Annotated in this window: 49 protein-coding genes and 1 tRNA gene (2 of these 50 running past the window's edge); 29 read left to right on the top strand and 21 right to left on the bottom strand. The window is 66.5% G+C overall.

Going from position 1 to position 56772, the window contains the following annotated elements; translation table 11 throughout:
• Window positions 1-785 carry the 3' portion of a sulfurtransferase gene (locus ASE10_RS18030; protein ID WP_055910491.1) on the top strand. Its footprint begins 67 nt before the window's first position, so 785 of the gene's 852 nt are visible here — the last part of the coding sequence; its start codon lies beyond the left edge, outside the window; the stop codon is at window positions 783-785.
• Between the two features lie 234 nt (window positions 786-1019).
• On the opposite strand, the gene ASE10_RS18025 is transcribed toward ASE10_RS18030, so the two are convergent.
• Window positions 1020-1778: an enoyl-CoA hydratase/isomerase family protein gene (locus ASE10_RS18025; protein ID WP_055910488.1), complete on the bottom strand. Its 759-nt coding sequence runs from the start codon at window positions 1776-1778 to the stop codon at window positions 1020-1022.
• A gap of 57 nt (window positions 1779-1835) precedes the next feature.
• On the opposite strand from ASE10_RS18025, the gene ASE10_RS18020 reads away from it, so the two are divergent.
• Window positions 1836-2297: a copper chaperone PCu(A)C gene (locus tag ASE10_RS18020; protein WP_082559963.1), complete on the top strand. Its 462-nt coding sequence runs from the start codon at window positions 1836-1838 to the stop codon at window positions 2295-2297.
• Window positions 2298-2776: 479 nt separating this feature from the next.
• Window positions 2777-3820: an alpha/beta hydrolase gene (locus tag ASE10_RS18015; protein WP_082559962.1), complete on the top strand. Its 1044-nt coding sequence runs from the start codon at window positions 2777-2779 to the stop codon at window positions 3818-3820.
• Between the two features lie 140 nt (window positions 3821-3960).
• Here the strand turns inward: ASE10_RS18015 and ASE10_RS18010 are convergent, their stop codons facing one another.
• The 5 genes from ASE10_RS18010 to ASE10_RS17990 form a co-directional block, all read right to left on the bottom strand.
• Entirely contained in the window at window positions 3961-4380 is a 420-nt protein-coding gene (locus ASE10_RS18010; RefSeq protein ID WP_055910487.1) for a thioesterase family protein, read from the bottom strand.
• Complete coding sequence (uvrA, locus tag ASE10_RS18005; protein WP_055910484.1) at window positions 4377-7292, bottom strand: excinuclease ABC subunit UvrA; 2916 nt, start codon at window positions 7290-7292, stop codon at window positions 4377-4379. The genes ASE10_RS18010 and uvrA overlap by 4 nt, the downstream gene beginning before the upstream one ends.
• A gap of 375 nt (window positions 7293-7667) precedes the next feature.
• Entirely contained in the window at window positions 7668-8537 is an 870-nt protein-coding gene (locus tag ASE10_RS18000) for an OmpA family protein (protein ID WP_082559961.1), read from the bottom strand.
• Window positions 8538-8655: 118 nt separating this feature from the next.
• Window positions 8656-10743 (bottom strand): S8 family peptidase, encoded by a 2088-nt coding sequence (locus tag ASE10_RS17995; RefSeq protein WP_162250487.1) that lies wholly within the window; start codon window positions 10741-10743, stop codon window positions 8656-8658.
• A gap of 819 nt (window positions 10744-11562) precedes the next feature.
• Entirely contained in the window at window positions 11563-12252 is a 690-nt protein-coding gene (locus tag ASE10_RS17990) for a YidB family protein (protein ID WP_055910479.1), read from the bottom strand.
• Window positions 12253-12465: 213 nt separating this feature from the next.
• On the opposite strand from ASE10_RS17990, the gene rplU reads away from it, so the two are divergent.
• The 3 genes from rplU (at window position 12466) to cgtA (ending at window position 14306) form a co-directional block, all read left to right on the top strand.
• Complete coding sequence (gene rplU, locus ASE10_RS17985; RefSeq protein WP_036113830.1) at window positions 12466-12786, top strand: 50S ribosomal protein L21; 321 nt, start codon at window positions 12466-12468, stop codon at window positions 12784-12786.
• A gap of 12 nt (window positions 12787-12798) precedes the next feature.
• On the top strand, window positions 12799-13053 hold the full coding sequence (gene rpmA, locus ASE10_RS17980; protein ID WP_055910477.1) for a 50S ribosomal protein L27: 255 nt from the start codon (window positions 12799-12801) through the stop codon (window positions 13051-13053).
• 185 nt (window positions 13054-13238) lie between these two features.
• Window positions 13239-14306, top strand: a complete 1068-nt coding sequence (cgtA, locus tag ASE10_RS17975) for an Obg family GTPase CgtA (protein WP_055910475.1) — start codon at window positions 13239-13241, stop codon at window positions 14304-14306.
• Between the two features lie 265 nt (window positions 14307-14571).
• Here the strand turns inward: cgtA and rpsT are convergent, their stop codons facing one another.
• The gene (rpsT, locus tag ASE10_RS17970) at window positions 14572-14841 is read right to left on the bottom strand and encodes a 30S ribosomal protein S20 (RefSeq protein WP_055910472.1); all 270 of its coding nucleotides are present in this window, start codon (window positions 14839-14841) and stop codon (window positions 14572-14574) included.
• A 148-nt stretch (window positions 14842-14989) separates the two neighbouring features.
• On the opposite strand from rpsT, the gene murJ reads away from it, so the two are divergent.
• From murJ to ASE10_RS17915, 11 genes are all read left to right on the top strand, one after another.
• Window positions 14990-16621 (top strand): murein biosynthesis integral membrane protein MurJ, encoded by a 1632-nt coding sequence (gene murJ / locus ASE10_RS17965; RefSeq protein WP_055910469.1) that lies wholly within the window; start codon window positions 14990-14992, stop codon window positions 16619-16621.
• Between the two features lie 101 nt (window positions 16622-16722).
• The gene (locus ASE10_RS17960; RefSeq protein WP_055910466.1) at window positions 16723-17754 is read left to right on the top strand and encodes a bifunctional riboflavin kinase/FAD synthetase; all 1032 of its coding nucleotides are present in this window, start codon (window positions 16723-16725) and stop codon (window positions 17752-17754) included.
• An 86-nt stretch (window positions 17755-17840) separates the two neighbouring features.
• Window positions 17841-20696 (top strand): isoleucine--tRNA ligase, encoded by a 2856-nt coding sequence (gene ileS, locus ASE10_RS17955; RefSeq protein WP_056306364.1) that lies wholly within the window; start codon window positions 17841-17843, stop codon window positions 20694-20696.
• Between the two features lie 124 nt (window positions 20697-20820).
• A complete protein-coding gene (lspA, locus tag ASE10_RS17950) occupies window positions 20821-21333 on the top strand; it encodes a signal peptidase II (protein WP_056104694.1) in 513 nt (170 codons plus the stop codon).
• A gap of 21 nt (window positions 21334-21354) precedes the next feature.
• Complete coding sequence (gene ispH / locus ASE10_RS17945) at window positions 21355-22305, top strand: 4-hydroxy-3-methylbut-2-enyl diphosphate reductase (protein ID WP_055910463.1); 951 nt, start codon at window positions 21355-21357, stop codon at window positions 22303-22305.
• A 131-nt stretch (window positions 22306-22436) separates the two neighbouring features.
• Window positions 22437-22512 (top strand) — tRNA-Thr (locus tag ASE10_RS17940).
• A gap of 665 nt (window positions 22513-23177) precedes the next feature.
• Window positions 23178-23456, top strand: a complete 279-nt coding sequence (locus tag ASE10_RS17935) for a hypothetical protein (RefSeq protein ID WP_056306334.1) — start codon at window positions 23178-23180, stop codon at window positions 23454-23456.
• An 18-nt stretch (window positions 23457-23474) separates the two neighbouring features.
• Window positions 23475-23759, top strand: coding sequence for a hypothetical protein (locus ASE10_RS17930; protein WP_056104423.1), 285 nt, complete (start codon window positions 23475-23477; stop codon window positions 23757-23759).
• Between the two features lie 50 nt (window positions 23760-23809).
• Window positions 23810-24163, top strand: coding sequence for a hypothetical protein (locus tag ASE10_RS17925; RefSeq protein WP_056306332.1), 354 nt, complete (start codon window positions 23810-23812; stop codon window positions 24161-24163).
• 137 nt (window positions 24164-24300) lie between these two features.
• Window positions 24301-24882 carry a hypothetical protein gene (locus ASE10_RS17920; protein WP_056306330.1) on the top strand — a complete coding sequence of 194 codons (582 nt, stop codon included), beginning with the start codon at window positions 24301-24303 and terminating at the stop codon, window positions 24880-24882.
• Entirely contained in the window at window positions 24875-25117 is a 243-nt protein-coding gene (locus tag ASE10_RS17915) for an alpha/beta hydrolase (protein WP_056306328.1), read from the top strand. The genes ASE10_RS17920 and ASE10_RS17915 overlap by 8 nt, the downstream gene beginning before the upstream one ends.
• Window positions 25118-25248: 131 nt before the next feature.
• On the opposite strand, the gene ASE10_RS17910 is transcribed toward ASE10_RS17915, so the two are convergent.
• From ASE10_RS17910 to ASE10_RS17895, 4 genes are read right to left on the bottom strand one after another with little or no spacing between them, the layout of a single operon-like run.
• Window positions 25249-26025, bottom strand: coding sequence for a hypothetical protein (locus ASE10_RS17910; RefSeq protein WP_056306326.1), 777 nt, complete (start codon window positions 26023-26025; stop codon window positions 25249-25251).
• A 3-nt stretch (window positions 26026-26028) separates the two neighbouring features.
• Complete coding sequence (locus tag ASE10_RS17905; RefSeq protein WP_056306324.1) at window positions 26029-27117, bottom strand: hypothetical protein; 1089 nt, start codon at window positions 27115-27117, stop codon at window positions 26029-26031.
• A 3-nt stretch (window positions 27118-27120) separates the two neighbouring features.
• Window positions 27121-29544 carry a sensor histidine kinase gene (locus ASE10_RS17900; RefSeq protein ID WP_056306322.1) on the bottom strand — a complete coding sequence of 808 codons (2424 nt, stop codon included), beginning with the start codon at window positions 29542-29544 and terminating at the stop codon, window positions 27121-27123.
• Between the two features lie 11 nt (window positions 29545-29555).
• Complete coding sequence (locus ASE10_RS17895; RefSeq protein ID WP_157481171.1) at window positions 29556-30863, bottom strand: class I SAM-dependent methyltransferase; 1308 nt, start codon at window positions 30861-30863, stop codon at window positions 29556-29558.
• Window positions 30864-30902: 39 nt separating this feature from the next.
• Between ASE10_RS17895 and ASE10_RS20445 the strand changes: the two genes are divergently transcribed.
• The 3 genes from ASE10_RS20445 (at window position 30903) to ASE10_RS17880 (ending at window position 33496) form a co-directional block, all read left to right on the top strand.
• Complete coding sequence (locus tag ASE10_RS20445) at window positions 30903-31331, top strand: hypothetical protein (RefSeq protein ID WP_157481169.1); 429 nt, start codon at window positions 30903-30905, stop codon at window positions 31329-31331.
• 893 nt (window positions 31332-32224) lie between these two features.
• Entirely contained in the window at window positions 32225-32467 is a 243-nt protein-coding gene (locus ASE10_RS17885; RefSeq protein ID WP_056306316.1) for a hypothetical protein, read from the top strand.
• A gap of 552 nt (window positions 32468-33019) precedes the next feature.
• Window positions 33020-33496: a hypothetical protein gene (locus tag ASE10_RS17880; protein WP_056306315.1), complete on the top strand. Its 477-nt coding sequence runs from the start codon at window positions 33020-33022 to the stop codon at window positions 33494-33496.
• Window positions 33497-33750: 254 nt separating this feature from the next.
• Here the strand turns inward: ASE10_RS17880 and ASE10_RS17875 are convergent, their stop codons facing one another.
• Window positions 33751-34665, bottom strand: a complete 915-nt coding sequence (locus ASE10_RS17875; RefSeq protein WP_055910440.1) for a LysR family transcriptional regulator — start codon at window positions 34663-34665, stop codon at window positions 33751-33753.
• A gap of 117 nt (window positions 34666-34782) precedes the next feature.
• Here ASE10_RS17875 and ASE10_RS17870 point away from each other — a divergent pair, with 117 nt between their 5' ends.
• From ASE10_RS17870 to ASE10_RS17860, 3 genes are all read left to right on the top strand, one after another.
• Window positions 34783-35334, top strand: coding sequence for a peroxidase-related enzyme (locus ASE10_RS17870; RefSeq protein WP_055910438.1), 552 nt, complete (start codon window positions 34783-34785; stop codon window positions 35332-35334).
• A gap of 68 nt (window positions 35335-35402) precedes the next feature.
• Window positions 35403-35867, top strand: coding sequence for a nuclear transport factor 2 family protein (locus ASE10_RS17865; protein WP_056306313.1), 465 nt, complete (start codon window positions 35403-35405; stop codon window positions 35865-35867).
• 4 nt (window positions 35868-35871) lie between these two features.
• Window positions 35872-36486: a pyridoxamine 5'-phosphate oxidase family protein gene (locus ASE10_RS17860; RefSeq protein ID WP_056306311.1), complete on the top strand. Its 615-nt coding sequence runs from the start codon at window positions 35872-35874 to the stop codon at window positions 36484-36486.
• A 561-nt stretch (window positions 36487-37047) separates the two neighbouring features.
• On the opposite strand, the gene ASE10_RS17855 is transcribed toward ASE10_RS17860, so the two are convergent.
• The 3 genes from ASE10_RS17855 to ASE10_RS17845 are packed head-to-tail and all read right to left on the bottom strand — an operon-like array spanning window position 37048 to window position 40112.
• Window positions 37048-38058 (bottom strand): zinc-dependent alcohol dehydrogenase family protein, encoded by a 1011-nt coding sequence (locus ASE10_RS17855; RefSeq protein ID WP_235567582.1) that lies wholly within the window; start codon window positions 38056-38058, stop codon window positions 37048-37050.
• A gap of 19 nt (window positions 38059-38077) precedes the next feature.
• Complete coding sequence (locus tag ASE10_RS17850) at window positions 38078-38779, bottom strand: DUF2238 domain-containing protein (protein WP_056306309.1); 702 nt, start codon at window positions 38777-38779, stop codon at window positions 38078-38080.
• A gap of 1 nt (window position 38780) precedes the next feature.
• The gene (locus tag ASE10_RS17845) at window positions 38781-40112 is read right to left on the bottom strand and encodes an erythromycin esterase family protein (RefSeq protein ID WP_056306307.1); all 1332 of its coding nucleotides are present in this window, start codon (window positions 40110-40112) and stop codon (window positions 38781-38783) included.
• Window positions 40113-40245: 133 nt separating this feature from the next.
• Here ASE10_RS17845 and ASE10_RS17840 point away from each other — a divergent pair, with 133 nt between their 5' ends.
• Together ASE10_RS17840 and ASE10_RS20440 are read left to right on the top strand one after the other, a co-directional pair.
• Complete coding sequence (locus ASE10_RS17840; protein ID WP_056306305.1) at window positions 40246-41583, top strand: phosphoribosyltransferase family protein; 1338 nt, start codon at window positions 40246-40248, stop codon at window positions 41581-41583.
• Between the two features lie 477 nt (window positions 41584-42060).
• Window positions 42061-42213 carry a hypothetical protein gene (locus ASE10_RS20440; RefSeq protein ID WP_157481167.1) on the top strand — a complete coding sequence of 51 codons (153 nt, stop codon included), beginning with the start codon at window positions 42061-42063 and terminating at the stop codon, window positions 42211-42213.
• 640 nt (window positions 42214-42853) lie between these two features.
• Here ASE10_RS20440 and ASE10_RS20435 read toward each other — a convergent pair.
• A complete protein-coding gene (locus ASE10_RS20435) occupies window positions 42854-43132 on the bottom strand; it encodes a hypothetical protein (protein WP_157481165.1) in 279 nt (92 codons plus the stop codon).
• Between the two features lie 466 nt (window positions 43133-43598).
• Here ASE10_RS20435 and ASE10_RS17835 point away from each other — a divergent pair, with 466 nt between their 5' ends.
• On the top strand, window positions 43599-44252 hold the full coding sequence (locus ASE10_RS17835) for a glutathione S-transferase family protein (RefSeq protein WP_056306303.1): 654 nt from the start codon (window positions 43599-43601) through the stop codon (window positions 44250-44252).
• A 302-nt stretch (window positions 44253-44554) separates the two neighbouring features.
• Here the strand turns inward: ASE10_RS17835 and ASE10_RS21215 are convergent, their stop codons facing one another.
• From ASE10_RS21215 to ASE10_RS17805, 5 genes are all read right to left on the bottom strand, one after another.
• A complete protein-coding gene (locus tag ASE10_RS21215; RefSeq protein WP_235567581.1) occupies window positions 44555-44878 on the bottom strand; it encodes a hypothetical protein in 324 nt (107 codons plus the stop codon).
• A 213-nt stretch (window positions 44879-45091) separates the two neighbouring features.
• Window positions 45092-47251 (bottom strand): glycoside hydrolase family 9 protein, encoded by a 2160-nt coding sequence (locus ASE10_RS17820; RefSeq protein ID WP_200949810.1) that lies wholly within the window; start codon window positions 47249-47251, stop codon window positions 45092-45094.
• Between the two features lie 125 nt (window positions 47252-47376).
• The gene (locus tag ASE10_RS17815) at window positions 47377-50679 is read right to left on the bottom strand and encodes an autotransporter outer membrane beta-barrel domain-containing protein (RefSeq protein WP_157481163.1); all 3303 of its coding nucleotides are present in this window, start codon (window positions 50677-50679) and stop codon (window positions 47377-47379) included.
• 300 nt (window positions 50680-50979) lie between these two features.
• Window positions 50980-53319, bottom strand: a complete 2340-nt coding sequence (locus tag ASE10_RS17810; RefSeq protein ID WP_082586139.1) for a transcriptional regulator — start codon at window positions 53317-53319, stop codon at window positions 50980-50982.
• Between the two features lie 399 nt (window positions 53320-53718).
• The gene (locus ASE10_RS17805; RefSeq protein WP_200949809.1) at window positions 53719-54615 is read right to left on the bottom strand and encodes an alpha/beta hydrolase; all 897 of its coding nucleotides are present in this window, start codon (window positions 54613-54615) and stop codon (window positions 53719-53721) included.
• 209 nt (window positions 54616-54824) lie between these two features.
• Between ASE10_RS17805 and ASE10_RS17800 the strand changes: the two genes are divergently transcribed.
• The 3 genes from ASE10_RS17800 to ASE10_RS17790 all read left to right on the top strand — a co-directional run.
• A complete protein-coding gene (locus ASE10_RS17800) occupies window positions 54825-55607 on the top strand; it encodes a uracil-DNA glycosylase family protein (protein ID WP_055910675.1) in 783 nt (260 codons plus the stop codon).
• A gap of 199 nt (window positions 55608-55806) precedes the next feature.
• Window positions 55807-56388, top strand: a complete 582-nt coding sequence (locus ASE10_RS17795; RefSeq protein ID WP_055910403.1) for a TetR/AcrR family transcriptional regulator — start codon at window positions 55807-55809, stop codon at window positions 56386-56388.
• A gap of 138 nt (window positions 56389-56526) precedes the next feature.
• Window positions 56527-56772, top strand: the beginning of a protein-coding gene (locus tag ASE10_RS17790) for an SDR family oxidoreductase (protein ID WP_056306294.1). Its footprint extends 459 nt past the window's final position; only the first 246 of its 705 coding nucleotides appear in the window; its start codon is at window positions 56527-56529; its stop codon lies off the right edge, out of view.

The raw sequence follows: 56772 nt of genomic DNA, 5'->3' as shown, positions 1-56772 counted from the left end.
TCGTGATCGACGCGCGCGCCGGCCTCGCCGATCCCGACGCGGGTGCGGCGGCCTACGCGCAGTCGCATATCCCGGGCGCGCGCTACGCGCACCTGGATCACGACCTGTCCGATCACCGCAAGCGCAACGCCGGCCGCCATCCCTGGCCCGAGGCCGCGGATTTCACCGCCGCGCTGGAACGCTGGGGCGTGTCGCCGGAGGACCAGGTCGTGGCCTACGACCACGGCGACGGCGCGCTGGCCGCGGCGCGGTTGTGGGCGCTGCTGCGTCTGCTCGGCCACCGGCGCGTGGCCGTGCTCGACGGCGGCTGGCAACGCTGGAGCGAGCTCGGCCTGCCGACCGACGACGCGCTGCCGACACCGCAGCCGACGCGTTATCCCGGCAGTTTCGATCAGAACCGCTTGCTCGACGCCGACGCGGTGCGCGCGCATCTCGACGCGGGCGGGCTGTTGATCGACGCGCGCGCGGCCGAGCGCTTCCGCGGCGAAGTCGAGCCCCTGGATCGCGTCGCGGGCCACGTGCCGGGCGCTCGCAACCGCCCCTATGCGCAGAACCTGCAGCAAGGCCGCTTCAAGCCGGCCGCCGAACTGGTGGAAGGTTTCGCCGCGGTGATGGGCGACTACCTGCCGCAGCAGACCGTGGTGATGTGCGGCTCCGGCGTCACCGCCTGCCATCACCTGCTGGCCATGGAGCACGCGGGCCTGCGCGGCGCGGGCTTGTTCACCGGCTCGTGGAGCGGTTGGGTCGACGATCCCTCGCGCCCGGTGGCGACGGGCGAGGCTTGAGGTCATACGGCTGAGCGCGTCCAAGCGCGCGCTGCAAGCTGTTGTGGGAGCAGCGTGAGCCGCGATCGCGCGGCAGCCGATCGCTTCGCATCCGCGTCGTAGCGCCGCAACCGACCAACGCATGCGTGCCGCGTTTCGCGGACGATGCTGCGTCGTTGCCGGATCGCGGCTCACGCCGCTCCCACAGGACGCGGGCGACGCTCCAAGAGGACGTCGCGAACGGGCAGGCGCGTCTTACTTGCCCAGCCGCGCGACCAATGCCTGCAACGCCGCCTGCGTCGAAGGCTGATACCAGGCTTCGATGAAGCGCTGCAGGTGGATGTACTCCGGTTGCAGCGCCTCGATCAGGTCGGCGCGCGCGATCGAGCGCGTCTGCAGCATGGCGTGGCGCGGCAACGCCAACAGCTGTTCCAGCCAGACCCGGGCACGCGTGGCGACATCGTCGATGTCGGTCAGCTCGTCGACCAGGCCCGCCTGCAGCGCCTGCTCGGCCTCCAGCATTTCGCCCGCGACCAGCAGGCGCTCGGCGCGGTAGGTGCCGACCACGCGCCGCATCAGGCGCTGGATGCCTTCCGGCGCGACCAGGCCGACCTGGGTTTCGTTGAGGCCGATCCGGAACGGGCCGGAGGCCATGATCCGGTAGTCGCAACACAGCGCCAGCACGCAGCCGCCGGCAGGGGCGTGCCCGGCCATCGCGGCCACTACCGGCACCGGGCTGGCGGCCAGCGCCAGCGCGGTGTCGAAGAAGGCCTGCCACGCCGCCATCAGCGCATGCCGGTCTTCGCCCAGCGACAGCAGGTGCGGCACGTCGAGGCCGGCCGAGAACACTTTCGGCCCGCCCGCCAGGACGATGCCCTGGGCGCCGTTGCCGATCGCATCGGCGAGCGCGCCGCGCAGCTCCTGGCACAAGGCTGGGTTGAGCGCATTGACTGGCGCGCGGGTCAGCTGCAGTTCGACGATCTCGCCGTGGGGAGTGGCGGTGACTAGGCTCATGGGGAGGCTCCTTGCGCGGCGGTTCGGGACGGAAACTTCAAGCGCTATCATAGGCCGATGAAGCCGCTCCGCTACCGCACCGCCGTCCTCGTTCCGGCCCTGCTGCTGGCCCTGATTCCCGCTTTGTGCGCCGCCCCGCCGGCGCTGGCCCGCGGTTGCGCCGCGCGCCTCGTCGACGGCTGGGTCCGGCTGCCGCCGGCGCAGATGCCGATGATGGCCGGCTTCGGCCGGATCGAGAACCGCTGCCCGCAGCCGATCGTCATCGTCGGCGTCAGCAGCCCGGCCTTCGGCGACAGCTCTCTGCACGAGACCCGCATCGTCGACGGCGTCAGCCGCATGCGCGCGCTGCCGGAACTGCGCATCGCGCCCGACGCCGCGGCCACCCTCAAGCCCGGCGGCATGCACCTGATGCTGATGCAGCCGCACGCGCCGCTGAAGCCGGGCAGCAAGGTCGTGGTCGAGTTCGCGCTCAAGGACGGCGGCGTGCTGCGCGGTGAACTGGAAGCGCGCAAGCCCTGAGGCGCGGCGCGCGTTTCGATCCGGGAGCCGCCGGCCCGGTCCCGATTTCTGCGGTTGCCACCGCGGCTTACGGTGTCGCGAAGCTTAGGGTGCGGTGACCACCGCTCCGCGCATGTTCAGCGCTTGATCGCTGCCGACACCGCCACCGGACGGCCGCCGACGCGGTCGACCCAGATGTCTAGAGATAGCTCCCAGGGCGTCGTTCCCCCTGGCAGAGCCCATTTCTGATGTGCAAGTGAATCTCGCGGACCTCATGGACTGCGAGCAGGTGCTACCTGCCCGCTTTGTATCCGAATGTGTCGGGGGGCGGATTGGCGTCATTGGCTGACGAATCCACGGTTGGCCAAACACATGGGCGATACGCCTCAGGCGCGCAATGACCCCATCGCCGACCAGCCTGACCTTCGACGGCGGCTATCTGATCTAGCACGCACGCTTCGTTCCGCTTCCCGATTTCCAACGCGTTGGAGGACCCACCCATGTTTACCGCTCTCGCTTCATTCCTTTCCGCTGCGCGCCGCAGACCGCGCCTCGCCCCATGGCTGTTCGCCACGCAACTGCTGTTGGCCGGCGCCGCCGTCGCCGCTACGCCGGAACCCGCGCCGGCCGGCGCGGCCTTGCCCGCGGCCTTGGTGGCCGACAAACACGTCGATGCCGGCGACCTGCGCATCGGCTACGCCGAACTGGGGCCGTCGCGCGGCGAAGTGGTGATCCTGCTGCACGGCTGGCCGTACGGCATCGATAGCTACGCCGAGGTCGCGCCGCGATTGGCCGCGCGGGGCTATCGCGTGATCGTGCCGCACCTGCGCGGCTACGGGAGCACGCGTTTCCTTTCGCCCGATACGCCGCGCAACGGCGAACCCGCCGCGCTGGCCTCCGATATCGTGGCCTTGATGGACGCGCTGAAGATCCATCGCGCGACGCTGGCCGGCTACGATTGGGGCGCACGCACGGCCGACATCGTCGCGGCCGTGTGGCCGGAGCGCGTCAAGGCGCTGGTATCGGTCAGCGGCTACCTGATCAGCAGCCAGGAGGCGGGCCGCAAGCCGCTGCCGCCACAGGCGGAATTGCAGTGGTGGTACCAGTACTACTTCGCCACCGAGCGCGGCCAGGCGGGCTATGCGCAGTACACGCACGACTTCGCCAAACAGATCTGGCAACTGGCGTCGCCGCAGTGGAAGTTCGACGATGCCACGTTCGAGCGCAGCGCCGTCGCGCTCGACAACCCGGACCACGTCGCCGTCGTCGTGCACAACTACCGCTGGCGCCTGGGCCTGGCCGAAGGCGAGCCGAAGTATGCCGCGCTGGAACAACGCCTGGCGGAGGCCCCGGCGATCGCCGTGCCGACGATCACCATCGAAGGCGATGCCAACGGTGCGCCGCACCCGAAGCCCGAGGCCTATGCCGGCAAGTTCATCGGCAAGTACGAGCACCGTACCTTCAGCGGAGGCATCGGCCACAACCCGCCGCAGGAAGCGCCCGGCGAATTCGTGCAGGCCGTGATCGACGCCACTCGTCTGTGAATCCTTATCGCGCTACGTGTCCGCCCTGCACGCCGATCTTGGGGGCGCGGGCTTCTCGATTCCGATCGGTGCGGTTGTCACCGCACCCTACGGCGTCGCGATGGATGGGTGCGGCGACCACATCGCCGCACCGCGCCTGCTCAGCGCTTGATCGCTTCCAGCACCGCCGCCGGCAGCGGCACCGGACGGCCGCTGGCGCGGTCGATCCAGACCACGACCACGTGGCCGTCGCAGTACAGCGCGCTGCCGTCCTCGGACACGATGCGGTGACCGATGGTCATGCTGGTGCTGCCCACGCGCTGCGCGAACAGTTCCACCACGACCTCGGACGGGTACGGGATCGGCAGCCGGTAGTTGAGCTGCACCGCCGCCAGCAGCGGCGCGATCTCGTCGTTGACCCATTCGCCGCCCCAGCTCGCGAACCAGCGGATGCGGCTTTCCTCGAGGTAGGTCAGGAAGTTGGAATTGTTGACGTGGTTGAACGCATCCAGGTCGCGCCAGCGCAGCGCGATCGGCATGCGGAACAGCACGTCGCCGGCGGTATCGGTGGCTTCGGTCATGCGGCGGACTTCTTCTTGGCCTTGGCCGGAGCCTTGGCGGCGGGCGGTTTGCGCGCCGGCTTAGACTCGCGTGCGGCCGGGCCCATGCCCAGCAGCGGCGCCAGGAAGTGGCCGGTATGCGAATGCGGCAGCGCGGCGATCTGCTCCGGCGTGCCGGTGGCGAGGATGCTGCCGCCGCGGTGGCCGCCTTCCGGGCCCAGGTCGATGACCCAGTCGGCGGTCTTGATCACGTCCAGATTGTGCTCGATCACGACCACGGTGTTGCCGTCGTCGCGCAGGCGGTGCAGCACCGCCAGCAGGTGCTCGATGTCGTGGAAGTGCAGGCCGGTGGTCGGCTCGTCCAGGATGTACAGCGTACGCCCGGTGTCGCGGCGCGAGAGTTCCTTCGACAGCTTGACTCGCTGGGCCTCGCCGCCCGAGAGAGTGGTCGCGCTCTGGCCGAGCTTGATGTAGCTCAGGCCGACGTCCATCAGCGTTTCCAGCTTGCGCGAGATCGCCGGGATCGCCTCGAACAGACCCAGCGCATCCTCGACCGTCATTTCCAGCACGTCGTTGATGTTGTAGCCCTTGTAGAGGATCTCCAGGGTTTCGCGGTTGTAGCGCTTGCCGCCGCAGACGTCGCAGGGCACGTACACGTCCGGCAGGAAGTGCATCTCGACCTTGATCAGGCCGTCGCCCTGGCAGGCCTCGCAGCGGCCGCCGCGCACGTTGAAGCTGAAGCGGCCCGGCGAATAGCCGCGCGAACGCGCTTCGGGCACCTGCGCGAACAGTTCGCGCAGCGGCGTGAACAGGCCGGTATAGGTGGCCGGATTGGAACGCGGCGTGCGTCCGATCGGCGACTGGTCGATGTCGACCACCTTGTCGAACAGCTCCATGTTCTCGACCGCCTTGTACGGCGCCGGCGTGTGCGAGGCGCCGTTGAGCTCGTTGGCCGCGATCGCGAACAGCGTGTCGTTGATCAGGGTCGACTTGCCCGAGCCGGACACGCCGGTGACGCAGGTGAACAGCCCCGACGGGATCGTCAGGTCGACGTCCTTGAGGTTGTTGCCAGTGGCGCCGCGCAGATGCAGGCTGGTCTTGGGGTTGGGCTTGTGGCGGTTCTTGGGGATCTCGATCCGGCGCTTGCCGCTGAGGTACTGGCCGGTCAGCGAACGCGGCGCCTTGAGGATGTCGGGGAACAGGCCCTGGGCGACGATCTCGCCGCCGTGCACGCCGGCACCGGGCCCGATGTCGACGATGTAGTCGGCCAGGCGGATCGCGTCCTCGTCGTGTTCGACCACGATCACGGTGTTGCCCAGATCGCGCAGGCGGGTCAGGGTGCCGAGCAGGCGCTCGTTGTCGCGCTGGTGCAGGCCGATCGAGGGCTCGTCGAGCACGTACATCACGCCGACCAGGCCGGCGCCGATCTGGCTGGCCAGGCGGATGCGCTGGGCTTCGCCGCCGGACAGCGAATCGGCCTTGCGTTCCAGGGTCAGGTAATCCAGGCCGACGTCGACCAGGAAGCGCAGGCGGTCGGCGATCTCCTTGACGATCTTGACCGCGATCTCGCCGCGCCAGCCGGGCAGATTGAGCGACTTGAAGAAGTTCAGCGCCTCGTCGACCGGCAGCACCACCAGCTCAGGCAGCGGCCGTTCGGCCACGAACACGTTGCGCGCGGCGCGGTTCAGGCGCGCGCCGCCGCATTCGGTGCAGGCGCGTTCGCTGATGTACTTGGCCAGCTCTTCGCGCACCGCGGCCGATTCGGTCTCGCGGTAGCGGCGCTCCAGGTTGGGCACGATGCCCTCGAAGCGGTGCTTGCGCTGGCTGCGGCCGCCGTTCTCGGTGATGTAGCTGAAGTTGATCTGCTCGTCGCCGCTGCCGTACAGCACGGCGTTGCGCGCCTTCTCCGCCAGCGACTGCCACGGCGCGTCGACGTCGAACTTGTAGTGCTTGGCCAGCGACTGGATCAACTGGAAGTAGTAGGCGTTGCGGCGGTCCCAGCCGCGCACCGCGCCGGCCGACAGCGACAGCTCCGGATGCACGACCACGCGCGAGGGGTCGAAGAACTGGGCCACGCCCAGGCCGTCGCAGGTCGGGCAGGCGCCGACCGGCGAGTTGAACGAGAACAGGCGCGGTTCCAGCTCGGGCAGCGAGTAGTCGCAGACCGGGCAGCTGTACTTGGACGAGAACAGCAGCGGCGCGGCGTCGGCGTTGTCCAGCGACATCACCTGGGCCATGCCGTCGCCGAGCTTGAGCGCGGTTTCGAACGACTCGGTCAGGCGCTGCTTGATGTCCTCGCGCGGCTTGAAGCGGTCGATCACCGCTTCGATGGTGTGCTTGACCCGCAGCGCCAGCGGCGGCACCGCGTCGATCTCGTACAGCGCGCCGTCCACGCGCACGCGCACGTAACCCTGTGCGCGCAGCTGCTCGAAGATCTGCGCGTGCTCGCCCTTGCGCTCGCGCACCACCGGCGCCAGCAGCATGTAGCGTTGCTCCGGGTCCAGGGCGATGACCTGGTCGACCATCTGGCTGACCGTCTGCGCTTCCAGCGGGTAGTGATGGTCCGGGCAACGCGGCGAGCCGACGCGCGCGTACAGCAGGCGCAGGTAGTCGTAGATCTCGGTGATCGTGCCGACGGTCGAACGCGGGTTGTGCGAGGTCGACTTCTGCTCGATCGAGATCGCCGGCGACAGGCCTTCGATGTGGTCGACGTCGGGCTTTTCCATCACGCTGAGGAACTGCCGGGCATAAGCCGACAGCGACTCGACGTAACGACGCTGACCTTCGGCGTAGATGGTGTCGAACGCCAGCGACGACTTGCCGGAGCCGGACAAGCCGGTGATCACGATCAGCTTGTCGCGCGGAAGATCGAGGTCGATGTTCTTGAGGTTGTGCGTCCGCGCGCCGCGGATGCGGATGAAATCCAGCGCCATCGTTTGCCTGCAATGGGGGAGGGCGGCCGGCGCGCGAGGCGACGGCGAACAGAAGAGCGTAGCGAGTGGGGAACATGGGGGCAAATCCCCGGAACGGAAGGGCCGTGCGGGGCGTCGTCGCAGGCTCGATCGCGACGGTGGGTTTCGTTGCGGATAAGCGGGCTGGCCCCTCAGCAGGGAAGCCAAACGGAGGCGGCAGGGGCCGCCATGGCTCTGCGGTTCCCTCCCTTTGAAATGGGGGCAGGGGACTGGCTTCTGCGCGAATCGGGTATTCCCACCGCCAAAAAAACGCCGGCGCAAACCGATCGCCGGCGAGGGCCTGGAGAGAGGCCGGTTACGTAATCGGCGGCGGCCGCTGCGAGGCCGGCCGCCGGGTCATTTGACGAGCTTGAAGCTGATGCCGCGGCCGCCGTCGGGCCCGGAGGGCTTGGTTTCGATCGCGCCCGGACTGACGCCGTTCACGATCAGCAGCACCTTGACCGCCTCGGCGCGCTGCTTGGACAGGGCCAGGTCGTCCTCGGCCACGCCGCTGCCGCCGGCCGGGCCATAGATCTCGACCCGGGTCTGCGCCGGCGCGGACTGGATCGCCTGGGCCGCATCGCTGAGCGCGTCCAGGCTGCCCGCGGCGATGCGCGCGCTGTCGCCTTCGAACGCGATCGGGGTCTGGTTCAGCGCCTTGACCACCTCGGCGGCGCTGGCCTGGTCCCCGAGCGAGGCCAGGGCGGCATTGGCCGGCGCCGCGCCCACGCCTTCGAACAGGCCGGTGTAGGCGTAGCCGGGATAGAGCGTGCGCGCCTGTTCCAGCAGCGCGGCGCGGTCGGCCTCGGCGACCTGGCCGGACAGCTGGATGCGCTGGCCTTCGAAACTGACCGCGGCGCCGGGCTGGGTGAAGGCGGCGACGAACTTGGGCAGGTTGGCGGCCCAGGCGGCCGGACGCGCGTAGCGATCGACGGCGAGGTCGCCGGACACTTTCTCGGCGCCGTAGGCATGGGCAAGCGCGGCGATCACCGCCTGCTTGGTGGCCTCGCTGTCGACGTTGCCGTCGTAGCGCAGGCTGCCGTTGTTGTTGACCAGGCTGAGCTTGGCCTCGTAGCGCGGCACCGGTGCGGCCGCGGCGGTCTTGGCCGCCTCGGCATCGGCGCCGGCGGGGCCGCGGTTGCAGCCGGCCAGGCCGGCGACGCAGGCCAGGGTCAGCAGCAAGGCGCCGGTGCGATGCCGGCGCGGAAGAATGGGGCGTGGATGCATGCAGGCTCCAGGGCGTTACGTAGAAAACGACGGACGGCGGGCGTAGCCGCGAAGGCGGTCGCTCCGCTCCGGTAGCGGAGGGCCCGGCGTACCGGGCCCTCCGTGTTGCACGCTGCGATCAGCGCTTGGCGGAGGCGTACTCGATCTCCACCGGGTCGGCGCATTCCTGCGTACCGTTGTTGCACAGCTTGTAGCTCATGGTGCCGGTACCGATGATCCGGAAGGTATCGGTGGTGGCGCCGTTGTTGCGCACGGTCTTGAGGATCGCGCCGTTACGGTAGACGTCGATGTTGCGCTTGCCCTTGAGCCAGGTCAGATCGACGCGGGTGCGGTGGTTGGTGAGCGGGGTCGCCTCGGCCTCGACCGCGCGCGGCCAGTTGGCGTCGGTGAAGCTCGGGTACAAGGACACGCCGGCCGAGTTGCTGAAGCCCTTGATCGTCACGTACCAGATGCCGCCCTGCGGTGCCGGGAAGAAGCAGTTCTCGTTGTTGCCGGAACTGAACGGACGGCAGTCGTAGGAGGTGTTGGTCGGCGGGGTGCCGCGCTTGACGTAGATGTCGGCGTCGCCGGTGCCGCCGTACATGGCGAACAGCAGGTTGGACGCGCCGTTGGGCACCAGCAGCTGGTAACGGACGTTGCCGCCGGCCAGCACTTCGATGCCGGTGACGGTGACGCCGTTGGACAGCTCGATCGCCGGCGGCGGGGCCGGCGGCGGCGGCGGATCGGCCGGCAGCGGTTCGGCACCGGAGGCCACGGCCACCGCGTAACGGGCATCGATGATGCCGGCGCCGCAGGGCTTGTCGTAGTTGCAGCCGCCCGCGAAGCCGCCGGACGCGTAGGCGGTGTTCTCGAGGATCTTCTTGATCTGCGCCGGGGTCTTCGGCGTGGCCGCGGCGGCCTGCATCAGCGCGACCACGCCGGCGACGTGCGGGGCCGCCATCGAGGTGCCCGCCATCCAGGCGTAGCCGTCGCCTTCCTGGCCCTGCAGGCCCAGGTTGAGGGTCGACAGGATGTTGTCGGCCGCCGGGGTGACGCCCGAACCGCCGGGCGCGGCCACGTCGACCACGGCACCGAAGTTCGAGTAACCCGCCAGCGCGCCGGTCGGTCCGACCGCGGACACGGTGATCACGTCGTTGCAGCTCGCCGGCGAGTAGCCGGCCGCATCGGCCGAGGAGTTGCCCGCAGCGACCACGACCGTGGTGCCGCGCGCGGCCGCCGCGGTGTACGCGGCCTGTTCGGCCACCGAACACGCGCCGCTGCCGCCGAGGCTGAGGTTGATGACCTCGGCCGGGGTGGCGTTGGCCGGCACGCCGGCGACGGTGCCGCCGGAGGCCCAGGTCACCGCGTCGATGATGTCGGACTCGTAACCGCCGCACTTGCCCAGCACGCGCACCGGCTGGACCTTGGCGCCGAACGCGACGCCGGCCACGCCGACGCCGTTGTTGGTCGAGGCGGCGACGGTGCCGGCGGTGTGGGTGCCGTGCCAGCTGCTGTCCTCGGGGATGCCGAAGATGTTGCACTCGCCGTCGTGCCAGTCGCCCGGATCGTTCGGATCGGCATCGCGGCCGTCGCCGTCGACGCTGACGTCCGGATCGATGATGAAGTCGTAGCCGGCCACCAGGTTGCCGACCAGATCGGCGTGCGGGGTGATGCCGGTGTCGAGCACCGCGACCACCACGCCGCTGCCCGTGCTCAGGTCCCAGGCCGGTTCGGCGTTGATGCCGCCGGGGCCGTTCTTGTAATGCCACTGCTGGGCATAGCCCGGATCGTTCGGGACCAGCAGCTTCTGGCGCAGACGGTCGGGTTCGACCGCCAGCACGTTGGGATCCTTCATCAGCTCGATCATCAGCTCCTTGCTGGCGGCGCTGTCGAGCTTGCGATCGGTGCGGATCAGCGCGCTGCCGGTGGCGAGCGTGCGCATCGGCGCGATGCCCAGGCCCAGCGCCTTGGATGCGCTGGCCAGCTGCGTGCCGACCTGGGTGGCGGCCAGGCTCTTGGCGTTGGCCGAGCTCTTGAAAGTGATGATGAAGCGGTCGTGTTGGGCCGGCTGCTCCTTAGCCGACTGCGCCGCCTGCGGGGACAAGGTCGAGACCTTGGTCTTGTTGGCCGTCGGCAACTTGCCGCCGGAATAGGCCGCCGGTGCGACCACGATCGCGGTGGCGATGGCCAGTGCGGTCCATTTCATCGAACGTACTTTGCGAGTCATGACAAACATCCTTGATTTCGTAGCTCATGATCCCCGGCGCATCCCCTGATGGCGTCGGGCGCTGGTCCGCGGCTATGGCATCTTTCCTCGCCGCGGGACTTCGGTGCGCGAGCTGCGCGCGGACGCCCATCCGGGGCGGCGCGCAATCGCGGTAATGGGGTGGTGGAACCTGTGGAAAGCAGGATCGCGCGGCACTGTCTCGGTGACTGCGACACGCGGAAAATCTGTTGCGCGCAGCGAATGCGCGTGCCGATCGGTGGCGTGCAAGCAGGTGGCGTGCAAGTCGCTGAGGTGCCGGCCGGCAAGGCGTCGGTCGGCGACGTGCCGGTCCAGGAAAAATGCGAGCGCGATAGTCGCGACGTCGCTGCGAAACGCGGGAAGGCTGGAGGATTCCAGTCGCATGCAGAGGGCCCCTGTAGGTGGAACCGGCATGGCCTGCCGTGTTCGCGCGCAATGCGTCGCGACTCAGCATCCTTGCTGTGTTCCGTCTGGCGCGACCCCCTGCGGCGCGCCAGTTGGCAAGCTAATTCAACACTGGCGACGTGCGCAAGTGGCACGCACTACGACTAAAGCAGGCATGGTCTATACATCGATATGTAACGCGCCATGTAACGTATTGGCACCTTGAAGTGGCGTTCGCGCGCAAGGCCGAATTCCCGGCGAAAACCGGCGTGTTCACAAACGCGAATAGGCGTTAGGCACACTTTGTGTGCACTCGTCTGCGCATGCGTATGCGATGTCGATTGTGTGAACTGCGTCGCGCTGGCTGTCGCGATGCGCATAGTCAGCCGGCGCGATCGCGGTGTTCGATCGCCCCATTCAACCGCGCAGCAGCAACGCGATTGCCCCCAGCAGCGCGAACAACAACAGCCACGGCCACAGGCGGCGCCAGTACGAATGTCGATGCCGCGGTCGCGGCAGCGGATCGTCTTCGGCGCGGTAGAGCGGGGCGTCGCTGGCCGCGAACGGACTGGGGCCGGTGTCGCGTACCGGATGCAGGCCGATGGGTGCGGGTTCGACCGGCTCGTCGGAGCTGGTCGCCGCCGACCCTGTTACGGGCGATCCCGCTGCGAGCGCTCCCGGCCACGACGATTCGAAACCGGATCCCGGCTCCTGCGGGTCCGGCCACTCGCCTTCGCGGCCCAGGTCATGGCCGCCGTGCCAGCGGTCGTCCTCGCCCAGGCTGTCGACCGCCTCGGGCAGGATCGCGGCCGAGGCGCTGGCCACGGCCGCGGCCGGCAGGTCCAGGATCCGGGCCAGGGCGGCGATCTCCGACTCGCCGAACACCCGCTCCAGCTGGTCCGCGGTCAAGGGGCGGTTGGGGCCGGGGGCGATCCAGGACGCCGCCAGGTCCTCCAGGCCCTGGGCCCGGAAGGCCTGCACGAAGCCCGACGGGCCGCCGCGCGCGGGGTCGAAGATCCGGTCCTTCCAGGCCGCCAGCAGGCGCAGGGCCTGGTCCGGGTTGAGGCCGTAACGGCTCGCGACCTGGTCCAGCAGATGTTCGAACATGAATCGGTCCCCCGCGCGGATAGGCCTGCCACGGGGTCCTTCGCAGCGTCTTCAATACAACATGAGACGCGTTAAGGCCGCGGCAGGCGGCCAGGCCCGGGTTCCGGGGCAGGGGGTAGTTGCTCCAACTAGCTGAAGCGCCTACAATTCCGCTTCTGTCCGCCCGCGTTTGGGTGCGGCAGCGACCAAAATAACTACAGAGGAATACCGGTCATGTACGCAGTACTGGTCACCGGCGGTAAGCAATACCGCGTGATGCAAGGCGAGACGCTCCGCGTCGAGCTGCTCGATGTCGAAGCCGGCAGCGAGATCAAGTTTGACACCGTCCTGATGCTGGGCGATGGCGAAGGCGTGAAACTCGGCGACGCGCTCAAGGGCGCCAGCGTCACCGCCAAGGTCGTCGGCCACGGCCGCGCCGACAAGGTGCGCATCGTCAAGTTCCGCCGTCGTAAGCACCATCGCAAGCAGATGGGCCACCGTCAGCACTACACCGAAATCGAAATCACCGGCATCGCCGGTGGTGACAACAAGTAAGGAGCAGCAGCCATGGCACATAAAAAGGGCGTAGGTTCTACCCGCAACGGCCGCGACTCCAACCCGAAGTACCTGGGCGTGAAGATCTACGGCGGCCAGGCCATCGAGGCCGGCAACATCATCGTGCGCCAGCGCGGCACCCAGTTCCACCCGGGCGCCGGCGTCGGCCTCGGCCGTGACCACACCTTGTTCGCGCTGGTCGACGGCAAGGTCGAGTTCTCGGTCAAGGGCCTGAAGAAGCGCCGCACCGTCAGCGTCGTCGGCTAATCCCGAAGCGCTGGTTCGCGAAGGGCCCCGCTTCGGCGGGGCTTTTTGTTTCAAGGCCGGGATTCGGGATGGGGGATTAGGGATTCGCAACGGCGAAAACCCGGTTTCCCGCTCCCGCTACAATCCCTGGTCTACGTGTTTTTGCTTTACGAATCCCCAATCCCGAATCACGAATCCCGGCTCCTATGAAACTCGTCGACGAAGCAGAAATCCAGGTCATCGCCGGCAAGGGCGGTAACGGCTGCGTCGGTTTCCGTCGCGAGAAGTTCATCCCGCTGGGCGGGCCGGACGGCGGCGACGGCGGTGCCGGCGGCAGCGTCTGGCTGGTCGCCGACGAGAACGTCAACACCCTGGTCGATTTCCGCCACCAGAAGCAGTTCCGCGCCCAACGCGGCGAGAACGGCATGGGCCGCCAGGCCTACGGCAAGGGCGGCGACGATCTGGTTATCGTGGTGCCGGTCGGCACCGTGGTCACCAATGTCGAAACCGACGAAGTGATCGGCGACCTGACCGCGAGCGGCGACCGCCTGCTGGTCGCGCGCGGCGGCAAGGGCGGCCTGGGCAACATGCATTTCAAGAGCTCGGTCAACCGCTCGCCGCGCAAGGCGCTGCCGGGCCTGCCGGGCGAAGAGCGCGAGCTCAAGCTCGAACTCAAGCTGCTCGCCGACGTCGGCCTGCTGGGCTTTCCCAACGCCGGCAAGAGCACCCTGATCCGCGCGGTCTCGGCGGCGACGCCGAAGGTCGCCGACTATCCGTTCACCACCCTGTATCCGAACCTGGGCGTGGTCAGCGTCGAAGCGCACCGCAGCTTCGTCATCGCCGACATTCCCGGCCTGATCGAAGGCGCGGCCGACGGCGCCGGCCTGGGCGCGCAGTTCCTGCGCCACCTGCAGCGCACGCGCCTGCTGCTGCACCTGGTCGACATCGCGCCGATGGAAGGCGGGGTCGAGGGCGTGAGCCCGGCCGAGCAGGTGCGCGCGATCGAGCGCGAACTGGCCAAGCACGATCCCGAACTGTTGGCCAAGCCGCGCTGGCTGGTGCTCAACAAGGCCGACCTGCTGCTGGAAGAAGAGCAGCAGGCCGCGGCCCAGGCCGTCATCGACGAACTGGGCTGGAAGGACCGCTGGTTCCTGGTGTCGGCGATCGGCCGCGAGGGCACCTGGCCGATCATGCTCGACGTGATGGCGTTCTTCGACCGTCAGCGCGAGGAAGCCCTGGAAGCCGCGAACGCCGCCGGCGACCATGCGCCCTGAGCCGCGGGCTCGACTTTCCGATCCGATCCGATCCGGCGCGCAGCGCGCGCCATGCGTATTCGCGCGCGCCGCTACGGGCGCAACGGGCGAGGGCGCACGACCGCGCGTGCGCGACTTCTCGATCGCTTCACCGATGCGGCCGATGATCGGCCGCATGTCCGCATCCGCAGCGGCGAGTGCCGCGGCCCACCCGACCCGGAAAAGCAAAAACCCGGCCGAAGCCGGGTTTTCGCGGACCGTCGCGACCGTAGCCGCGAGCGCTGCATCAGGCGGCGGACAGCGCCTTGATGCGAGCCGTCAGGCGGCTCTTGTGGCGCGCGGCCTTGTTCTTGTGGATCAGGCCACGGGAGCTGAAACGGTCGAGGATCGGCTGAGCGACGTCGAACGCGGACTTGGCACCGGCGGCGTCGTTCTCGCCGAGGGCCTTCAGCACCTTCTTCACGGCGGTACGCAGCATCGAACGCTGGCTGGCGTTACGGGCATTGCGGACGACCGTCTGCTTGGCGCGCTTCTTGGCGGACTTGATGTTTGCCACGGGTGGTTTCCTGGAAAATTTGGTTGAAAGCTGTGATGGAACTGGGTGCAAAAATGCAATTGCGGAAAATCAGACCCAAAAGTATGGCCGATTCAGTGACTTGCGTCAACTGCGCCGCCGCCCTGCCGGAAACGGCCGGGGGCGCCCGATGAGCAAGGGCGGTCTGCTGCGGTCTTCGGCCATTTTCAGCGCCATGACCCTGATTTCGCGGGTCTCCGGCCTGGTCCGCGACCAGGTCTACGCCTGGCAGTTCGGCGCCAGCCCGGCCATGGACGCGTTCTTCATCGCGTTCCGCATCCCGAATTTCCTGCGCCGGCTGTCGGCCGAGGGCTCGTTCTCGATGGCCTTCGTGCCGGTCCTGGCCGAGTACAAGGAGAACCGGGACCACGCCGCGGTCAAGGACCTGGTCGATCGCGTCGCCGGCACCCTGGCGGCCGCGCTGCTGGTGCTGACCGCGGTGGTGGTGCTGGCCGCGCCCTGGGTGATGCAGCTGTTCGCGCCGGGCTTCGAGCCGGGCAGCGAGCAGTACCGGCTCGCCACCCAGATGCTGCAGATCACCTTCCCCTACGCCTTGTTCATCTCGCTGGCCTCGCTGGCCGGCGGCATCCTCAACAGCTACGAGCGCTTCGCGATCCCGGCCCTGTCGCCGGTGCTGCTGAACTTGTCGATGATCGCCGCGGCGGTCAGCGCGGTGCCGCTGATGAAGCCATGGGGGCTGAATCCGGTGCTGGCGCTGGCCTGGGGCGTGTTCGTCGCCGGCGTCCTGCAGCTGGCGTTCCAATTGCCGGCGCTGGCCAAGCTGGGCCTGCTGCCGCGGCCGCGCTGGGGCGCCGCGCATGCCGGCGTGCGCAAGATCATGCGGCTGATGGTGCCGACCCTGTTCGGCTCCTCGGTGGCGCAGCTCAACCTGCTGCTGAACACCGCACTGGCCTCGTTCCTGATCGCCGGCAGCGTGACCTGGCTGTACCTCACCGACCGCTTGCTGGAATTCCCGCTGGGCATGTTCGGCGTCGCGATCGGCACGGTGATCCTGCCGCACCTGTCCAAGCGCCATGCCGCGACCGACCCGCAGGGCTTCTCCAAGGGCCTGGATTGGGGTTTCCGGCTGTGCCTGCTGATCGGCGTGCCGGCCTGCCTGGGCCTGGTGCTGTGCGCCGAGGCGCTGATCGCGACCCTATTCCAGTACGGCCGCCTCAGCCCCGGCGACACCGCGATGATCCGCCTGAGCCTGATGGCGCAATCGACCGCGGTGCCGGCCTTCCTGCTGGTCAAGGTGCTGGCGCCGGCGTTCTACGCGCGCCAGGACACCAAGACCCCGGTGAAATCGGCGGTGGTGTCGGTGATCGTGAACCTGACCGCGACCGTGGCGCTGCTGCTGAGCGCGCTGTACTTCACCGACGTCGGCCAGGCCGCGCTCGCGCGCAGCGGCGGCCATCTGCGCGAGGCCCTGGGCGAAGTCCCGGGCGCGCACGCCTGCCTGGCGCTGGCGATCGCGATCGCGGGCTGGACCAACGCGCTGCAACTGGCCTGGTACCTGCGCCGCGCCAGGGTCTATGCGCGCCAGCCCGGCTGGGGCCGTTTCCTGCGTCAGATCGGGATCGCGGCGCTGGCGATGAGCGCGGTGGTGCTGGCCCTGCTGTGGCTGTGGCAGGGCTGGACCGGCTGGCCGTGGTGGGAGCGCGGCTGGAAGCTGGCGGTGGTGGTGGGCGCCGGCGGTGCGGTCTACGGCGCGGCGCTGTGGCTGCAGGGCATCCGCCCGCACCACCTGCGCGGACATTGAACGAGCGGCGGCGGGCGGCTTGAGAGCCGCCCGCGGCGGCTATACTTCCTCATTCATCCTTCTAACTGGCTGTTTCGAGCCGGTCCCCCACGCCAAATTCAATGAGCAGGCTGTTTCGTGACGTCGAGGGCGGGCTCCGTTGCCCGCACGGCAGTGTGGTCTGCATCGGCGCCTTCGATGGCCTGCACCTCGGGCATCGCGCGCTGGTGCGCCACACGGTCGCGCGTGCGCGCGCCTTGGGCGTGCAGGCGGTGGCGCTGAGCTTCGAACCGCTGCCGCGCGAATTCTTCGCCCCGTCCGCGCCGCCGCCGCGCCTGCTGCTGCCGCGCGCCAAGGCCGAGGGCCTGCTGGCGCTGGACGCTGACCAGGTCGGCCTGCTGCGCTTCAACACCCGCCTCAGCGGCCTGAGCGGCGAGGATTTCGTGCGCAAGGTCCTGGTCGAGCGGCTGGGCGCGCGCGAGGTCTGGGTCGGTCCGGAGTTCCGTTTCGGCAAGGCCCGCGGCGGCGACATCGACCTGCTGCGCCGCCTCGGCGAAAGCTGCGGCTTCGGCGCCCACGAGATCGATCCGGTCCATCACGACGGCGAACGCGTCTCCAGCACCCGCATCCGCGCCGCGCTGCTGGCCGGCGATTTCGCCGCCGCCGCGCCGCTGCTCGGGCGCCCGTACGCGATCGGCGGGCGGGTGGTGCGCGGCCGGCAGCTCGGCCGCACCCTGGGTTTCCCGACCGCCAACCTGCGCTTCGGCGGCAAGACCCCGGCGCTGTCGGGCATCTACGCGACCTGGGTGCACGGCGTCGGCGATCACCCCTGGGCCTCGGTGTCCAGCCTGGGCACGCGGCCCACGGTCGACGGCGTCGAGCCCTTGCTCGAAGCGCATCTGTTCGACTTCGACGGCGACCTGTACGGTCGCAGGATCGAAGTCGAGTTCGTCGCGCACCTGCGCGCCGAACTCAAGTTCCCCGATCTGGCGTCGCTGACCCAGCAGATGCACCGCGACGCCGCCCAGGCGCGCGAGTCGCTGCTGCTCGATGCGCAACGCCGCCCATTCCCCGCACCGCATTCGTCCCCCGACCTTCGACGTGCGTCCGCGTCGCCGGCCCAGGCCGCGAGCGCGGCCGAGAAAACTGCCTGAGACCCGCTGTGACCAACGACCCGAGCCAATCCGCCCCCGGCAACGCCTACAAGGCCAGCTTGCTGCTGCCGGCGACCGATTTCCCGATGCGTGGCGACCTGCCCAAGCGCGAGCCGGAAACCCTGGCGCGCTGGGAGAGCGAGGGTCTGTACCAGCGCATTCGCGAGAAGACCGGCGGCCGCGAGCGCAGCTTCGTGCTGCACGACGGCCCGCCGTACGCGAACGGCGAGATCCACGTCGGCCACGCGGTCAACAAGGTGCTCAAGGACATCGTGATCAAGTCCAAGCTGCTGGCCGGCTTCGACGCGCCCTACGTGCCGGGCTGGGACTGCCACGGCCTGCCGATCGAGCACAAGGTCGAGAAGGAGTTCGGCAAGGTCGGCGAAAAACTCGACGCCGCCGAATTCCGCGCCAAGTGCCGCGAATACGCGACCACCCAGATCGACATCCAGCGCCGCGGCTTCAAGCGCCTGGGCGTGACCGGCGATTGGGATAACCCCTACCGGACCATGGATTTCCGCTACGAGGCGGACATCATGCGTTCGCTGGCCAAGATCGTCGATCGCGGCCACCTGGTGCGCGGCTCCAAGCCGGTGCATTGGTGCTTCGATTGCGGCTCGGCCCTGGCCGAAGCCGAGATCGAATACCAGGACAAGGAATCCACCGAGATCTACGTGCGCTATCCGGTGCTCGACCGCAAGCGCGTGTTCGACGCGTTCGGGCTCGAAGACGACGGCGCACCGCTGTCGGTGCCGATCTGGACCACCACGCCGTGGACCCTGCCGGCCAGCCTGGCGGTGACGCTGGGGCCGGAGGTCGACTACGTGCTGGTGAAGGTGCAGCCGGGCGCCGAAGACCTGTTCAAGGAAGACGGCCAGCGGCCGGAATACCTGCTGGTCGCGTTCGACCTGACCGCGAACTTCCTCGGCCATCTGGCCAAGCGCGAAGCGCTGAAGCACGGCGACAGCGTCAAGGCCAACGACTCGCCGATCGTCAAGGGCGCCGAGTTCGAAGGCGTGCGCCTGCAGCATCCGTTCTACGAGCGCGAGATCCCGGTACTGCTGGGCGACCACGTCACCATCGACGCCGGTACCGGCGCCGTCCACACCGCGCCCGGCCACGGCCAGGAGGACTACGCGGTCGGCCTGAAGTACGGCCTGGTCGAGCGCTACACCGCCGCCCAGATCAACCCGGTCGACGCGCGCGGCCTGTACCTGCCGTCGACGCCGCCGGCCGCCGGCCGCGACCTCGCCGGCCAGCACATCTTCAAGATCGATCCGCTGATCGTCGAAGTGCTGCGCGAGCGCGGCGCGCTGCTGGCCATGGGCCGCATCAAGCACAGCTACCCGCATTGCTGGCGCCACAAGACGCCGGTGGTGTTCCGCGCCACGCCGCAGTGGTTCATTTCGATGGAGCAGGCCGGCCTGCGCCGCGACGCGCTGGCCGCGATCCCGGGCGTGTCCTGGGTGCCGGGCTGGGGCGAGGCGCGCATCTACAACATGATCGAAGGCCGTCCGGACTGGACGATCTCGCGCCAGCGTTACTGGGGCGTGCCGATCGCGCTGTTCTTCCACCGCGAAACCGGGCTGCCGCATCCGCGCACCGGACAGATCATGCGCCAGGTCGCCGACGCGGTCGAAGGGCAGGGCGCCGACGCCTGGTACGCGATGACCGCCGAACAACTGCTCGGCGACGAGGCCGGCGACTACGAGAAGGTCAACGACATCCTCGACGTCTGGTTCGACTCCGGCACCAGCCACGAATGCGTGCTCGCCCAGCGCCCGCAGGACGGCCTGCGCAAGCCGGCCGACCTCTACCTGGAAGGCTCCGACCAGCACCGCGGCTGGTTCCACAGCGCGCTGCTCAGCGGCGTGGCCATGGACGGCGTCGCCCCGTACCGGCAGGTGCTGACCCACGGCTTCACCGTCGACGAACACGGCAAGAAGATGTCGAAGTCGATGTTCAACGCGCTCGCGCCGGAGAAGGTCACCGACACCCTGGGCGCGGACGTGCTGCGCCTGTGGGTGGCCTCGACCGAATTCCGCAACGAGATGACGGTCTCCGACAAGATCCTCAAGCAAAACGCCGACGTCTACCGCCGCATCCGCAACACCGCGCGCTTCCTGCTCGGCAACCTCAGCGGTTTCGACCCGGCGAAGCACCTGGTCGCGATCGACGACATGGTCGCGCTGGACCGCTGGATCGTGCACCGCGCCGCCGAACTGCAGGACCGCATCGCCGCCGCCTACGAGCGCTACGACTTCGCCGAGATCGTGCAGGCGCTGTCGAACTTCTGCAGCGTCGACCTGGGCTCGCTGTACCTGGACGTGACCAAGGACCGCCTGTACACCATGCAGGAGGATTCGCGCGGCCGCCGCTCGGCGCAGAGCGCGATGTACCGCATCGCCGAGGCCTTCGTGCGCTGGATCGCGCCGATCCTGGCCTTCACCGCCGACGAAATGTGGCGCCACCTGCCGGCCAACACCGAGCACGGCGCGCGCGAAGGCAACGTGCTGTTCACCACCTGGTACGACGGCCTGGCCCTGCTGTCGGACGACGCGGCGCTGTCGGCCGAAGACTTCGCGCGCTTGCTCGCGCTGCGCGACGACGTCAGCAAGACCCTGGAACCGATGCGCGCCGAAGGCAAGATCGGCGCCGCGCTCGAAGCCGAGATCGCGCTGCGCTGCGGCGTCGCCGACCAGAACTGGCTGGCGCCGTTCGCCGACGAACTGCGTTTCCTGTTCATCAGCGGCGACGTCGAGATCGTCGCCGACGACGCGGTCAAGGACATCGCCGTGCTCGCCGCGCCGACGACCAAGACCAAGTGCGTGCGCTGCTGGCATTACCGTGCCGATGTCGGCGTCGACGCCGCGCATCCGGACCTGTGCGGCCGCTGCGTGAGCAACGTCGCCGGCGCCGGCGAGGACCGTCGCTGGTTCTGAGCCGCCGTCCACCGCCGGTCCGCGTTTGAACCACGCGGGCCGGCAGCCCAACCTCCCCGGATCCGCCGCGCGCGGATCCCTCCATCCGGTGACCGGTCGCGACCGCAACCAGGAGCGCAACACGATGCCGCAACTCCCCAGCAAGAACGCGCTGCCCTGGCTGATCGTCTCGGTCGTGGTGATCGTGCTCGACCAGCTCAGCAAGTGGTGGGTGCTGTCGTCGCTGCCCGAGTACACCGCGATCCCGGTGATCGAAGGGGTCTGGAACTGGTACCGCACCTACAACACCGGCGCCGCCTTCAGCTTCCTCAGCGATGCCGGCGGCTGGCAGAAGTATTTCTTCGTGGTCCTGGCCGTGGCGATCAGCGCCCTGCTGGCCAGCTGGCTGCGCCGCACCGAACGCACCGACTGGAAAACCGCGCTGCCGTACGCGCTGGTGATCGGCGGCGCCCTGGGCAACGTGCTGGACCGGCTGATGCACGGCCACGTGGTCGACTTCATCCAGTGGCATTGGGGCGACCACTACTGGCCCGCGTTCAACCTGGCCGATTCGGCGATCGTCGCCGGCGCCGTGGGCATCGCCCTGGTCGGCCTGTTCGCGGCGCCGGCCAAGCCCACCTCCAAGCCCGCCGCCTAGGCCAGGAGTACAATCGGCCCCATGGACGTCCTGCTCGCCAACCCTCGCGGCTTCTGCGCCGGCGTCGACCGCGCCATCGAGATCGTCAAGCGCGCCATCGAGACCCTCGGCGCGCCCATTTACGTGCGCCACGAAGTCGTGCACAACCGCTTCGTGGTCGACGACCTCAAGCACCGCGGCGCGATCTTCGTCGAAGAACTCGACGAAGTGCCCGACGGCGCCACCGTGATCTTCAGCGCCCACGGCGTGTCCAAGGCCGTGCGCGAGGAAGCCGAACGGCGCGCGCTCAAGATCTTCGACGCGACCTGCCCGCTGGTGACCAAGGTCCATCTGGAAGTCTCGCGGCATTGCCGCGCCGGCCGCGACGTGGTCCTGATCGGCCACGAAGGCCACCCCGAAGTCGAAGGCACCATGGGCCAGTGGCGGCGCGAAGACGGTTCCGGCCGGATCTATCTGGTCGAAGACACCGACGACGTCGCCGCGCTCGTGGTCGACCAGCCCGAAAACCTCGCCTACACCACCCAGACCACGCTGTCGGTGGACGACACCCGCAGCGTGATCGAGGCCCTGCGCAGCAAGTTCCCCGCCATCCAGGGCCCGCGCCACGACGACATCTGCTACGCCACCCAGAACCGCCAGGACGCCGTGCGCGAACTGGCCGCCCACTGCGACCTGGTGCTGGTGGTCGGCTCGCCCAACAGCTCCAACTCCAACCGCCTGCGCGAACTGTCCGAGCGCGAAGGCGTGGAGGCTTACCTGATCGACGGCGCCGTCGAGATCGACCCCGAATGGGTGCAGGGCCGCAAGCGCATCGGCATCACCGCCGGCGCCTCCGCCCCGGAAGTGCTGGTGCGCGGCGTGATCGAACGCCTGCGCGAACTCGGCGCCGAGCGCGTGAACGAGCTCGACGGCGAGCCCGAAGACATGGTCTTCGCCCTGCCCAAGGAACTGCGCCTGCGCCTGGTCAGCTGAGCGGCCCGCGGCCGGGCAGGGCGCTCGAACGCCCCGTCTGAATTGACCCGCCCTGCTGCCTAACCCTACAATCCACACCCCCGCGGCCCGTCCGCGGAGGCCCACGCCGCAAGGCCGGGCCACGCAACACCGCCGGAATAGCTCAGTTGGTAGAGCGCGTCATTCGTAATGATGAGGTCGTAGGTTCGATTCCTATTTCCGGCACCAAACACCTCGAAGCCCCGCAATGCGGGGCTTCGTCGTTTCTGGCGTCCCCCAAGCGCCAACGAACGCTCCCGGCTTTGGGGTAGGAGCGGCGTAAGCCGCGACCCCGCCTCCCGCCCGCCGCGCCAGTTTCGTAACCCGCCTGCCTCCTGTAGGASCGGCGTAAGCCGCGACCCCGCCTCCCACCCACCGCGCCAGTTCCGCAACCCGCCTGCCTCCTGTAGGAGCGGCGTAAGCCGCGACCACGCCTCCCGCCCGCCGCGCTAGTTCCGCAACCGTCCTGCCTCCTGTAGGAGCGGCGTAAGCCGCGACCACGCCTCCCGTCCGCCGCGCCAGTTTCGCAACCGACCTGCCTCCTGTGGGAGCGGCGTAAGCCGCGACCACGCCTCCCGCCCGCCACGCCAGTTCCGTAACCGGCCTGCCTCCTGTAGGAGCGGCGTAAGCCGCGACCACGCCTCCCGCCCGCCGCGCCAGTTCCGTAACCCGCCTGCCTCTTGTGGGAGCGGCGTAAGCCGCGATGGACCACACCCTCCCGCGCATCACCCCTTCCCGTGACACGCCCTACCGCATGCTCACCCCCACACCGCGCGCCACCCACCCACCGCATTGACGCCTTTCCACCCCCAGCCCAGACTCCAACCCGCATTCCACGCCGACAGGGGGCGCCAATGGGGCACGCACTACTCGCATTCGTAAAATGGTTCTTCGCCGCGGCCATCGTGGGCGTGGTCGCAGGCGGCATCCTCGGCGGCATGATGGGGACGGACGTCGACTCGTCACGCCAAGCCGGCCGCATGCTGGGCGCCTTCATCTGGCCCACCGTGCTCGTCGTCGCCATCGCCGGCACCGTCTTCAGCGTATCCCGCGAAAAGAAGCGGCATGCCCAGGCCTTGGCCGGCCCCCGCATCAGCGATCAGTACCGCCACGACCGCGACCACGCCGCCTGATCCCCGCTGCCGCCACCCATGAGGCACAAACGCACGCGCCAGCCAGCCGACCCCGACCTCACCCTGGGCGGGCGCCTGGCCGCGGCCTTCGGCTCGCTGTTCTTCTCGGTGCCGCTGGCGGGCCTGTGCTGGTTCGTGCTCAACAGCCAGATCGTCGTCCTCGCGGACAACCCCATCCCCATCGCCCACTTCGGCGCAGCGGTGGCCGCCTTCGCCGTGCTGTCCTTCGCCTTCCCGCGACTCGCCCCCACCGTGTTCGGATGGCTGAGCGACCTGTTCGTCGGCATCGCCAAGTGGTGGTAGGCATGCAATCGCGCTCGCCCAGCCGGGGCCACTGCCGGTAACGAACTTCCATGACCAAACGACTCGCCTTCGCCCTACTGCTGACCGCCGCCTTGGCGGCCTGCCAACGCACGCCCACCTCGGCGGAACTGGAGGGCTTGGTCATCGAAGTCCCCGGCCTGCAACGCGCGGCCCCGCTAAACCAGGACATCCCCGCCGCGCAATGGCCGGACGCCCTCAAGCGGCTGGCGCCCAAGCGCGTCTACAACGCCGCCGATGGGCTGTACATCGTTACCTCGTCGTTCTTCGTAACGGAGCAGGGCATTTACGTGCCGCGCGATACGCAGCGGGCGCCGCCAACCGGTTCGGACCCGTCGTACACACCGATTGGGTTGGGGTTCTATTCGTACCGTATTGAGGGGTGAGATTGCACCGGGGAATCGTGAGCCCCGCCGTCGCCTTATGATCGCAACGAAGATGCCTTGGGGCTTACCAAGCATCGGGAGCGGGCGGGGCAAACTTGCCCCTCGGCAGATTCGTTCGAAAGCGCCTAGGAGCAGCGATGAAGCGATTATTGGCGATAGCTATCTGGACCGTGGCCAGTCTTGCGCATGCGAGCGAAGCCGCTCCGCAGGCCGCTTCCAGCGCATGCTTCCCCGCGCAAATCGGCGATCTGCAGGCCCAGACCTATCCGCCCGAGGTGCACAACGCCATGCGCCAACATCGCGCGGGCAAAGTCTTTGGCTACAACGCGCCTGCGTATCACACGGCGGTGACGGTCTACCTGTTGGACAAAACGCAGGCCGCCAGCGTCGACCAAGAGTTCCTCGGTGCCGAGTCCCAAATTGCGGCCCTGCACCCCGACGCGGAATCCGCCATGAGCGGTCCAGTCAAACTCCCTTTTCCTGGCCAGTCTGTCGAAGGACGATTCAGGCTCTACCTGTGGACGGAGGACCACGACGACGTAGGCTCCATCCTGTGGCTCGGGCAGACCACGAATCGCGTGGTCAAGATCCGCCTGTCGTACGTCAGGCCCGAGGCGGACGATCAGGCCACCGCGGCCATGCAGCACGCCCTGGCTGCGTTGCGCGATGTGGCGAAGCACATCTGCGAGCCGGGACAAGGCCGCCCAGCGGGTGCGTGACTTCAAGGACATCCCGACCGAGGCGATTCGCGGCATCACCGCGCCCACGCTGGTAGTGGTCGGCGATGCCGACGTGGTACGGCCCGAACACGCCGTGGACACGTTCCGGCTGCTCCAGAAGGCGCAGCTCGCTGTGCTTCAAGGGACCGATCACATGAAGGTAACGGCGCGCGTCGATTGGCTGGTACCGATGATCGACGGGTTTCTAGATGAGGACGGAAGAGTAGGGCCCTGAGTCCTTGTTTTATCTCGGGAGCGAAAACAGGGGTCTTAGTGCTCTGACCCCTGTTACGCTCCTGTTTCGTAATGAAGCGTTGTTGTTTGGCGGTTTGACCGCAGTTCCGCGGGGGCGACTTTTTCGAAGCGCTAAACCGATTCGGGGTACCAAGCGCCCGGGCAAGGCCAGATCTGATCGGCCCGCTCCATCAACTGGCGCGCAGCGAAGCCGTTTCGGGCGGCATTACTGGGGTGCTTCAGAAGCTCCAGCACGGCACTGAACTGGGTTTTGACTTTGATATCCTTGTCGGCGCCATTGCAGAAAAAGTCTGCCACGACTGCGGTGAGCACCGCGAACAGGTCCATTTGCGGCGTCGGCAGGCGCAGGTGCTGCGTACCCAAGCCGGAGCTGCGCTCCAGGAAGATCTTGTCAGGCGTCGTGCGCGCCAAGTCGGCCACGGACTGCTTTAGCTTGGCTTGGTCCAGTTTGCTGTCGACGTCGCGCTGGACATGGAAGATTGGATGATAAGCGGTGGGCTTGTCCGCCTTTTCCATATCGAAGTGCATTGCATCGATCTCGACTAGATTGCGCCCGCCATCGTCGCGAATCGTGGTGGAGAAAACCGATAGCGAGCACCGTCCCTGTACCAGGTACGGTGCGACCGCGCCTGGCTTCAAGTGGAACCCACCGTCGATGACTAGGGTGTTGCGATGCGAGGGGCCACGCTTTCCCGTGGCGGCCTTCTGTGGCGCATTGGCGATGCAAATCGGGTGCGCTGGCGACAGATCGATGCTGCCGTCATCCTTGAGGGTTTCGCTCAGACGGTTTGGGAACAGCAGCTGCGCCTCGTGGCGTCTGATCAGCGGCTTGAGCTTGGCTTCCCAGTCCATCCAATAGCGATGGAAGGTGTCAAATTCGCGCGGCATAGGTCAGCTTCGCAACATCGGGCCGAGTTCGTCAAACTCGGACTCTGAGATGCGCGACAGGCTGGCGCCCGCTGGAACCCAGTCGGGATTGACTGCCGCTTCGTCTTGTCGTATAGCTTTTCGCGTAAGCACGCAGTAGTACGCCACGGCATGGCCTTCGGGGTCCACGCGCTCGAGGGGCTGGTCTTCCAAGGCCGGAGCGCGTGCGATGTCGCCGCCCACTTCATCGATCAGCGCGGCCAGGTCTTCTTTCCAGTAGTACGGACCCAGGGCGTCGAACGGTCCGTTGTAGCGGCAGTGCGCCACTAGCGCCCGCGTGGCAGGGAGTTCGAAGCTGTCCGTGGACAGGTTCACGAAAGCAGCAGCGGCAACTGGATTCAAGATCGGCCCCGGGAAAGCGAGCACGAAGTTGTACAGCCAGTAGCTCAGCTGCGCGCCGTAGTGCACCGACCTAGTTACGCCCTCAGCAGCGCCGCCGGCGAAGAAGTTGCTACTCTGAGTCGTGTAGCCGAGGAGGTCCGCCTGCAGTCCGGCGCGACCAAGCAGGTTGGCTAGGATACCTGCTGGGCCCAAGTCGCCTTCGAGTACCTCAGGCCGCGTCTCGATCAGCTCGCGCATCGTCTTGAAGCCTCGCCAGATGCCCTCTAGACGCGGCATCAGAGAATGGGCAAGGTCTAGATTCGCGGCGAGCAATTCACGTGGAATGAAAATTGCGTTGTCGCCCTCCTTGGTCACGCGCCTCAATAGCTCCAGGTCCATCAGCCCGGTCGGGTGATGCCCCTTGTTGTACCTGCACACCGGAATGCCGAGTATCTGGAAGGCTTGGCGGTATTCGGTCTGCGTGCTAAGGAGGCCATGTTGGCGTGACAGGTCGGTATCGAGCATTACTAGGTCGACGCATTCACGCGTGACTAGCGCCTGCAGTTTCGTTACCAGTTGTTCTTCGATCGGCCCGGAGTCGTCAAAGCTGGCTTTGAGTTCGAGTAGGCCGCTTTGGTCGGCGGTAAGGACATCGATACCTTCGAACGCCGCTCCACCCGCCTGCACTCGCGCGATGAAATCTTGCTCGTCTTCGATTAGCAATACGCGCATGCGTTAACTTTCCTTCGCTTCCAGCGGCAAGATGATCTTGAATGCGGTGGCAAAGCCAGGCGGGGCCTCGTCAAGCAGCTCGATGCGCCCGCCCAGTCCCTGCACCACCTGCTTGACCACGCTCAGTCCCAGCCCCAGACCTGAGCCAAGTGGATTGTCCTCGTCGGTCGAGGCCGTCGTAGTGAACAACGGGTCCCAGATGCGCGTGCGGACGTAGGCCGGGATGCCGATGCCGTTGTCGGCGCACACCAGTGTGTGGTGAGCGCCCTCGTTGGTGGCATACAGGCGAATGCGTCGCGGCTCGCCGGGCACCTTCGGGATCAGCGCCTTCATCGCGTTGGTCATCAAGTTCATGACGATGCCGTTGTAGGCCGCCACTGGCACCGCCGGGCCTGGCAGCTTCCCGTCGATATCCAGCGCGACAGCAATGCCGTAACGGTCGGCCAGGTGGCCCAGTGTCTTGGCAGTGAAATTGACCTGCGCCTTGGCCTTGAATGCCTGGGGTTTCAGCTCCCTCGCTTTATCGACGATCAGGCGCATGTAGTCGCGAAAATGCCCCAGCTCGCTTTCGTAAGCGCGAAGCTGTGTCAGCGCCGCGGTCACTTCCGCGCCTGGTCGTGGCAGCTTGTCCAATATCTCTGCGGCCAGCGTAAGCGTGGCTAAGCTTTTTTCGAATTCATGGGTCAAAAGCCCCGCCATGACGCCCATCATCGACATCACTTCCAAAGAGCGCTTGGCGTCGTCCGAATACGCTTCTGCTTCGGCGAACTGATCCTGCGCCTGGGTCAGTTGCTCGACGACACGGCGCCTGTAGGCCGGGTCGATGTTGGGAGAGGACTTGATCTCCTCGATCGCAGCGCTGAGGGATGTGCGCGCCTGCTTCTGCTTGTCCCGGAGCTTTTTCTCTTCCAGCTTTAGTCGTTGGGCTCGATCGTGGTGCGCGAGCAGCTCCACAGCAAACCTCGCCACATGCCACAGCAGGCGGAAGGCGCCGTTGCTGCGCAGCGACTCGCGGTCCATGTTCGGCTGCAGCCAGTCGTCTGAGGCGAGGCTGTCTGCCGGGCGCTTTTGGGTGGTGATGTGGATCCGGCCGACCAACTGGGTACCACGCGGCAACGCGAGCATGGGATTGAGCTTGGGGTTTTCCCGAGCGCCCGGCTTCATCGGATAGTAGACCGGGGTAAACACGGACTGCCAAGCGCGCTCGTTGCGCGCCTTGCTGGCATCCACGCCCAGCCAGTCGCTGCCGCGGTCGGAGTACGCTGGCATGGCAAAGCCGTTGTCCACGATTGCTAGCGAAGCCGCTTCGCTCAACCAGCGCTGCGCGATCTTGCCGTTGACCGGCAAGTTGGAAAAGGTGCCGGCGCGACGGGGGAAGAATCGGATGTCGATGAACACCGGCGAGTGAAGCCGCACCGACATAGGCAAGTGGGAAACGTCTTCCAGTTCGAGCGGCAGGCCGCGCTCGTCGGCATCCTGCCCCGGTTTGAGCTTCAAGGCGTTAGCGGAATAGTCGCGCGCGACATCGGCCAGCGGGAACCAGCCTTCGTCGAGCACCTTTTCGCTGCGATCCCAGAAAACTTTGTAACTCAGGCGCCCGGATTCGGTGACCTGGATGCGGACTCGGCCCACGAAGGCCTTGAGGATCTCCGAGGCCACGCTCGGTGGCACCAATTCCGGCGTGCTGGCGGCATTGGTGAAGCTGACCGTGAAGCCCGGATCGCGATCATCCTTGGGTGCGGCGTCCTTGTGGCTGAAGGCGAAGGCCGGGCGCTCCAGGCCGGCGGCCGGGTCGGTCAGGCGTAGGATGTCGGTTTTCACCTGCGCGACCGAGATCGCCTCGGCTTCATCGCGCAGTTGCGCGATGCGCAAGGTCGTACCCGTCGCTTCGCCGGGCTTGGCTAGGCGCACGCGATAGTCGATGCTGACCTGGCCGATCTTCTGGGCCTGGGCGATCTTGGTCCAGTCGAAAGTGGCAGTGAGTTTCGTGCGCGCTCCGACGCGTCCGCCCGGTACGTCGGCGACGGTCGTCAGTTCCACCATGCGGCCCAGGTACCGCGCTGAAAACCGCCCCACGCCCTTCGAGCCGGCCATCGCGCGACCGTAGCGGCGCGAGTAGCGTTGCTTGCCCTTCGCCGGGGAGCTAACAACCATCCAGTTATTGAGGAATTCGTCTTCCGTCAGCCCATGGCCGTGGTCGGCGACCACGATCTGCGTGTCGTCCAGGGTGATCTGGCAATCGGGCGAATCGGCGTCGTAGGCATTCTTGATGAGCTCGGCCAGCGCGATTTCGGGCTTGCTGACCAAACGCTCGCCCAGTTCTTCGAACAGCGCAGCACTGACGCTGAAGGTGGCGTGCTTGACCTCGTCGGCGTCGGCGCCTCGGGAGGGCGCGATCGCTTTGGCTTCCCGCGCCTTGCGCGCCATCGTCCCTCTCCTTAGTCCCCGACCCGCTGCAGTACCGCGTTGAGCTGGCGCACTTCGATCTTACGAAGGTTGTTCGAATGGTGCACTAGGCGGCGACTGAAATCGTAAGCGCGCAACCGCGAAGCCAGTTTGGCGAGCTTGGGTTTGGAGCGCTGGGTCAGCACGGCATACACCGAGCCCACCGCGACCGCGCCGATCTCGTTGACCACGACCTTGGGGGCCTTGCCCACGAACCCGGACGAGACTAGCAGAGCCGGCGCGGGGTGGGAAACGTAGCGTGCCCACTGCGAGCGGTTGGTGCAAGTCGAATAGCGCTTCCAGCGCGTGCCCACGCTGTCCAAGTACGCGGACAGCTCCGGCGACCAATGTGCCTTGTCGCTGCGGATCAGCCAGCAGCGTGCCCCCGCCTGCACGAAGTCACGCCGGAAGGTCTCGGCGTCGAGCACGTCGGTGTCCTTGGCCAGCCGGCGAAGGCTGGTTACGCATGGCGCCACGTCGCGTTGCTTTTTCAATCCGAAATGCAGGCGCTGTTGCTCGGTCAGGACGAAGATGTCCTGACCGCCCGGGCTCAGGCCGCGTAGCGCGTGCACGTTGCCGTCGCGATCGGCATAGGGCAACACCGACTTCGCGGTACCCGAGGGCGAGGTGAAGGTGCGCATGGCGCCATTGCGGCCAATTTCGCCAAAGGACCACCGCCCCTTGGTGCCACGCTTGTCGATGATGACCACCGAAGCGGTAGTGAGTACGCGCGGGAAGATATCGGCATCGAAGCGGTAGACCTGCACGTCCCAGCGTTGTTCATGCAAGTACGCACGAAACTCCGCTGCGCTCGGACGCGTGACCCACTCGTAGGGAACCAGTTGCACCACCAAGCCATCGTCGCGAGTGCGCAGCAACGCCTGCAGCATGAAAAGAACGAATACGTTCGCGGTGTCTTTCAGGCGCGTGCCGCTCTCATGCTCGAGGCGATCGAGCACGGCCGTGCGCCAATGGGGATCCAGATGCGCTGACTTGATGAAGGGGGGGTTGCCGATGGACAGGCTCGCCTTGGCGCCGCGCCAAGCCATGGCGTCGCCCTGCACCACCTGCGCCGACTGCGGCAGGCCAGCTTGCGTGATTTTATGATGATCCTGTTCCACGCCCTCGTAGCGATCAAAGCGCGCTTTCGCCGAGCGCGCAAAGCGCGCGTCGCCAGCCCCGAGGTCGAGGACAGAAGGGAAAGTCGCCCCTTTTCGCTCCGCCAAGGCCAAGTCCCACAGCAGGTCGACCACGTCCGGAGGCGTGGCAACTTGGCAGCGCTGCAGGTGCTCAGGTTTCACGCTCGGGACCTTAGCATAGAATTGTGGTATCGTCATAATATGACGCAGACGCCGCGGGATGCAAATTTCCAAGCCGCCCTTGGACATCGGCTCGGGCTGCTGTTGGATCAATACCTGCAGTGGAACCTGTCAGCGCTAGCCGCAAAGTTGGGCTACACCAACGACTCGGCGCTGCGCAAAGTGCGTAAGGGGCAAGCGGGCCTGTCTGCCGACAAATTGGCGCTACTGGCCGAACTGCCGGTCGGCGAAAACGCCGCACGCATCTCCATCGATTGGTTGCTGACCGGACACGGTGCACCCTTGGCAATGACGACCGGCGAAGCCCCGCAGGCCGAGTTACCTCGGCGCGTGGCCCATGCTCCGTCCGAGGTGCAACAGCGCATTGCCCACTTTTTGGACGTGCAAGAAGCGCGCCCGATCGTTGCCACCCAACCTAGTCCGTCGCCGTCTCGCGCACCGCGACGCTAAAGCTCAGTCAAGTCGGCTGCCGGCCATGGGCCTAACAGCTCGGCAACCTTGCATATTTGGAGGAGACCCCTGCATCGCCGCGCTGATGCCGCTGCTGGACACCAGGTTCTCGTCCACGACGTAGCGCGCGTTGCCCACCCAATGGGGTGATGGGCAACGCCTGTGAGGCGATGGCTTTCAGACGGCAGTGCGTCGTCACCTTTCCCCGGCGCCCCCAGCGGCAACGGTTCGTTGTTCATGCATCGCCAATCGCGGCCACCATGTCGTCCAGGCATTGAGCGGGGGACGTCACCACGGACCGTTCGCAGGGTCGCATCCAGAGTCCGGGGGGCGTCAAAGTTCACCGATTTACTTGGCCACTCCGATCGCTGCAGGTCGTTGGCGGGAAAAGACCTCGATACAACATAGCCCAGCCGTGCACAGGGGAGTACGTCGTGATCGAATTTTCAGCAGCGTCTGATCGCCTCACACGTCGCACCTTGGACAGGGTGGTCAATCGCAAGGTGGATGTCGGAAACATAGTCTGTCGAAACAGGGGTCAGAGTACTTTTCTGGCGGGAAGGCGGCGCCTTCAACTGAAGACTGTCACCTCTTTCACCGATCACCGTGCTGCGTTTGTCGAAATTAGTTCTCTGCCCCTTGTTAGGCCCGGAGAAGGGGGCGCCTATGGGGTACTTAATCGGCCCATAGGCAAGGGGTGATGGTTTTTTGTTGCTTTTAGTGTGTATTTCAGTGCGGATGTTATTGATCGATTTTGTACATTTCATTCTTCCGATTGACAGTTCCTGGTCTCCCTCTCCAGAGTGGCATCTAATGGAGCGTCGAAACTCCCGCGCAGCGGTTACCCACCTCCGTCAATGGTGGATCTTTACTACGCTGCTCGGAGGCTCCACATGCGAAACGGACAACGCACAGACATCGGCCCAATCAATGGGTTTCATCTCTCCCTAAAGGACTACGTCAACCTCGGTCAGGCCCGCGATCAGCTGCGTCTGCTCGGCGATCTGGCCGCGCCGGTGGGCGAGGGCGCCGACGACCGCATCGCCCTGTCCGCCGAAGCGCTGGCCGACTGCTTCGTGCGCCTCGCCGAAGAGTTGGAAGGCGTCATCGACGCCGCAACCCCGGTGACCGCCTAGCGGCGGGTCACCTGCGAAAGCTCAGGCTCGACCGGCCGCAGAGCGAGGCTCACGGCCGGCTCGAACAGAGCCAACCGCAAAGCGAAACGCCCCGCGCGTGGAGCGAAACGCTCGGGGCATGGAGCCTTGCCGCTCGGCCCCCCCGCCCGTGGTGTCTCACCCGTGGCTCTCTGAGCCCCGCCCGCCGCTTTGCGCATCCCAGCCGTCGAGCAGGTTCTTTCGCGCGCGCAGCGCCAACTTTCGATGGCCGCACTTCGAACCTCAAATTTGCAACGCTCCGACCCCGGCGTCCGGGCCTGCGCGCGCTCGCGCGGGGCAAAACGCTTTGCGCTTGATGCAACAAGGGCGGCGCGCCGCTCTTTGTGGCTTGCGAGTGCAAAGCACTGCGCTTTGCGGCCGAGCGCGATGTGTCGCGGTTGGGACTAAATGGGCGGCGCTTGGGTTTCGGCGAGTCACGCGTAAGGCACAAACTTTCGCGCGTGCGCCAAAACGCTTTGCGATCCGCACCGGTCGTTGAGCCGGCGTGATTCCACAGACAGCTAAGGACGGGACATGAGCCAGAACCTGATCGATCTGCAATTGCCGGCCGAGTCGCTCGCCGCCATYGACGACGCCTTGAACGTTTTAGAGAGTCACCTGACGGCGCTGATCGCACTGACGCCGGACCAGCGCCGCCAACTCACCAAGATGGGCGACAAGTCCGAAGCGTTCTGCCGCCAGGCGGTGCACGTGCTGAGCGAGAACCCAGGCATCGTGCCGCGCAACTTCGAGATCGCCAGCCTGCACCGGGACCTGGCCGCGCTGGACGCCCTGCGCCCGCGAGCGCAGCGCCTGATGCGCCTGAGCGAACGCGTGCAGGATTCCGAGATGGCCCTGGGCAGCGACCTGATGACCAACGCGCTGGAGGGCTACGCCTTCCTGAAGATCGCCGGTAAAGGCGCGGGCCTCGATGCGCTGCGGCAGATGCTGTCGGCACGCTTCAACCGCAGCCCCAGCAAGGCAGCGCCGGCGGTGGACGTACCGTTGTAAGACCGGCGCCCACCGTGAACGAGAACAGCCCCGCCTTGGCGGGGCTGTTTGTTTGTGGGATAGGGGGATTGGTGTCTGCTTCCGACCCGAAGCGGAAACTGTTCGGGCATGACAGCCCGTCAGGGGCTGTGGAAATTGACAACAAGATGCAGGCGATTTGCCGGTGGCCGCCATTGGCTCCGCGCGAAGGCCGCTGTACTGGGATGCTCCGGACCGGGTTCATGCCCGCAGTACCGTGGCGTCCGGAAAGCATCTTATTTTCCCAGGGGCGCCGTGTCGGCCAGACGCGCCCGCAAGCGCGGCGTCACGAAGTCCAGGAATGCGCGCACCTTCAGCGGCAACCGACCTTGCTGCAGGTAGACGAGATTGATCGGCCACGGCACCGGCTCGAATTCCGGGAGGACGAGCTCCAGCGTTTTGCGCCGCACATGCTCGGCGAGTTGATAGCACAGGGTCCGCGTCAGGCCGGCGCCGGCGATAGCCGCCGCGACCGCCGCGTCTGCGGTATTGACGGTCATCCGCGCGCGCACGGGAACCGAGGCTTCGGACGAACCCATGCGGAATTTCCACGCCCCCGGCCCCGTCAGATGGTCGAAAGTGATGATGTCGTGGCCGGACAAGTCGGTCAGCTGCTGCGGGCGGCCATGCCGGTCCAGATAGGCCGGGCTGCCGCTCACCACGTGGCGGGTCGCGCCCACGCGCGAGGCCACCAGCGTGCTGTCGGGGAGTTCGCCGATGCGGACTGCGAGATCCACATGCTCGTCCAGCAGATTGAACATGCGGTCGCCCAGCACCAGCCGAACGTCCACGTCCGGATAGGCCCTGAGGAACTCGGCGGTGATCGGCACGACGTGCAATCGGCCGAACGCGATCGGTGCGGTGATCACCAACTCGCCCTTGGGCGCGCTGAATTCGCCGGCGGCACTGCGTTCGGCTTCCTCGACATCGTCAAGGATGCGCCGACAGGCGATGAGGTAGGCCGCGCCGGCATCGGTGAGCACGAGCTGGCGCGTTGAGCGCTGCAGCAACCGCGCCTTCAGGTGCGCCTCCAGGTCGGACAGCTTGCGGCTCACAGTGGCCAGTGGCATGTGCAGTTGCCGACTCGCCGCCGAGAGACTGCCGGCGTCGACCACCGCCCGGAACACCATCATCGCTTCGATGCGATCCATTTACTTCCAAATTTCAGAAGGATACTTCTCGAATTTACCGTCTAGTTGCGTCAATCGGAAGTATCTACGCTTTCTCCACCGGCCAAACCCGCCCGGCCAGACCCGAGGAGAATCCTGATGTCCCGTCTTCCGACCCCCGCCACGATCGAGTCCGCCCCTGCCGCCGCCCAGCCGTTGCTGCAGGCGGTGAAGCAGCAGCTCGGCTCGGTACCGAACCTGTTTCGCCTGGTGTCCAACAGCCCGGCCGCACTCGAGGGCTACCTCGGCATGAACTCGGCACTGGCCAAAGGCACGCTGCCCGCCGCCACCCGCGAGCGCATCGCCCTGGCCATTGCCGAAATCAACGGCTGCAGCTATTGCCTGTCGGCGCACACCTACCTCGGCAAGCACGTGGCCAAGCTCGACGACGCCGAGATGACCGCCAACCGCAACGGCGCGTCCAACGATCCGTTCGCCGACGCGGCCGTGCGCTTCGCCGCCCGGGTTGCCGAACGGCGCGGTCACGTCAGCGGCGAGGATGTGGCCGCAGTCAAGGCCGCCGGTTACAGCGATGCGCAAGTTGTCGAGATCGTCCAGCATGTCGCGTTGAACACTTGGACCAACTACATCAATGAAGTCGCGCAAACCGAAATCGATTTTCCGGTGATCGGCGCGCGCCAGGCGGCTTGAGCCTCAACCGCACCGACGGCGCCCGTCGCGCCGTCGGTGATTCGCCCTCCAGGGAGACGACAACGATCATGAGCCGCCCACCGCTGCCTCCATTCACGCTCGAATCGGCAACGCAGAAAGTCCGCCTTGCCGAAGACGCCTGGAACTCGCGCGATCCTGCACGTGTGGCGCTCGCCTATACCCCCGATAGCCGTTGGCGCAATCGCTCGGAATTCCTCCAGGGCCGAGCGGCAATCGAGGCGTTCCTGACCCGCAAGTGGCAACGCGAACGCGACTACCGGCTCATCAAGGAGTTATGGGCGTTTCGCGACAATCGCATTGGCGTGCGCTTCGCCTACGAATGGCGGGACGATGCCGGGAAATCGTGGCGCAGCTACGGCAACGAGAATTGGGAGTTCGATGGTGACGGTCTGATGCAAGTCCGGTTGGCCAGCATCAATGACCTCGCGATTGGCGAGGACGAACGACTCTTCCACTGGCCGCAAGGCCGCCGTCCCGACGACCATCCGTCCCTGAGCACGCTCGGGCTATGAGGCCATGACCATGCGCTACGCCAGTGACATCGCCTTTACTCCGACGGTGAAAGCCATCCAGGCGAGCAAAGGATCGCGCCGCGCCTACGCCCACATGGAACAGGCCGGCTCGTGGGAAACAACCATCACTGCCGAGCTGAAGGCCTTCGTCGAGGTACAACGCAGCGTTTTCCTGGCTACGGTCAACGGCGATGGCCAGCCCTATATTCAGCACCGGGGCGGGCCACCTGGCTTCCTGCGCGTGCTCGACGAGCACACGCTCGCCTTCGTCGATTTTTCCGGCAATCGACAATTCATCAGCACCGGGAACCTGCAGGAAAAGCCGAAAGCGCATCTGTTCCTGATCGACTACCGTCAACGCAAGCGGGTAAAGGTATGGGGTGAGGCACACATGGTTGCAGCCACCGATGATTTGCTGGCGCAGCTGATGCCGCCGGGCTACCAGGCGCGTCCCGAACAGGTACTACGGTTCACCGTCAACGCTTGGGATGCCAATTGCCCCCAGCACATCCCGCCACGCTTCGAAGCCGAGGACGTGCTGGCGGCGTTGCAGGACAAAGACGCACGTATCGCTGAACTGGAGGCGGAGCTGGCGAGGTTCCGGGCGGCAGCCGGATAGGCGTTCGAACGTGGGTCGTTGGCGGCGCGTCACCAGGATGGAATGTCCGCTTCTGGCCGGAAGCGGACATTTGAGTGACCGATAGCCGGCTGCCGTCCGCCCTCTGACGATGGCCATCTACGCCGGCAATCTGTTTATTGATGAATTTTCATCCCGATGCAATGAGAGTTCGCGGAAAGCAGGAACGCACGCAGTTCATGCCCAGCCCAGTCACGCAATCGATTGGTGCTTTGCACCAATCCTGTTTTTATGAATGGGCCTTAATGCCATTTCCCAGTCGAACTGCAACTGCTATGGCCGATCCTAGCCCGACTGTTGCAAGCCGGCGAACGGATCGTACTGATCGCTGCCGCGGCGGGCCGCGTTCATTGGGGGCCAGGGGCTTCCACAGGTATTCGCCGGGTGGCAGGTCGACGGTGCCCGTGCGGGGCGAGGTCGGCATTTCCTGGGCGCAAAGTGGCAGCAACCAGAGACACGCCAACAGGACAAGCACGGTTCGCATCCATCCGGCCGGATGCACTCTCCAGGCGCCAGGCAGGCGACGGGAAATGGATGCGACGGTCATCTGCCATCCCCCGGCACCAGGACCGCGGCGCCTTCGACTCGGCCCGCCCGGAGGTCGGCCAGCGCCCGATTGGCATCGTCAAGCGCGTAGCGCTGCACATGCGTTCGTACCTCTGCGCGTGCTGCGACGTCGAAGAAGGCGACGGCGTCCTGGCGCGTCAGGTTTGCAACCGACACCAACTGGCGCTCCTCCCAAAGCAGCCGATACGGGAAGCGGGGGATGTCGCTCATGTGGATGCCCGCGCAAACCACGCGCCCGGCCTTGCGCACCGACCGCAGCGCAGCGGGGACCAGGCCGCCGACCGGTGCGAAGATGATGGCGGCATCCAGGGGTTCCGGCGTCGGCTCGTCGGAGCCGCCGGCCCAGGACGCGCCCAGCGACTTGGCGAATGCTTGCGTGGACCGGTCGTCGGGCCGGGTGAATGCGAATACACGCGTCCCGCGCCAACGCGCCAGCTGGGTCACGATGTGCGCTGCAGCTCCGAACCCGAAAATGCCCAACCGTTCTGCCGGACCGGCGGCGCTCAAGGCGCGCCAGCCGATCAGGCCCGCGCACAGCAGCGGCGCGGTTGCGACGGGATCCGTCCATGGCGCACCGAGGCGTATGCAGAACGCAGCGTCCGCCAGTACGTGGGTGGCGTATCCGCCATCGCGGGTGCACCCGGTGAACTCGGCGAAATCGCACAGGTTCTCGAGGCCTCGCTCGCAGTACCCGCAACGACCGCAGGTCCGGGCCAGCCATGGCACGCCGACGCGCTCGCCAGGCTCGAACGCGGTCACCCCGACGCCGAGCGCATCGACGATGCCCACGATTTCGTGCCCGGGCACGATCGGGTATGTGGCTTGCGGCAGTTCACCGTCGGCGACGTGCAGATCGGTACGACAAACCCCGCAGGCCTCAATGAGGATCCGGATCTCGCCAGCTTGCGGCACGGGCACCGGAAGCGGCGTGTCGATCAGCGCCGAGTGCGGATGCTCCAGCAACATCACATGAGCTTCGACAAGCATCGCGATCGCTCTAGGAACTTCAGTGCCCGCGCCGGGCGGAGCCCGGAACGGGAAGTGCCGAGGCATGCGGGTGTCGCCGAGATCGAACACCGATCCAGGCCATCGCCACCACGCTGCCCAATGTCGCAAGTGCCATGTCGTGCTGCGCATCCCACGGATCGCCCTGGGTGCCAAGGTAGGCGACGCCAAGATCGCCGCCGAACACCAGTGCGGCGGCCCATTCGGCCAGTTCGTACACGACCGAATTCGACATCACGAACGACACCGGCAGGATCCACCGCCACACGCCCTGCGGCGGTGCCCGCGCCGCGAGCAACTCCACCACCGCGGGCGTGATCAGCAGGCCATACAGGAAATGGATCGCACGGTCGTAATGGTTGCGCGTCAAGCCAAGCATCTGGTCGGGCGAGAATCCGGACAACGACCTGATCCAGCGGTCATAGGGCACTTCCGAATAGGTGTAGTGCGCACCGATCTCGTGCAGGACCAGGAATACGAAGATGGCCGCGTAGCTGGCATTGGATAGCCGCACCCGGCGGAAGGACCAGACCAGCATCGGCACGGCCAGCAGAACCGCCACGTTTTCAAGCAGCCAGTCCTGGCGGTATCGCGGCGCGATTGCCAGCGCGGCCCATATGCCCGCGAACACCAGGAGCAGGGCCCGCGGCGCGCGGTCGCCATGGCGCGGGGCCGGACCTGCATTCGACGCCGGAAGGTCCATGTCAGAGGCCGAACGGATAGGTGTCCGGCGGTTCGTGCCGGGTCCAGTGCTCGTTGATGTCGAACGGCTCGACCGCTGTCGTCTCGTCGAGATGGAACACGGCATCGAACTGGGCGCTCAGCGAAGCGTTGAAGTAATGGCTCGCCATTTCGGTCTCAGGACGGTACACGACGCCGATCGCGCGCTCGAGCAGGGGAGGGGCCAGAGCTTCGGCGACGCCCGCACGCAGCGGCAGGAAGAAGCGATCCAGATGGGTGGTGTAGAACAGGTGCTCGCAACTGTCCTTGTGCGCGGGACGCACCCAGCGTCGCTCTGCCGGTGCGTCCCAGTCGCGCGCGGCGGTGACATGCCCGGTGTAGGTGGTGAATCCGACCAGCAACGTCTGCGCAGCGCCCGCCTGTTCACGCAGAAGCTGCCCGACGTTCCACTCGCCGCGTTCGCCCATCTGCGTGGCTCGCGCATCGCCCAGATGGGAGTTGTGCGCCCACACCACGATCCGGCCCGGTCGCCCGCCTTCGCGCAGGTGTCGTCGCAGCGCGAACAGCGTATTCACCATGTGCGCGTCGCGCAGGTTCCAGGTGTTCGTGCGTCCGCCGAACATCGCCCGGTAGTAATGCTCGGCGTTGAGCACGACGTAGGCATTGCGCTCGGCGAAGAACTGCTCGTCCTGCGCCTCCGCGCCATCTTCGGCCAGATAGCTGGGCGCCATGCGCACCAGATCGATGAGCATGGCCGCCGCCGCATCGCGGCAGGGTGGTCGCAGGCCGAAGGCAGCTTCGTAGCCGTAGTCCTGCGGATCGCGCACGTGGTCCAGGCCGGCGTAGAGCCGCCGGGCGGCCGCGGCCTGTTCGGGATCGACGCCTTCCAGGTAGGCGGTCACCGCATCGGCCGAACGGTAGAGGCTGTACAGGTCCAGGCCATAGAACCCGACGCGAGACGCGGCAGGCGTCTGTGCATTGTGCGCATGCAGCCACTGGATGAACGATCGCACGGCCTGGTTGCGCCACATCCAGGTCGGGAACCGCTGGAAATCGCCGAAGGCCTCGTCGAGCGATGCGTCACCGGCGCCGCGCACGTAACGGTTGAGCCGGTAGGCGTCCGGCCAGTCGGCTTCCGCGGCCACGGCGTCGAAACCATGTTCCTCGATCAGCCGACGGGTGATCTCCGCGCGCATTGCGTAGAACTCGTGCGTGCCGTGCGTCGCCTCGCCGAGCAGGACGAACGCGCGATCACCGACCATGCCAAGCAGCGGGTCGTGATCGCGGGAACTGCCGCCAAGCACGTTGGCGCTGTTGCGGATGGCACCCAGGATAGTCGGGTGGCGGACGGTCATGCGGGCCTCGATCTCAGGGCCGCGGCATGCGGCTTCAATCGAGCATGGCTCGCGATTCCCACGGCATCTTGATGCAGGTCAATACCGGTGGCTCCTGGCACGACATAGTTCAGGGGCTGCTGGAGTTAATCTCATGGTTTCACTGCCTTTCCACGACCGTGATGATGCTGCCAGGCAACTGGCGGTCGTGCTTCAACAGTACCGCGGTAGCCACCCCGTGGTGCTGGCCATCCCGCGCGGCGCGGTGCCAATGGGGCGGATCATCGCCGATGCGCTGGAGGGCGAACTCGATGTGGTGCTGGTGCGCAAGCTGGGCGCGCCGGGCAATTCCGAGTTCGCAATTGGCGCGGTGGACGAGCGGGGCAGGGTGATGCTCTCCGAGCACGCTTACTGGGCAGGAGCCGACGATGCCTACATCGAACGCGAAGCTCAGCGCCAGCTTGCGCTGATCCGAGAGCGCCGGGCGCGCTACCGTCCCGGTCAGCGCGGGATCGCACTCGCCGGACGCACGGTGATCGTGATCGATGATGGCCTCGCCACCGGGTCGACGATGACCGCGGCATTGAAAGCGGCACGCGCACAGGAGCCCGCACGCCTGGTTTGCGCAGTACCCGTGGCCGCGCGCGACAGCCTGGCGCGGGTTTCCCGGTTCGCCGATGACGTAGTCTGCCTGGCTACGCCATCGCCGTTCAACGCAGTCGGTCTGTACTACCTGGATTTCGCCGGAGTCACCGATGAGGACGTGATCGGTCTGCTCGCCGCCCCGGTCGCTGGAACGGCATCTCCAACGATCTCGAATCAGTCGGTGCGCATCCCGGCAGGGAACATCGTCCTCGAAGGTGACTTGATCGTGCCGCCGTCGCCGCGCGGCCTCGTGGTCTTCGTCCACGGAAGCGGCAGCAGCCGGCACAGTCCACGCAACCGTTTCGTGGCGACCGCGATGAACCGGCGCGGGCTGGCGACATTGCTGTTCGACCTGCTGACGCCGGAGGAAGACCGCAACCCGGCAGCGCACTTCGACATACCGTTGCTTGCACAACGTCTGGAAGCGGCGCTCGCGTGGACCCGGCACGAACCGTCCTGCAAATATCTTCCGCTCGGGCTCTTCGGCGCTAGCACCGGGGCTGCAGCGGCGCTCGTGGCGGCCGCCGCCCGGCCGGATGACGTCGCCGCGGTGGTCTCGCGCGGGGGGCGGCCCGACCTGGCCGGAAGGCAGGCGCTGTCGCAAGTGCGTGCGGACACGTTGCTGATCGTGGGCGGTGCCGACCTGCAGGTGTTGGACCTCAACCGTCTGGCCTACGCGGCGATGGGCGGCCGCGCGGAACTCAAAGTCGTCCCGGGCGCCACGCATCTGTTCGAGGAGCCGGGCGCACTGGAGCGGGTTGCGACCATCGCGGGCGATTGGCTGGCACGGATGCTTCCCCACGGTGGCGGACATGCGGCTGCAGCCACAGGATCAGCGCCCGGATGAGGACGGCAAGCCGCCGCTTCCGGGCGACAGGACCGTGCCGACTGCCGATCCGGGGCGATAGGTCTTTGGCGATGATCTGATTTCCGAGGCGCTGAACCGATCCGGCGGCATGCTGCCGTCTTCCTTGCTCGATGCGTTGGCCGCCACCCAGCCCGAGGCTGGCAGCGAACTACCTCCGGCACTGGCCTATATCTAGACCTTACCCAGGATGCCTTGGGCCGCATCAGCGAGTTGCGTAACCGATCCAATACATTGGACGCGCGCTACCGCTACGACGCGATGAGCCGCCTGGACCAACTGCAGGATGGTCCCAGCGGTACACCGCTGTAAACCTACACCTATGACGCTACAGGCAATCGTACCGGTAAAACTACGTCGGCCGGCACCGCAACGTATGCCTACCCCACAACCAGCCATCGCCTGTCGTCTGTAGGTGGGGTAGCGCGGACTTACAGCACCAACGGCAACACCGCGTCGGTGGGCGGCACCGGGTTGGCGCTGAGCTACGACGACAGCAATCGCTTAGTTCAGACCCAAATCAATGGCGTGACGGTGATGAACTACGGCTACAACGGTCGTGGCGAGCAAGTACGTCGCTTCATCGGCGCGAGTTGGAGTGTCGTGCTCTGAGGGTTGGTGCCGAATGCGCTCGAAAGCAGAAGAGAGACATCCCTTGCATTAGTCCTGAATGTCGCTGGGCTCTTCACGATTGGTTCCTCGAATACGCCAAAGCTGCGCCAGTTCAAGCTGGTCGATGGGGACGTTAAGATCGACTATAGATTTTCCAATTCGAAAGACGAAGACTGAATCAAGAGGGGCGCAATGTCGGAGCAGGAAGATCAAAGACGAGTGCCCGCGCTTGAGCAAATGCATCACCGAACCGATCAATAGCGATCATGCCGCCGGCGGCATGATCAGTTCTGTGATGGTTTGCAAATGGCGGCTATCGACCCAAAGCGGACATTCGGTCGCGGCGCAAAGCGGATCGCGGAGTGCGTCGACCGAGCGACTTCAGCAGACTGACGAGAAGAGAGCCGGTAGTTCGCCGGCCTTTTCCATGAGCGTGATAAGCCAGACGCTTAGCAAGGTCATGCGGCTGGATGCACTGCGGCAGAGGCTGCCGGCGTAGTTCAACGCTGCACAGCCTGGACTCCGGCGCCGCCGGAGCCAAAGTTGAACTGAGGGACTGGTCGCCACCGAAAAGCCCCGCTATTGGCGGGGCTCTCTTATGTCGCAGCTGTCACCTGTTCACCGTAGCGTTCGGTCGGATCTAAGGGTGCGAATCGTCCCGTGGAGCCCTGACTGCCGTGTTCCCGCACTCGATTCCAAGAAAGCTGTGCGCGATGTGCTCGCTGAGTACCGCGTAGAGCCGTTCGTCGACTTCGGTCAGCACTGCCTCCCACAAATGCGGCAGCGGATGCCCTTCTGATTCGACGGCACCGCAATGCACCAGCGGCCCATGCAGGCGTTCGGCTTCGCGTGAGGCTTTCATGCAGTCCGGTACCAGCAAATAGATTCCCGTAGCTCCCCTGTACACCGTGTAGTTCATGTCAGGGCCTCCGGATAGCTGCAACTGAAAATTACGCCCCTCACGCCACTTTCACAAGGAAAGCTGGTGCCGTTCGGTCGCTGAAGAGGGCGTTGGGAAGGGGGCGCCGGGATGGTCGTATTCGGGAGAGGACGAGACACGGCCGCAGCTCCGGCTGCTGCCGGCCGGGAACGGGCACGCCTGGGGGTTACGGCGCTGCGGGCCTACTACATCGTGCGATCGACGCAGATATCGGCAACGAAGCGCCAGTGCAGGGTTTACGGAGGCCCCCGGGGGGGCGCTGGGCCGCGCCTGACGACCCATGCGCCGGACTTCCCCAAGATCTCCGGCAAAGGCGAGGGCTGGCGGCCCGATGCAGGCGGCTGTCGGCACCCTTCACACCGACCTATGTCGAATTCGGGTCCGGCCGCTCGTCGTAATGTTGAAAGGGCTACCCCCAACCGGTTTTCACCAGGAGCACGTCACGATGACCATCACCATTACCGCCTTTGAACGATCGCCCGACGGCGGCAAGGGGCTGGCGCGCGATACGCGCGTGCGCTGGGCGCTGGAAGAAGTAGGCCAGGCCTACGAGGTCCGCCTGGTTTCGTTCCGCGCGATGAAGGAACCCGCGCACCTGCGCATGCATCCCTTCGGCCAGATTCCCACCTATGAGGAAGGCGATCTCGTCCTGTTCGAAACGGGCGCGATCGTCCTTTATCTCGCCCAAACCCGCGCGGGCCTGTTGCCGGACGATGCCAACGCGCGGGCGCGTGCGATCACCTGGATGTTCGCCGCGCTCAACACGGTGGAACCGCCGATCCTCGACCTGGTCATCGTCAAGTTCCAGGAAGGCGACAAGCCCTGGGCCAAGGAGCGCCTGCCCCTGGTAGCGGAACGCATTCGCGATCGGCTGGTCCAGCTGTCGGCCCGCCTGGGCGACGCCGAATGGCTGGACGGTGCCTTCAGCGCGGGCGATCTGATGATGGTGTCGGTGCTGCTCAGGCTGAGGCCGTCGGGCATCCTCGATGAATTCCCGAGCTTGGCCGCCTATGTCGCCCGCGGCGAAGCGCGGCCCGCCTACCAGCGCGCTTTCGCCGCCCAATGGGCGGTCAACGCCGCCGAGCCGCAAGCCGGCTGATGGTTTCGTTTCGTGTCGGGAGCCGCTATCTGAGGTGACGATCCGCTTTGGGTCTATTCCGTTGAAAAACTCGGAAGCCACGCCTAACGACGTTGATCAGCCCTGTCCGGATCACGGCCGACTAGCCGCTGCGGTTCGCCGGTCATCATCAGCCTGCGCACCGCTGAATCGACGGCCACGAATCGGTGCCTCTGCATCAGATAGCTGCCCCCGAGCAGCAACGCGACGATCAGCGCCGCAGAGGGCTTCACGGTTATTGTCGGGATGAGGATTCCGACGGCAAACAGCACCGTCCAGTTGCACTAGCCCACCACGCGAATCTCACCGCGCTGCCGGTCGATTACGATCAGCCCACGCATCATCGGCGGGTAGCGCCAGCCGAAGTGGATACCAAAACTTTCGCGGAACGCGCAGATGCGCTTGGACAGGGGATGGAACAGCAGCGTTGGCCATTTCTCCGACGCGACTTCGCCTTCCAGTCGATCGAAAGGGAAGTGCAGCAGTGCCGAGGTCGGCACCACGATGCGTCGACTGAACAACGGTAGCCCCCAAGCCCAATAAGCCCGGTTCCATGAAACCAGCAGAATGCCCTCGATCAGTACCAGAGCAATGAGTGCATTTGCCATTAGTCGTCCGTTGGCGAGCGTTCGAGTCAGGTCACACCTTGAACTGAGTTCAGATTGAACGAGACATACGCAGCCTAGCTTGCGACCTGCAGGGGTCGCAAGCCAGCATCAGCACGATCAGGCGATGGCATTGGGGAGCACCCAAGAAGCCACTGACTAGGCCCAAGCAGCCAAGCCCGATCAACGCGCAGGCTCAAGGAAGACCGCGGCGCCTTACTTCACGTATCGCGCTAGCAGCCGGATGTAGGCGGTCTGGTAGCCGTTGGAGTTCTCGGTGATCGGCCACGAATTCAACGGCCAACTGTCGTTGAAATCCTTGTACGCCTTCTGCCCGGGTTGGCCGTACGGCGGCGAGGGGCGGGCCGAGCCGCATCTCGTCGATATGCCGGGACAGCGTTCGTCCCAGTCGTACTGCGTGTTGTTGGCGCCGCCCACCAGGAAGCCGGGCGCGGGGCCGTACTGCGAGTCCCGCACGCTGTCCCACGGGCTGCCGTCGGCGAACCACGAGTGGAAGAATTGATCCACCGAGTTTTCCGCGCCGTAGGCGCCCATGTTCGACAGGTAGGTCTTGCCCAGCGGGTTGACGCCATGCAGGTAGTGCAGGTACGCCGCGCCTGCGTCTGCGATCTCCGCGGAGCTGTGCTGGCTCAGGCCGTACAGCCCTTGGTCGGCGAACATACCGCCCGCGAGCGCCTTTATCCCGTTGCTGCCCCATACGTAGCCATCGAGGTAGGCGCGGTAGGGATCGCGTTGCGCCGCGATGGCGCCCCAACCGGCATAGTCGGGGCGTTCCCAAAGCTCGGTATAGCGAGTGCGGATGTTCTGCGCCACGCTGGCGGTCGCGCCCGGCAGCGATGCGTAGTAAAGCAGCGGACGGTTCACGCCGGCGCCGTAGGGCGACAACCACCAGGACGAGAACATCTGCTCTTCGGTGTAGTGGCTCTCGACGTAACTGCGGTACACCGTGTCGCCGGTCAATGCGTACAGATAGATCGCCGCCACCAGCCGCAACTGGGCACGGCCCTTGTCGTCGGTCTCCTGCTGGCCGGCGCCCAGGCCCTGGGTGCCGCGCGAAGCATCGTTGTTGTAGAAGAGCACGTTGGGATTGGCCATGGCCCAGTCCCAGGCCCGCTTTGCGCGCTGGCCGAGATCGGCGGCGTAGGCGTCGTAGGCCGGCTTGTTCAACGAGGCGTAGACCTTGGCGCCATAGGCGTAGGCTGCCGCGGATGCCAGCGTCGCCGAGGTGCTGGCATCGCCGTACAGGCTCTGCCCGGTGGCGGCGGAAGGCCGACCGCCGCCACCGGCCGAGGCGAGCCCGACGATGGACAGCACCGAACCATCGGCGTTCTGCATCCGCACCTGCCAGTCCAGGCCCCACTTCACCTCGTCCAGGATATCGGGCAGGCCGTTGCCGGATTCGGGGAGATTGAAGTCGTCGGTCCACACCGATTTGTTCTCGGTGTAGGCATGCAGCAGATCGACGACGTAAGCGGCGCCCCAACTGGTGTACTTGTTGAAGTCGCCGGCGTCGTACCAACCGCCATGCAGGTCGCGCTGTGTCGATGCGTCGCCGGCGGCGTTGTAGCGGCGGGCCTGCGTATCCTGCAGCGGACCCATGTGGCTCGCGCTGTCGGCCCACCTGGTGCCCGCGTACTGCGCCAGCTTGGCGTGGCCGGCGCGTTGGTAAAAGAAGGTGCGCACTGCCTGCACCAGCACGGGCCGGTAAACGTTGGCGCCGATCTCGAACCGGGCCGATCGGACGTTGCGCGCCGCGTCCACGACCTCGTAGGTGCCGGCTGCGGTGACCGCGCTGAAGTCGAATTGCCAGGCGCGATCGCCGGACGAGGCGTCGATGTCGCCGTTCTTCCAGGGCGTGGGCGAACCGCTGAACACCACGGTGTTCGTCGCTACATCGACCACCTGCAGCGTCGGACCCGGCACGTACTGGTCCGCGCTGTCGAAACCGATTGCAGGATCGCGCAGCACGGCTACCTTCTTCAGGCTGGGCAGATAGCCGAACTGATCGACGACGATGAACGGGCCGTTGCCCAAGAGGTCGATCAGGGTCGGTGGGAGCGGGCCTCCCGTCATTCGGATCGGTGTGGTAGCGGATACCGCGGCGGCTTCGATTCCGACTCCAGCTCCGGTTTCACCTTCAGCCCCGGCTTCTACTCCAGTTGCGACAGCGGTCGCAGCCCCAGTTGCGGCTACGGCTCCAGCTCTGGCTTCGGATGCGTGCGCGGCCGGCGACGACGTTCCTCCGCCATCTCCGCAGGCCGACAGGCCGGTCACCATGCCCAGCAGAACGGACAGGACCACCATGCCCCGCAGATATCGTCGTGTCATTGCTTTACTCCACTTGCCGTAAGTCACGGCGGCTTCTACAGGTACGGCTGGATTGGCGGCGTCGGCTACGTGTCGGCTCGATAGCGGCCATCGATCGACGACGGCTTCCCCAAAGCGGACGCATAGCATCGTCGCGGAAATGCCGACAGGGATCACCAGCTGTGCCGCAACCCTGCCTGGATGGCCCAACGACGCTCCGTTTCAGCACCCGTGGCGCCGGACGCCTCCAGGAACAGGGACGTGCGCTTGTTGCCGAAGTCGACGTCGCCGCCCAGCATGAACTCGCCGCTCGTACCTTTCCGGTCGGACGTATCGGGGACGATGCTGCCGCCGTCCTTGGACGCGGCGATGTCGAGGTTGTCGCCGAGGTAATGCAAGGCCGATGCGCGGACGTACACATTGCCCGCCAAGCGCGCGCCCTGCAGCGTCCTGCCGAAGGCGACGCCGGCGCGCGCGTATGAGGTATCGAGCTCGTCCTGGCCGATCCGCACGCCATTGCGGGTGGTGTAGTCGCTGCCGCGGATGGCGCTCAGCGACAGACCGAGTTGGGGTTCGACGTAGTAGGACTGGGCAAGCTTGAAGCTGCGGCCGCCTTCGGCATACAGCTGGCCTGCTTTCGTCCGGTATTTACCGACGATATCGCGGCCTTCGGAATCGCGTGCGGCGTACCGGTTCTGCAGCGACGATGCGCTCGCACCGAGCAGCAGATAGGCGCCATTTTCGGCACTCCAATGGCCATAGGCGCCCAGCGTGGTTCCGGTCAGATCGCCCCTGCCTTGCGCGTAGTCGGCGGTCGAGCGGAGCTGTCCCGCGCTGAACCCGACGGTGCCGGCGCCGGTACCCAGCGCGAAACCGCGATCCGCGCCGATGGTCATGCCGCGGTAGTCCTGACGATAACGACGCGAATGCGCGGTCTCCGTCGTGATTTCGCCGGCATCGGCCTTGGCCCAGATTTGGCCGTGATCCGCATCGCTGTCGCGCAGTCGATTGCGCAGGTGCTGCGGCGAGTCTTGCGCGTCGGCCATCCACAGATTGACGAGGCTGTCGGCGGCATCGGCCGCCGACAGCACGGTCTGCGATGGCAGGATTCCGGTGTTGCCTCCCGGATCGCCTCCCGGATTGCCCCCGGTATCGACGTCGGTACCGCTGCCCGCTCCGACGATGTTGATGCCGGTCAGCACGACTTTCTTTCCGCCATCGGTCAATGTCACCTGCGGCGTGTAAGTGAACTGCACCAGATCGTTCTCGTAGGTCCCGCTCCATTGGCCGTTCCGGCCGGCCACTGCCGAGAACGCGGCGCTGCCGCCCGCGGCGGCGCTGGCGTCGACGATGACGATCGGCGTAGCCGCGGGGATCGACCGGCCGGCGCGAATGCTCGCGGCGTTGACCCAGGAGGTGTCGTCCAGCACCGGGTCGTAGACGATGCCCACGCCCTGTGTGCCGCGAGTGGAGAAGCTCGTGATGCCGCTGCCGAACACGATCTGATCGGCGCTGACGGCGCCGGCCTTGCCGGTGATGTCGCTGAGCAGCATGAACCTGGCGCCGTCGGCCAGCGCGACGCTGGCGCCGGTGCCGGTGCTGCTGCTGTCGACGAGCAGCCGGCGATAGGTATGCGCCGGCACCGTGCCGGGTACGAAACGGCCCCAGGCTCCGGCCATGTCGATCGCGCCGTCGTTGCCGATGGCCAGCGATCCGGTGCCGAAATCGTTGGCCAGCGTACCGGCGCCCTCCGGAATCCACGTCGCGCCGTTGGCGAACGCCAGATCGGCCTTGCCCACCGTGAAGCCGGCGTCGGTCTGCCGGCCGTTGACCAGCCCGCGCAGCCAGGAGTCGGAGGTGTCGAAATTGAGATCGACCGAGCCGATGTGGCCGTTGACGCTGTCGGTCGCGGTGGCGATGTCGCCGTCGAGCCGCACGGTGCGGCCGCCGGCCTGGTTGACGGCGACGCTGGCGTCCTGGCTGTCAAGCGGCACGCTCCAGATCGAGTACGCGGCGCCGGTACCGAACGGGCTTGTCGATACGGTCAGCCCCCCGGCAACATTGACGGTGCCGAAGTTGCGGACGCCGTACACGTCACGGTCACAATTCGGGACGTTGGGCGGGTTGCAAGCGGCGGCGACGGTGAATGACACCGGCGCGGTGGGCGAGGTGAACTCGACGAAGCCGGTGCTGACCAAGCCGTAGGTTTCCGCCTCCGAGGCGACATCGACGTTCACTGCGCCCTCGAAGCGCATGCGCGCACCGGGCGAGCGGTCGTTGCTGAGGCCGGAGGGATTGCCAAACGGCGCGTAGCCGTTTTCCGGCCCTTCGCTGCGTACGCGCACGTCCACGTTGCCATGCCAGATCATCCACGCGTTGCGATGGGTATTGGCGATGCCATGCGTGGAGCGCGTGCCCGTCACGCTGACGGTGGCGTCGCCGAAGACCTCCATGTCGCCCTGGTTGCGCACGCCGAACGCGGTCGAGCCCGCGGCGACCGTGGTCAGCGACAGGTTGCCGTTGACCGTCAGCCGGCTGTTGACGTTGTCGTTGTAGATGGCATGGGCGTTGTCGCTGGGCCAGATCGACAACGCCGAGATGCGGGTGTCGCCGTTGAATGTGATGGTGCTGCCATCGGAGTTGTAGACCGCGTCGAGCGTGCCGCGGCTTTCGGCGAGGATCGTGGTCGGACCGTTGAAGACGATGTTGCTGCGCCCGGATGCCCAAACCGCGCGCGCGAAGCCCTGCGTACGGGCGTGGAAGTCGGTGGCTCCGTTGAACACCGTGGTGCTGCCGCCGCGGCCGATCACCGCGTGCGCACCGTTGCCGATACCGAGGCCGAAATCCGCGTCGTCGGCGTTGGTGGAGATCCGGGTGTTGCCGTTGACGGTAACCGTGTTGCCGTCGTTGAGGATGCCGATCGCCATCCCCCGGTTGGTGCTTTCCGGGCGGACCGCCGACAGGTTCAACCAGCCGCCGCCGACCACGTCCAGGACGACCGGCGGCTTGCCGCTGGTGATGGACATGGCAAGCACGTCGCGGTCGACGCCTTCCAGCGCCACGTTGTCGCCGTTGACGAAGCGGTAGTGCAGGGTGCCGTTTTCGTCCGCGATGTCGTAGCCGGGATCGTAGTCGCCGGCGCCGCCGGGCCGGTCGTTGTCGGCGACGCCGGTGACCGTGTCCTTGTAATCGGTCGCCTGCACCACGGCAGGCCGCGCCATCGCCCCGGTCACCAGGGCGGTGACGACGGAGAAGTACAGCGTCTTGCGGCGGCGCTGAGTGAGATCGCGCTCGGCTTGCTCGCGTGCATTGTCGATGATCGACTGCCGCCACAGCAACGGCAGGTTCGAAACATCGTCGTTGCCGGGTGCGACGGGGCGCGAACTGGACATGGATTTCCTTGGATTGCGTTCAAAAAGGCGGCACGAGTGTCCAGCCGCCCGATGGCAGAAGCATGCCCGGGCATGCTCAAGCACGCGCTGTCCTCCCGGTGCGCTGGGATGGTGGCCAAGTCAGCCCCCTACTCGATGTTGCAGCCGCAGCTTGGCCTCGATCGCAGCGACGGCGCATGCATCGAGGACGCAATATTCATGCAAGGCGCATGGGCATTTGCCGATTGTTGGAACGGCAGCACATTTGCACTTGGGTCGCGGTCACGCTGTGCAGGATTCCCTGCCGCTTGCAGCGCCGGCATGCTTTTGCAGGCATGCTTTCGCAGGCATGCCACCGGCTTGCCGTGGCATGGCTGGTTCGCAAGACGCCGGTTCGACCAGCGTCTACGGCAGCCGGCGCTCTCCGGCCAGCCGTTTCGCCCGCTGCTCCGCTGCCCGCCCGGCTTCGACATCGCCCAGCGCCTGATGCAGGCGCGCCTGCACCCAGGCGGCGCGCATGTCCTGATCGGCCCAGGCACCGATACGGCCGCCGATCACGCCGGCCTGGTCGAGGCGGCCCGCTTCGATCAACGCGGGCACATAGGAGTAGGCGACCGCTACCAGCCATTCCGGCACGCCCAGGCGTTCGGCGCTGGCCATCGCCTCGGCATGGCGGCGCAGCGCCGGTTCCAGCCGGCCCTCGGCCAGGTCCTGCTCCGCTTCCATCAGCAGCGCACCGGTGCGCAACCAGTCGTCCGGTGCCGCATCGACCCAGGCGCGCAGACGCTCGACCTCGCGCCGCGCGGCGTCGAGCCGGCCCAGGCTGCGCAGGCCGCGAATCAGCACCATCTGGTTGCCCAGGTATTCGCGGCGATCGCTTTCCTCCAATGCCGGCTCCGCCACCTGCTGCGCCAGCCGTACCGCGTCCTCGGCCTGCCCGCGCTGCAGCGCGATCCGTGCCAGCAAGGCCTGCGCCTCGGCACGCAAGGCCTCTTCCTCGCTCGCATCGGTTTCGGCGAGGATCGACTCGGCCAGGGCCGTGGCTTCCTGTAGCCGGCCGTTCTGCGCCAGTACCCAGGCGCGGCAGATGCTGCGCCCCCAATCGCGGGCGAATTGCGGCGACCAGAAGCGGTCGGTGGTCGCCAGCGCTTGCTCGAATTCGAGCAGATTTTCCTGGATCTCGGCGGTCGCGATCAGAGTCACGGCCAGATCGTTTTCGGCACCGACCGCCTCGAAACGGTCGGCGGCTCGCTGCAGCAGCGCCAGCGCGGCTCCCGGCTGACCGCGTCGCCCGGCGACCACGCCCAGTCGCTGGTCGGTACGGGCGATCTCGCGGATGTCGCCGCTGCGGACGAAGGCCAGTCGCGCCAGGCTCAGATCCGCCACCGCCTCGTCCAGGCGCGACAGCGTCAACCGTACCCAGCCGCGCTGCGAGTAGACATTGCCGAGCACGCCCGGCGCGTTCTGGCCGCGCAACAGCGCCAGCGCCTCGGTCAGGACGCGCTCGGCCTGATCGTATTCGGCGCGGTTGGCGTGCAACCAAGCCACCGATGTCAGTACGCGCGCCCGCAGCACCGGATTCTTGTCGGCCGGAAGCTGCTTCAACAGGACGTTCAATCGTTGCTCGCAGGCTTTGCGTTCGCCGCGATCGCAGTCGACCTTGGCGGCGACCAGCGCGATTTCGGGTTGCTGCAGCCATTGCGCCGGAGCGCGTTGCAACAGTTCCAGTGCCAGCGGCAAGCGGCCCGCCAGCCGCGCCGCGGCGACCTGTTGCAGCAATTTTTCCGGATCCGCCGGCGAGCGGCTGCCGTCCATCGGCGGCGCATGTCCCAGCGCGACCAGCAGATCGTCCGCGGCCCGGCGCGCCGCGACCAGTACATCGTCGGCCTGGGCCTCGGCGTGCAGGGCGCGCCCCTCGTTCGGATACGCCGCCAAGCTCACCCGCCAAGCGCCGTCGATGCGTTCGACCCGCGGTTGCACGCGCAAGGAAATGCCGAGCCGTGGATCTGGCGGGACGCCGGGCGCCGCCTGCTTCCATTTGGTCGACAACGCCAACGCCGTCTCGCTGGGCACCGTTGGCAGCGCGCCGAGCCGCAGCCGGTTCGCGACCAGATCCATCAGCCCCAGTCGCAACCAGGCCCAGTCCTCGGGGGCATCGACTTCGGCCGGCATCACCCATGCCGTGTACGGCTCTGTGGGCGCGGCTGGGGTCGGAGTCGGCGGCGTCCTGGTTGCGAACACGACGATAAGGGACACGGCCACCAGCAGCGCCGCCATCGGCCAGAGCCAGCGCGGCCGCAGCGGCAATCGTTGCCACCGGGATTTCCGCGACGGCGCCTCGGTTGGCGCCAAGTCCGACATCGGCGCTGCGTCCGGTATCGGTTCATTCGCGGCGACGGCTGCCGCAACCACTTCGGTTTCCTCGATCGCGGTATCGGCGACCCAACGAAAACCCAGTCGGGGTACCGTGCGGATGCTGTGCTGGTCGTTGCCGCTATCGCCGAGCACCTGGCGTAAACGCACGATGGTATGCGCGAGCGTGGATTCGCTGACGTCGGTGCGGCCCCACACGGCGGAGATCAGCTCGTCGCGGCCGACCGGACGATCGCCGTGCTCGATCAGATAGGCGAGGCAGTCGAGAGCGACCACGGGCAACGCCACCGGCTGGCCGTCCCGAAGCAGCTCGCGTGCATGCGTATTCAGCTCGAAACCGCCAAATCGATAGCTTCTTTTCCTTATCGACATCGGCGGCCTGTGCTTATTCGTGATGGCCCGCACGTTGCAACTCGCGTGCGGCGCCGGACGAGTCTATACCATGCACTGCGACGCGCGCCGATGCGCGCCTGTCGCAACCCGACGTGCTTTTTGCTGCCGTATTTTAGCGAAGATTGAACACCGCTTCCGACCCCTGAGCGGTCGCTGGCGCAGTGTGCAAAGGACCATCCAGTGAGGGCAAGACACCTCTCGGCGTCGGATCGTCCCCATGCACGTCGGTATAAGCTCACGCGAGCACGGACTGCGCGTGAGCTTCTGACTTCCTTATCTGCAATGCGCCTTGACGGCGTTCCGGCGCCGCCTGAGCCGACGCCGCTTCGCGGCGCGGCTTAACTCAGGCGTCAGAGCGCACCCGTTGGAACCAGGGCCTTACTTTGCAGTGTCCTCGTCGAGAAACCCGTCGATCATGGGGACCAGCCAATCGACGCGCGTCGGCACCTTCATGTGATCGGTTCCTGGAAGCACGGCGAGCTGCGCCTGCTGGAGAAGCCGGAAAGTGTCCACAGCGTGTTCGGGTCGCACCACATCGGCATCGCCGACGATAACCAGCGTCGGTGCGGCGATGCCGCGAATCGCCTCAGCCGGAATGTCCTTGAAGTCACGCACGCGCTGAGCCGCCTTGTCATGGAACAGGCGCAGATTTTCCGGGTGCGGCGCTACTTTAAGGTACTCCTCCTGCAGTTCCTTCGGCATGTTCTCCAGCGTGGCATTGGCCATGGCATCCCAGAGCCACGGATACGCACCGTCGCGCGTCAGCAGCGCCGACGCGACCACGAGCTTGCGCACGACGTTCGGATGCCTGATCGCCACCTGCAACGCGATGGTGCCGCCATTGCTGAAACCAAAGAGATCCGCCTTTTCGACCCGCAGATAGTTCAACAAGGCCGCGGTGTCGTCGGCCGACTGCTCGAAGCTGAAGGGGCGCTCGACGATGTCGGCCGTGTGCCCATAGCCCTGCTGTTCGAATGCGATGACCTGCCGGTTGCGGGAGAGCTTCGGCAACAGGTGCCCGAAGCTGGTGCCGATCGTGTCGCCACCGCCGTGCAGTAGCACCAGCGGCGGTTGCCCGGGGTTCGCGACGCCGTGGATCTCGAAGTAGATCTTGAGACCGTTAACGGGGGCGTAGCCGGTCTGGACAGACTGCCTGCTCTGGTTCATTGCGGATTTTCCCTGATTCTGTGCGGCCGCCGGTGTCGCGGTGCACAACGTCAAAATGACTGCGGCTGCGGTGAACTGAAGAACTTGCGTGATGACGCCCTTGCTCATTACCAATGTCCTCTGATGAGGGGCGGCGCCCCGGCCGACCTTGACCGGTTGGCTGCCATCCCCTCTCACATGGACGAATGAGGGCCCCCGGAATCGACATGCTCTGCTCGGGGGCATGGCTTCAGCTAGCCAACGCCTCCAGGCCATGGCCGCTGACCGGGGAAGATCGCGTTCCAAGATAGCGACACCGCCGAGCCATGGAGGCCATGATGAACACGGACCCGTTCGATACCGGGCCTACGGGCAAGTTCCGGACGCTGTGCCAGAAGTATCCCGACGACACCGTATACCGAGGCGCGGACGGTTTCCGGTCGCTTTGGGGCCCTATCTTCTACCGCGGCCGCGCCAACGGCACCGCGCGTCTGCTGGTCATCGGCCAGGACCCCGCGCAGACCGAGGCGGTCACGCGCCGCATTCTGTCGGGCCAGGCCGGCCGCCGCGTGCAGGGCTTCGTCGAGAAGCTGGGTTTCTCGAAGAGCTATCTGATGATCAACGCGTTCGTATACGGCATCTTCAATCAGGACATGGCGCTGCCGCACTTGAACGATCCGGGCATTCAAGCCTATCGCCACCAGTGGCTGGAGGCGGCGTTCGCCAAGGGCAAGATCGAAGCGGTGGTCACGTTCGGCAACCCTGCGTTCAACGCATGGACCGCGTTCAAGGCGACGCCGGCGGGGCAAGCGGTGACGGCCTTCCATCAGCGGGCGCTGCATCCCACGGCCGACAAGCCCGGCGGCCCGATCACGCGCCAGGATCTGCTCGACAATTGGAACGTCGCTCTGAACAAGCTGCGTCCCCACATCCAGAACCCTGACGTGACCAAGCCTTTGCTGCCTTACGGCAACGATTTCACGGCGGCCGAGCTGCCGCCGATTCCAAGCCGGGACTTTCCCATGGGCCTGCAGCCCTGGATGCGCAGCACGGATTTCTGGGCGACGCTGTCCGACACGCCGGGCACCGAACGGGCCAACATCTCGATCGAGGTCCCCTAAGGCGGGCTCATCGACCTCGGGGCTCGCCGTCGCACGTCGTGGCCGATCCGGCCGCGAACAGAGCGGGCAGGGCGCCCGCGCGACCGCTTCCGGCCGAAAGGCGGGACGCGGGTGGCCTGAGAACGCCCTCTGGAGCATACGACCTGGGCGCGGAAACCTCCTTGCGCCGGGCTCAGAAAGGGAATATGATGATCGTCATATGAAAAAGGCCGCCACCCGTTCCAAAGAAGCCACGCACGACCGCATCGTCGACGCCGCCGCGCGCGCTATCCGTCGCAGCGGCTACAACGGCACCGGCGTCGCGGACATCATGAAGGCTGCCGGCCTGACCCATGGCGGCTTCTATGCCCATTTCCCATCGCGCGAGGCGATGCTGGCCGAGGCCGCCGACCGCGCCGGCGGCGAGAGCGTGGCGATGATGGAGCGCATCGCCGCCAGCCTGCCGCCGCAGGAGGCGCTGCCGGCCATGATGCAGGCCTATCTCTCGCAGGAGCACCTCGAAGCGATCGAGACCGGTTGCGCCACGGCCGCGCTGGGCTCGGAGATGCCGCGCCAGGCGCCCGAGGTCAGGCGCGCCGCCACGCGTCGCATCAAGGAGATGATCGATCTCGTCAGTCGCCAGTCGCCCGACTGGGGCCAGCCGGCTGCGCATGAACGCGCGCTCTTCAGCGTCGCGGCGCTGGTGGGTGCCTTGGTGCTGGCGCGTGCGGTCGACGATCCCAAGCTGGCCGACGGGCTCCGCGAAGCCACGCTCAAGCAGCTCATTCCCGCTCATTCCTGACCCTGCCGGACGACAGGGTCTTTCGTCCGCACTTAAATATGATGATCGTCATAAGCATGGGTTCTACGCATCCATCTTGGCGTTCATCGCCGCCGCTCATCGAATTCGTCGCCACCTCACACTAGAAGGCTTTCCCCAATGAAGATCGAAGGTTCCATCGCGCTGGTCACCGGCGCCAATCGCGGCCTCGGCGCTGCGTTCGCGCGCGGTCTGCTCGCAGCCGGCGCGAGCAAGGTCTATGCCGCGGCGCGCGATCCCGCCAGCGTCAGCTTGCCCGGCGCGGTGCCGGTGCGACTGGACGTGACGCAGCCGGAACAGATCGCGGCATTGGCGCGCGAGTTGGGCGAGGTAACGCTGCTCGTCAACAACGCCGGCATCGCCGAG

Source organism: Lysobacter sp. Root76 (assembly GCF_001428685.1).
Taxonomy (GTDB): domain Bacteria; phylum Pseudomonadota; class Gammaproteobacteria; order Xanthomonadales; family Xanthomonadaceae; genus Lysobacter.
This window is presented reverse-complemented; position numbering and strand designations above follow the sequence as displayed.

Excerpts from the sequence above, each read along its gene's own strand:
- ASE10_RS18025 (WP_055910488.1), bottom strand. The coding sequence starts at position 1,778 with ATGAGCCTAGTCACCGCCACTCCCCACGGCGAGATCGTCGAACTGCAG.
- ASE10_RS18020 (WP_082559963.1), top strand. The coding sequence starts at position 1,836 with ATGAAGCCGCTCCGCTACCGCACCGCCGTCCTCGTTCCGGCCCTGCTG.
- ASE10_RS18015 (WP_082559962.1), top strand. The coding sequence starts at position 2,777 with ATGTTTACCGCTCTCGCTTCATTCCTTTCCGCTGCGCGCCGCAGACCG.
- ASE10_RS18010 (WP_055910487.1), bottom strand. The coding sequence starts at position 4,380 with ATGACCGAAGCCACCGATACCGCCGGCGACGTGCTGTTCCGCATGCCG.
- uvrA (WP_055910484.1), bottom strand. The coding sequence starts at position 7,292 with ATGGCGCTGGATTTCATCCGCATCCGCGGCGCGCGGACGCACAACCTC.
- ASE10_RS18000 (WP_082559961.1), bottom strand. The coding sequence starts at position 8,537 with ATGCATCCACGCCCCATTCTTCCGCGCCGGCATCGCACCGGCGCCTTG.
- ASE10_RS17995 (WP_162250487.1), bottom strand. The coding sequence starts at position 10,743 with ATGACTCGCAAAGTACGTTCGATGAAATGGACCGCACTGGCCATCGCC.
- ASE10_RS17990 (WP_055910479.1), bottom strand. The coding sequence starts at position 12,252 with ATGTTCGAACATCTGCTGGACCAGGTCGCGAGCCGTTACGGCCTCAAC.
- rplU (WP_036113830.1), top strand. The coding sequence starts at position 12,466 with ATGTACGCAGTACTGGTCACCGGCGGTAAGCAATACCGCGTGATGCAA.
- rpmA (WP_055910477.1), top strand. The coding sequence starts at position 12,799 with ATGGCACATAAAAAGGGCGTAGGTTCTACCCGCAACGGCCGCGACTCC.
- cgtA (WP_055910475.1), top strand. The coding sequence starts at position 13,239 with ATGAAACTCGTCGACGAAGCAGAAATCCAGGTCATCGCCGGCAAGGGC.
- murJ (WP_055910469.1), top strand. The coding sequence starts at position 14,990 with ATGAGCAAGGGCGGTCTGCTGCGGTCTTCGGCCATTTTCAGCGCCATG.
- ASE10_RS17960 (WP_055910466.1), top strand. The coding sequence starts at position 16,723 with ATGAGCAGGCTGTTTCGTGACGTCGAGGGCGGGCTCCGTTGCCCGCAC.
- ileS (WP_056306364.1), top strand. The coding sequence starts at position 17,841 with ATGCGTGGCGACCTGCCCAAGCGCGAGCCGGAAACCCTGGCGCGCTGG.
- lspA (WP_056104694.1), top strand. The coding sequence starts at position 20,821 with ATGCCGCAACTCCCCAGCAAGAACGCGCTGCCCTGGCTGATCGTCTCG.
- ispH (WP_055910463.1), top strand. The coding sequence starts at position 21,355 with ATGGACGTCCTGCTCGCCAACCCTCGCGGCTTCTGCGCCGGCGTCGAC.
- ASE10_RS17935 (WP_056306334.1), top strand. The coding sequence starts at position 23,178 with ATGGGGCACGCACTACTCGCATTCGTAAAATGGTTCTTCGCCGCGGCC.
- ASE10_RS17930 (WP_056104423.1), top strand. The coding sequence starts at position 23,475 with ATGAGGCACAAACGCACGCGCCAGCCAGCCGACCCCGACCTCACCCTG.
- ASE10_RS17925 (WP_056306332.1), top strand. The coding sequence starts at position 23,810 with ATGACCAAACGACTCGCCTTCGCCCTACTGCTGACCGCCGCCTTGGCG.
- ASE10_RS17920 (WP_056306330.1), top strand. The coding sequence starts at position 24,301 with ATGAAGCGATTATTGGCGATAGCTATCTGGACCGTGGCCAGTCTTGCG.
- ASE10_RS17910 (WP_056306326.1), bottom strand. The coding sequence starts at position 26,025 with ATGCCGCGCGAATTTGACACCTTCCATCGCTATTGGATGGACTGGGAA.
- ASE10_RS17905 (WP_056306324.1), bottom strand. The coding sequence starts at position 27,117 with ATGCGCGTATTGCTAATCGAAGACGAGCAAGATTTCATCGCGCGAGTG.
- ASE10_RS17900 (WP_056306322.1), bottom strand. The coding sequence starts at position 29,544 with ATGGCGCGCAAGGCGCGGGAAGCCAAAGCGATCGCGCCCTCCCGAGGC.
- ASE10_RS20445 (WP_157481169.1), top strand. The coding sequence starts at position 30,903 with ATGACGCAGACGCCGCGGGATGCAAATTTCCAAGCCGCCCTTGGACAT.
- ASE10_RS17885 (WP_056306316.1), top strand. The coding sequence starts at position 32,225 with ATGCGAAACGGACAACGCACAGACATCGGCCCAATCAATGGGTTTCAT.
- ASE10_RS17875 (WP_055910440.1), bottom strand. The coding sequence starts at position 34,665 with ATGGATCGCATCGAAGCGATGATGGTGTTCCGGGCGGTGGTCGACGCC.
- ASE10_RS17870 (WP_055910438.1), top strand. The coding sequence starts at position 34,783 with ATGTCCCGTCTTCCGACCCCCGCCACGATCGAGTCCGCCCCTGCCGCC.
- ASE10_RS17865 (WP_056306313.1), top strand. The coding sequence starts at position 35,403 with ATGAGCCGCCCACCGCTGCCTCCATTCACGCTCGAATCGGCAACGCAG.
- ASE10_RS17860 (WP_056306311.1), top strand. The coding sequence starts at position 35,872 with ATGACCATGCGCTACGCCAGTGACATCGCCTTTACTCCGACGGTGAAA.
- ASE10_RS17855 (WP_235567582.1), bottom strand. The coding sequence starts at position 38,058 with ATGCTTGTCGAAGCTCATGTGATGTTGCTGGAGCATCCGCACTCGGCG.
- ASE10_RS17850 (WP_056306309.1), bottom strand. The coding sequence starts at position 38,779 with ATGGACCTTCCGGCGTCGAATGCAGGTCCGGCCCCGCGCCATGGCGAC.
- ASE10_RS17845 (WP_056306307.1), bottom strand. The coding sequence starts at position 40,112 with ATGACCGTCCGCCACCCGACTATCCTGGGTGCCATCCGCAACAGCGCC.
- ASE10_RS17840 (WP_056306305.1), top strand. The coding sequence starts at position 40,246 with ATGGTTTCACTGCCTTTCCACGACCGTGATGATGCTGCCAGGCAACTG.
- ASE10_RS20435 (WP_157481165.1), bottom strand. The coding sequence starts at position 43,132 with ATGAACTACACGGTGTACAGGGGAGCTACGGGAATCTATTTGCTGGTA.
- ASE10_RS17835 (WP_056306303.1), top strand. The coding sequence starts at position 43,599 with ATGACCATCACCATTACCGCCTTTGAACGATCGCCCGACGGCGGCAAG.
- ASE10_RS21215 (WP_235567581.1), bottom strand. The coding sequence starts at position 44,878 with ATGGCAAATGCACTCATTGCTCTGGTACTGATCGAGGGCATTCTGCTG.
- ASE10_RS17810 (WP_082586139.1), bottom strand. The coding sequence starts at position 53,319 with ATGTCGATAAGGAAAAGAAGCTATCGATTTGGCGGTTTCGAGCTGAAT.
- ASE10_RS17805 (WP_200949809.1), bottom strand. The coding sequence starts at position 54,615 with ATGAGCAAGGGCGTCATCACGCAAGTTCTTCAGTTCACCGCAGCCGCA.
- ASE10_RS17800 (WP_055910675.1), top strand. The coding sequence starts at position 54,825 with ATGAACACGGACCCGTTCGATACCGGGCCTACGGGCAAGTTCCGGACG.
- ASE10_RS17795 (WP_055910403.1), top strand. The coding sequence starts at position 55,807 with ATGAAAAAGGCCGCCACCCGTTCCAAAGAAGCCACGCACGACCGCATC.